Origin of the sequence: Streptomyces thermocarboxydus, assembly GCF_024760485.1 — a bacterium.
GTDB lineage: Bacteria > Actinomycetota > Actinomycetes > Streptomycetales > Streptomycetaceae > Streptomyces > Streptomyces cellulosae.
Window position 1 is genome coordinate 3,942,743 of the sequence record NZ_CP058273.1, and the last position, 56,711, is coordinate 3,999,453.

Here is a 56,711-nt window from a genome sequence, read left to right on the forward strand (position 1 = left end):
ACCTTGCGGAGTACACGTCGAGGACGGGGATCGACCTACCGGTTGACCCCTGCACGCATTTCGCTTCCCTACGCTGGGTTACGTGCAGCGCCTCTATGACTTCCTCCGCAGGCACCCGACGTGGGTCGACGGCTTCTGGGCCGTGATCCTCTTCGGGATCTCGGTGCTCGGCGGAGCGACCGCGGAGGAGGGGCGGGGCACCGACCAGCCGGCCCTCACCGTGCCGGTGATGTTCCTGCTGTCCGTGGTGGTGGCGCTGCGCCGCAGGATGCCGGAGCGGATGCTGCTCCTCGCCCTGGTCGTGGGTTTCGGCCAGCTGATCCTCGACGTGCCCACGGGGCCCGCCGACTTCGCACTGCTGGTGATCGTCTACACGGTCGCGGCCGTCGGCGCCCGCTGGGCCTCCCGTGTCGCGCTGACCGCCGGTCTGTGCGCCGCCCCGCTCGCGCAGCTGCGCTGGCCCAACCCGCAGGCAGGCACGGTTGAGAACGTCGCCCTGTCGGTCATCCTGGCCGTGCCGTTCGCCCTGGCCTGGGTGCTCGGCGACTCCATACGCACCCGCCGCGCCTACTTCGCGCAGCTGGAGGAGCGGGCCGCCCGGCTGGAGAAGGAGCGCGAGGCGCAGGCCAAGGTCGCGGTCGCCGCCGAACGCGCCCGTATAGCCCGCGAGCTGCACGACGTGGTCGCGCACAACGTGTCGGTCATGGTGGTGCAGGCCGACGGCGCCGCCTACGTCCTCGACGCGGCGCCCGACCAGGCCAAGAAGGCCCTGGAGACCATCTCCAGCACCGGCCGCCAGGCCCTCGCCGAGATGCGCCGCCTGCTGGGCGTGCTGCGCACCGGCGAGCACCAGGAGGCGGGGGAGTACGTGCCCCAGCCGGGCCTCCAGCAGATCGAGGACCTCGTCGAGCAGTGCCGGGAGTCCGGACTGCCCGTGGACTTCAGGGTCGAGGGCACCTCGCGCGAACTGCCCCGGGGCGTCGAGCTGACCGCCTACCGGATCGTGCAGGAGGCGCTGACCAACACCCGCAAGCACGGCGGCCCCAACGCGGGCGCCAGCGTGCGCCTGGTCTACTTCGACGACGGCCTCGGCCTGCTGGTGGAGGACGACGGCAAGGGCGCCCCGCACGAGCTGTACGAGGAGGGCGGCTTCGACGGCCAGGGACACGGCCTGATCGGCATGCGCGAGCGGGTCGGCATGGTCGGCGGCACCCTGGACGCCGGACCGCGGCCGGGCGGAGGATTCCGCATCAGCGCCCTGCTGCCGCTCAAACCGGCGCACTGACCGCACGCCCTGTGCTGACACCTGTCACGCCCCCTGCGGCACCCGACGACACCCGACGACACCCGACGACCCCCGACGACAGAGACGACCGAACGGAAGAGGCCCCGATGACGATCCGCGTGATGCTCGTCGACGACCAGGTGCTGCTGCGCACCGGGTTCCGGATGGTGCTCGCCGCCCAGCCGGACATGGAGGTCGTCGCCGAGGCCGGCAACGGCGTCGAGGCCCTGGAGGTGCTGCGGACCACCCCCGTCGACGTGGTGCTCATGGACGTCCGCATGCCGAAGCTGGACGGCGTGGAGGCCACCCGCCGGATCTGCGCGGACACCGACCCGCCGAAGGTGCTCATCCTGACCACCTTCGACCTCGACGAGTACGCCTTCTCCGGGCTGAAGGCGGGCGCGTCCGGCTTCATGCTCAAGGACGTGCCGCCCGGCGAACTGCTCACCGCGATCCGCGCCGTGCACAGCGGCGACGCCGTGGTGGCCCCCTCCACCACCCGCCGGCTTCTCGACCGGTTCGCGCCGATGCTGCCCAGCAGCGGCACGCAGCCCGAGCACAAGGAGCTGGAGCGGCTCACCGAACGCGAGCGCGAGGTCATGGTGCTGGTCGCGCAGGGCCTGTCCAACGGGGAGATCGCGGCCCGGCTGGTGCTGTCCGAGGCGACCGTGAAGACGCACGTCGGCCGCATCCTCACCAAGCTCGGTCTGCGCGACCGGGTGCAGGTGGTCGTCCTCGCCTACGAGACGGGTCTGGTGCGGGCCGGCGGACGCGGCTGAGCGGCGCCTCGCGCCCCGGTAGGGTGCCGCGCATGCTCCTGTGGATCAACGGCCCCTTCGGGGGCGGCAAGACACAGACCGCACACGAGATACGCCGCCGCCTTCCGGGCAGCGTCGTCTGCGACCCCGAGCAGCCCGGCTTCGGTCTCCACCGCATGCTGCCGCCCGAACTGCGCGGTGACTTCCAGGACTTGAAGGCGTGGCGGCAGGGCGTCGTGGAGGTCCTCGACCTCACCCTGACCCGGCGCGAGGGCGTGGTGATCGCGCCGATGACCGTCATCGACCCCGGCTACTTCGCCGAGACGGTGGGCCGGCTGCGCGAACTGGGCCACGACGTACGGCACTTCACATTGCTCGCCGAGCGGGAGACGGTGCTGCGGCGGCTGCGGGAGCGCGGGCTCGGGCATCTGGCCGGTGGCACACTGCGACGGGAGAGCTGGGCGGTCGAGCGGCTCGACGACTGTCTGGAGCGGCTCGCGGAGCCGGAGTTCGCCGAGCATCTGTGGACCGACCACTCCACCGTGCCGAAGACGGCCGACCGGATCGCCGTGCTCGCCGGTCTCACCCTGCGCCCCAACCGAGAGGGCCGGCTGCGCACCCGGCTCCGCCAGGCGGCCGTCGGCGTCCGGCACATCCGCCTCGGCTGACGCCTCCGTCCGCCAGGACACGCCTGAGGAGCGTCACCGCAGGATGCCCTCCAGGAAGTCACTGCCGAGGCGGGCCACGACCGTCACGTCCAGCTGGTGCAGCACGTACCGGCCGCGGCGGCGGGTGGTGATCAGGCCCGCCTTCTTCAGCACTCCCAGGTGCCGGGATATCTCCGGCGCGGTCATGCCGTGCACCTGCGCCAGCTCGCTGGTGGTGTACGCGCTGCGGGCGAGATGGCGGCACATGCGCATCCGCACCGGGTGGGACAGCGCGGTCATCCGCAGTGCGAGCTGCTCGACGGACGGCGGGGCGGCCAGTTCGGGGGAGCCCACCGGGTAGTGCAGCACGGGCTGCCAGCCGTGCCGGTGCAGCACCATCAGATGCGGCCAGCCCAGGCTGGTGGGGATCAGCAGCAGCCCGCCGTCACCGGTCGCGCTGCGGCCGTCGCCCAGCTTGTCGACGGTGATCCGTCGTGCCGCCTCGTCCAGGGTCACGGCGGACGACACCGACGTCAGCGCCTCGCCCAGCCCCTTGTGCCGCAGCAGGTCCGTCTTGAGGCGGGCGTCCGCCGCGAGCTGGTGCCGCAGCCGGGACCACGCCTCCGCGAAGAACGCCTCGTCGCAGTCCTGGAGGAACTGCCGCAGCCACGCCCGGGTGCGCGGCGGGTCGGCCAGCAGCCGCTCGGTGAACAGCAGTTGCCGCGGTCCTCGCGCGGCGGCCAGCTCCAGCGAGCGGCGGCGCAGCCCCTCGTCGGAGAGCGGGCCGCGCCCCGGCACGTCGTAGGGCAGCGCGCAGGTGAACTCCAGGGCGCCGTCGACGAACTGCTCGTCCGACAGCTTGTCCAGCAGGTCCAGCTCCTCGGCGAGCGTGCCGCCGGGCAGCGCCGTACGGCCCGGAAGCCCGGCGCAGGCGAGGAACAGGTCGGAGAACGTCGTCCGCCACAGGAAGTCCGCCTCGCACATGCGGTCCGCGAGATGCGGGTCGAGGCGTGCGGTCACCCCCGTCACCCAGGCCTGGAGGCCGGGGTGGTGGGCCGGCTCGGACAGCGCGTGCAGCGCCATGCCCAGCTCGGCCAGCGGTGAGATCACGACGGCGATCCGCTCCGGCCGCAGCCCGGTGATGTCGATGTGCACGCCCATGCCCACATGGTGCACCCGGCCACCGACACCGGGTCCCCGATTGACGGCCGCCGTCAATCGGGGACCCCGGGTGAGCGTTACGCGCCGGTCAGACGGCGGGCGAAGTCCGCGGCGGCCTCGCGGACGTCGTCGGCCGTCCACTCCAGGGCGTCGGCGCGGACGTAGACCTCGGTGAAGGACAGGCCGGGCCCCTTCGGGTCCCAGTGGTTGTCGAACAGCATGCGGCCGGTCTCCTCGCCCGCCTTGATCGCGGTCTCCGCCACGAACTCCGCCTCGTACGGCAGCCACACCTGGAAGTCGTAGGTGTGCGGCACCTCGGGGTGCACCCGGAAGAAGGGCAGCCCCCCTGCTTCCAGGCCCTCCCGCAGGGCGGCGGCCACCACGCGCGCGTGGCGTACGTACTCCGGCAGCCGGGGCAGCTCCCGGTCCAGCCCGATCAGCGCGGACAACGCGGTCGGGAACTGCTGGAAGACCGCGCCCCCGTAGCGGTGCCGCCAGGTCTTCGCCTCATCGACCAGCGAGGCGGGACCGGCGAGGGCGGCGCCGCCGAAGGCGTCGAGGGACTTGTAGAAGGACACGTAGACGCTGTCCGCGAGGCCCGCGATCTCCTCCAGCGGCTTCCCGAAGTGCTCGGTGCACTCCCACAGCCGCGCCCCGTCGAAGTGGACGATCGCGTCCCGTTCCCGCGCGGCCTCCACCACCTCGGTCAGCTCGTCCCAGGTCGGCAGCACGAACCCGGCGTCCCGCAGGGGCAGTTCCAGCATCAGCGCCCCGAAGGGCTCCGGGACGTCGCGGACCTCCTCGGCGGTGGGCAGCCGCGGCTCGTTCGCGAAATGCACCGGGCGCAGGCCGCTGACCTGGCTGAACGCGTGCCGCTCGTACACCTCGGGGTGGCTGAGCGGGTGCAGCGCGACCGCCGGGTTGCCGGTGCGCCCCGCCCAGCAGCGCAGGGCCACCTGCTGCGCCATCGTGCCGGTCGGGAAGAAGGCCGCGGCCTCGGTGCCGAGCAGGTCCGCGACCCGCCGCTCCAGGGCCTCCACGACCCCGTTGCCGTAGATGTCCGCGGTCTCGTCGAGGTCGTGGACGTCGCCGGCCGCCTCCAGCAGCGCCAGCCGCTCCCTGAGCGGGGCGAGGAAGCCGAGACGCGCCATCACGCGCGGGGCGTTGCGCCAGGCCGCGATGCGTCGTTCACGCTGGGTGGGTGCGGCGGCCTCCTCCGTCGTCGGTTCCGTGCCGTCGTGGTCCGCCGTGTCGGTCATGCCCGCGATCATGCCCCGGCCGCTCGGCGGGGTCACCCCAATTGCTCACATGGGCGGGGGCGGAGACGGTCCCAGGTGTGCACAGAAACCCACAGCCTGTGGACAACCGGTCGCCGCCGGAACCGATCGCGTTAACATGACGAGAAATCGTCCGGTACCCCGAGCGGACTGGAACGGGAAGGCCGTCGTCGCGTGAACACAACCCCACAGCCCGATCCCCGGGACCGCCCCGCGCGGCTCACCGTCGGCGTCGTAGGCGCCGGACGCGTGGGTCCCGCCCTCGCCGCGTCCCTCCAGCTGGCCGGGCACCGTCCGGTGGCCGTCTCCGCCGTCTCCGACGCCTCCCGCAGGCGCGCCGAGGAGATGCTGCCGGACGTGCCGGTGGTGCCGCCCGCCGAGGTGCTGGAGCGGTCCGAGCTGGTGCTGCTGACCGTCCCCGACGACGCCCTGCCCGAGCTGGTCACCGGGCTCGCCGAGACCGGCGCCGTGCGCCCCGGCCAACTCCTCGTGCACACCTCCGGGCGGTACGGCGCGAAGGTCCTCGACCCCGCCCTGCGCGCAGGCGCGCTGCCCCTCGCGCTGCACCCGGCGATGACGTTCACCGGCACCCCCGTGGACGTGCAGCGGCTCGCCGGCTGCTCCTTCGGCGTCACCGCGCCCGAGGAGCTGCGGCTGGCCGCCGAGGCGCTGGTCATCGAGATGGGCGGCGAGCCCGAGTGGATCGCCGAGGAGAACCGCCCGCTCTACCACGCGGCCCTCGCCCTGGGCGCCAACCACCTGGTCACCCTGGTGGCCCAGTCCCTGGAGCTGCTGCGCACCGCTGGCGTCGGCGCCCCCGACCGGATGCTCGGCCCGCTGCTCGGCGCCGCCCTCGACAACGCCCTGCGCTCCGGCGACGCGGCCCTCACAGGACCTGTCGCCCGCGGCGACGCCGGCACGGTCGCGGCGCACGTCGCCGAGCTGCGCAAGCACGCCCCCGGGACCGTCGCCGGGTACCTGGCCATGGCCCGCGCCACCGCCGACCGCGCCCTCGCCCACGGGCTGCTGAAGCCGGAGCTCGCCGAGCCCCTCCTCGGGGTGCTCGCGGGACCGGCCGACGGCGCCCCCGGAAGCTCCCCGGGGGAGACCCCATGAGCGGTACCGCCCGCACCCCGCACGCCCACCTCACTCGTACGCCCCCGCGCGCGTCCCGGAACGGAGCCGCCCGATGACCGCCACCCTGCTGCGCACCGCCGCCGACCTGCACGCCCGCGCGCGTACCGGCCGCCGTGCCGTCGTGATGACCATGGGCGCGCTGCACGAGGGCCACGCCACGCTGATCCGCACCGCCCGGAAGACCGCCGGACCGGAGGGCGAGGTCGTCGTCACCGTCTTCGTCAACCCGCTGCAGTTCGGCGCGGGCGAGGACCTGGACCGCTACCCGCGCACCCTGGACGCCGACGTGGAGCTGGCCGGGAAGTCCGGCGCCGACGTCGTGTTCGCCCCGTCCGTCGACGAGGTCTACCCGGGCGGCGAACCCCAGGTGAGGATCAGCGCCGGACCCATGGGCGAGCGGCTGGAGGGCGCCGCCCGCCCCGGCCACTTCGACGGCATGCTCACCGTCGTGGCGAAGCTGCTGCACCTCACCCGCCCCGACGTCGCCCTCTACGGGCAGAAGGACGCCCAGCAGCTCGCCCTGATCCGGCGCATGGTGCGCGACCTGAACTTCGGGGTGGAGATCGTCGGCGTGCCCACCGTCCGCGAGGAGGACGGGCTCGCCCTGTCCAGCCGCAACCGCTACCTGTCGCCCGCCGAGCGGCGCACCGCGCTCGCCCTGTCGCAGGCGCTGTTCGCGGGAAGCGACCGGCACGCCGCCCAGGAGGCGCTGCGCGCCCGCGCCCGCGAGGTGCCCGCCTCGCGCGCGCGTGCCGAGGCGCTCAGCGCGATCGGCGAGTCCCGCGCCGCCGCCGACGCGCATGCCGTCGCGACCACCGCCGGCGGACCCGCCGCGGTCCGTGCCGCCGCCCGCCAGGTGCTGGACGAGGCCGCCCGCCTCGACCCGCCGCTCCAGCTGGACTACCTGGCGCTGGTCGACCCGTCCGACTTCACCGAGATCGGCGACGACTTCACCGGCGAGGCCGTCCTCGCGGTCGCCGCGCGCGTGGGCTCCACCCGGCTGATCGACAACATCCCCCTGACCTTCGGAACGTTCGGAGACGCCTCGTGACCACGACAGGCATACGGCTCCACGCCCCCGCCCCCGGGTGGTCCATCGACGCCGACGTGGTGGTCGTCGGCTCCGGCGTCGCCGGGCTCACCGCCGCCCTCCGCTGCGAGGCCGCGGGGCTGACCACCGTGGTGGTCACCAAGGCGCGCCTCGACGACGGCTCGACCCGCTGGGCGCAGGGCGGCATCGCCGCGGCCCTCGGCGAGGGCGACACCCCCGAGCAGCACCTCGACGACACCCTGGTCGCCGGCGCGGGCCTGTGCGACGAGGAGGCGGTGCGCATCCTGGTCACCGAGGGCCCCGACGCCGTACGGCGGCTCATCGCGACGGGCGCGCAGTTCGACGCGTCCACCGACGGCGGCCTGGAACTCACCCGCGAGGGCGGCCACCACCGGCGCCGCATCGCCCACGCGGGCGGCGACGCCACCGGGGCAGAGATCTCCCGCGCCCTGGTCGAGGCGGTCCGCGCGCGGGGGCTGCGCACGATCGAGAACGCGCTCGTGCTCGACCTGCTCACCGACGCCGAGGGCCGCACCGCCGGCGTCACCCTGCACGTCATGGGCGAGGGCCAGCACGACGGCGTGGGCGCGGTGCACGCGCCCGCCGTGGTGCTCGCCACCGGCGGCATGGGCCAGGTGTTCTCCGCGACCACCAACCCGGCCGTCTCCACCGGCGACGGCGTCGCCCTCGCGCTGCGCGCGGGCGCCGAGGTGAGCGACCTGGAGTTCGTCCAGTTCCACCCCACGGTGCTGTTCCTCGGCCCGGACGCGGAGGGCCAGCAGCCGCTGGTCTCCGAGGCGGTCCGCGGCGAGGGCGCCCACCTGGTCGACGCCGACGGCGTGCGCTTCATGCTGGGGCAGCACGAGCTGGCCGAGCTGGCGCCCCGGGACATCGTCGCCAAGGGCATCGTGCGCCGCATGCTCGACAACGACGCCGAGCACATGTACCTCGACGCCCGCCACTTCGGCGCCGAGATGTGGGAGCAGCGGTTCCCGACGATCCTGGCCGCCTGCCGCGCCCACGGCATCGACCCGGTCACACAGCCCGTGCCGGTCGCCCCGGCCGCCCACTACGCCTCCGGCGGCGTCCGCACCGACTCCCACGGCCGCACCACGGTGCCCGGCCTGTACGCGTGCGGGGAGGTCGCCTGCACCGGAGTGCACGGCGCCAACCGGCTCGCGTCCAACTCGCTCCTCGAAGGCCTCGTCTACGCCGAGCGCATCGCCGCCGACATCGCCTCCACCGGCCTCCACGCGCGCGTGCCGCAGCCGCTGCCCACGGCGGAGCGCCCCGCGCACCCGCTCCTCCCGCCCGAGGCGCGCTTCGCCATCCAGCGGATCATGACCCGCGGCGCGGGCGTCCTGCGCTCCGAGGCGTCCCTCGCCGAGGCCGCCGGCCGCCTGCACCGGCTGCACGCCGAGGCGCGCGACGCCCTCGACGAGAACGGCAAGACCGCCGAGCCGGGCGTCGACACCTGGGAGGCCACCAACCTGCTGTTCGTCGCCCGCGTCCTCGTGGAAGCGGCACGCCGGCGCGAGGAGACCCGCGGCTGCCACTGGCGCGAGGACCGTCCCGAGCGCGACGACACGGCATGGCGCCGCCACATCGTCGTACGGCTGAATCCCGACCGATCGCTGGCGGTGCGCACCACCGACACCACAGACTTCCCCCCGACCCTCCCCCAGGCCCAGGAGCAGTGACAGCAGTGACCACCCCCGACCTTCCCCTCGTCTCCTCCGGCGGCTGTGGCGACGGCTGTGCCTGCGGCGCCGGCGAGGAGGATGCCTACCTGGAGTGCGGGCTCGACCCCGCGCTCGCCGAGCTCCTGGCCGACGCGGGGCTCGACCCCGTCGAGGTCGAGGACATCGCCAACGTGGCCCTCCAGGAGGACCTGGCGCACGGCGAGGACGTGACCACGGTCGCGACCATCCCCGAGGACGCCGTCGCCACCGCCGACTTCACCGCCCGCGAGGCGGGCACGGTGGCCGGTCTCCGGGTCGCCGAGGCGGTCATGTCGATCGTCTGCACCGAGGAGTTCGAGGTCGAGCGGCACGTGGAGGACGGCGACCGCGTGGAGGCCGGCCAGGTGCTCCTGTCCGTCACCACCCGCACCCGCGACATCCTCACCGCCGAGCGCAGCGCCCTGAACCTGCTGTGCCGGCTCTCCGGCATCGCGACCGCCACGCGCGCGTGGGCGGACGCGCTGGAGGGCACCAAGGCGAAGGTGCGCGACACCCGCAAGACCACGCCGGGGCTGCGCAGCCTGGAGAAGTTCGCGGTGCGCTGCGGCGGCGGCGTCAACCACCGCATGTCCCTGTCGGACGCGGCCCTCGTCAAGGACAACCACGTGGTGGCCGCCGGCGGCGTCGCGCAGGCCTTCAAGGCCGTCCGCGAGCGCTTCCCGGACGTGCCCATCGAGGTCGAGGTCGACACCCTGCACCAGCTCCGCGATGTGCTGGACGCGGGCGCCGATCTGATCCTGCTGGACAACTTCACGCCCGGCGAGTGCGAGGAGGCCGTGGCCCTCGTCGACGGCCGCGCGGCGCTGGAGGCCTCCGGCCGTCTCACCCTCGCCAACGCGAAGGCGTACGCCGACACGGGCGTCGACTATCTCGCCGTGGGCGCCCTCACCCACTCCTCGCCGATCCTCGACATCGGCCTCGACCTGCGCGCCGCAGAGTAGGACCGGCCATGCTGCTGACCATCGACGTGGGCAACACGCACACCGTTCTCGGCCTGTTCGACGGCGAGGAGATCGTCGAGCACTGGCGCATCTCCACGGACGCGCGGCGCACGGCGGACGAGCTGGCCGTGCTCCTCCAGGGCCTGATGGGCATGCACCCGCTGCTGGGCGAGGAGCTGGGCGACGGCATCGACGGCATCGCCATCTGCGCGACCGTCCCGTCCGTGCTGCACGAACTGCGCGAGGTCACCCGCCGCTACTACGGCGACGTGCCCGCGGTCCTCGTGGAGCCGGGCGTGAAGACGGGCGTGCCGATCCAGTTCGACAACCCCAAGGAGGTCGGCGCCGACCGCATCATCAACGCGGTCGCCGCCAACGAGCTCTACGGCGGTCCGGCGATCGTCGTCGACTTCGGCACGGCGACCACGTTCGACGCGGTCTCCGCGCGCGGGGAGTACGTCGGCGGGGTCATCGCGCCCGGCATCGAGATCTCGGTGGAGGCGCTCGGCGTCAAGGCGGCCCAGCTCCGCAAGATCGAGGTGGCCCGCCCGCGGACGGTGATCGGCAAGAACACGGTCGCGGCGATGCAGTCGGGCATCGTCTACGGGTTCGCCGGGCAGGTCGACGGCGTGGTCAACCGCATGGCGCGGGAACTGGCCGACGACCCGGACGACGTCACGGTCATCGCCACGGGGGGGCTCGCGCCGATGGTGCTGGGGGAGGCGACGGTCATCGACGAACACGAGCCGTGGCTGACGCTCATCGGGCTCCGCCTGGTGTACGAACGAAACGTGTCGCGGATGTAGCGGGTGCCGCTGCAGCTCACGCAGCTGCGGGTCGTGGGTGGCTGGTCGCGCAGTTCCCCGCGCCCCTCAAGGGGCGCCTCCGCTGCCGGCGGCCCCGCCGCAGGGCGGCACGGGCGGGCTCAGCGGCACCTCTTCAACGCCGGGTGCGGGTGGTCCGTGGCTGGTCGCGCAGTTCCCCGCGCCCCTCGAGGGTGTTTCCACCCCGTCCGCCGGAAGGGCCCCGCCCACCCGGGTGGTGAGCGCGCCACGCTGGTGATCTTTGGGCGGATTTGTCTGATTAGCGCGTATCGTCGCCAGCATGCCCACGCCCTACGGATCCCGCGGCGGCCTGGCGTTCGGTGCGGAGGAGCTGCGCGTGCTCCGCCGTGCCCTCGCCCTCGCCCTGCACCCCAGCCCGGCCACGGCCGACGACGTCCAGGACTGCCTGCGCCTCGCCGCCTCCCTCGACGAGGCGACGCGCGAGAGCGCCCGGCTGCGCGCCTTTCTGGTGGCCGACCTCGGCCGCTACCGCGCCGCCCTCCCCGGAACCGCCGCCGGCTATCTCGCGCTCCTGGAGGAGGCGCTGGGCGCCGGATACCGGCCCCAGCCGGACGATCTGGCCGCCCTGCGCGCCCTGCGCGGCAACCCCACCGCCGCCGCCCTGCTGCGGCACTGCGAGCGCGTCCGTCTGACCGCCCTGCCCGGGGGCCTGGCCTCCGAGGGCCAGGGTCAGGAGCAGGGGCAGGCCCAGAGCCAGGAGCGCAGGGAGCCGGAGAAGAAGCCCGAGGAGCGGCCCTCGACGCCCCACCCGGCGCCGAACCCGAGCCCCGCGCCCGCCCCGGGCGCCCCCCGCCCGAGCCGCCGCCCCGTGCCCACGCCCGGCGAGGTCTTCCCCCGGCGCAAACCCGCCACGCCGCCGCCGGACCAGCACCTGGCCGCCGGCTGACCCGTCCCCCTGGCTACCCTGGACGCATGGACTACGTCTCCGCGCTCCTGCCCCCGGTCGTCATGGCCGTCTTCTTCATCGGCGTGATCCGCGTCATCGTGAAGACGCAGGGCGGCGCCAACAAGACCAAGGAGGACGCCGCCGTCGACGCGGCCCTCGCCCGGGCGGACGGCTCGCCCGCCGGCAAGACCGACGCCTGACCGGGACCACCCCGGCCCCTCAGGGGCGTACGACGCACCGTCGTACGCCCCTTTTGTCATGGTTCGCCGGGTATCGCGCCCGTCCGGCACGCCATTGCCGGGATCTCCCACTATTGTTCTGAGTTGTGCCTCGCCCATTGGGAGAACTCGAAGACGCGGTCATGACGCGGGTGTGGAAGTGGAACCGCCCGGTGACCGTTCGGGAAGTCCTGGAAGATCTCCAGAAGGAACGGTCCATCGCGTACACCACGGTGATGACCGTTTTGGACAATCTCCATCAGAAGGGCTGGGTGCGTCGCGAGTCGGAAGGGCGCGCCTATCGATATGAGGCCGTCTCCACTCGCGCCGCCTACGCCGCCGCCCTCATGAACGAGGCGTGGTCGCGGAGCGACAACGCCGCCGCGGCTCTCGTCGCCTTCTTCGGCATGATGAGCGAGGAACAGCGGCAGGCTCTCCAGGACGCCATGCGGATCGTCCAGCTCCCGCAAAGCCCCGAACCCGACGCCGACAACCCCGGCACTCCCGGTGAGAAGCCCGACCAGAACCCCGACGAGAACCCCGCCTCTCGCGACGAGCCCGGCGGGCGATAGCGTCCGTCCATGTCAGCAGACAGCCCCGAAGTCACCGCGAATGCCCTCACCGTGCGGCGGGCCCGCACCAGCGATGTGCCGGCCGTACGCCGCCTCCTCGACGTCTACGTCCGTGAGGGCATCCTGCTCGACAAAGCCACGGTGACGCTTTACGAGGACATCCAGGAGTTCTGGGTCGCGGAACGGGACGACAACGCGGAGGTCGTCGGCTGCGGCGCCCTGCACGTGATGTGGGAAGACCTCGCCGAAGTCCGCACTCTCGCCGTGAAGCCGGGCCTGAAGGGCGCCGGCGTGGGCCACCGCCTGCTGGAGAAGTTGCTGCAGACGGCCCGCTGGCTCGGTGTTCGGCGTGTTTTCTGTCTGACCTTCGAAGTGGACTTCTTCGGCAAGCACGGCTTCGTGGAGATCGGTGAGACGCCCGTCGACCGCGATGTGTACGCGGAGTTGCTGCGCTCCTATGACGAGGGTGTCGCGGAGTTCCTGGGTCTCGAACGCGTGAAACCGAACACCTTGGGCAACAGCCGGATGCTTCTGCATCTGTGATCTGTGTCAGGACGCCTATGCGGGTGCCCTATGTCCGAAACGCGCATGTTTCCGGGGTGTGCGCCGGCCCCTGTCCTCTGCCGGGGGTTTGTGTTTTTACGGCAAAAGCGGTTTGCTTTCCGAGGTACTGCAGTACTGCATATAACAAGGGGCGGCGATACGGCGGACGCCGGCTCACCCCGGCCCTCAAGTTATCGATGAAAGGAAATCCGGTGGCACAGAAGGTTCAGGTCCTTCTTGTCGACGACCTCGACGGCGGCGAGGCGGACGAGACCGTGACGTTCGCGTTGGACGGCAAGACCTACGAGATCGATCTCACCACCGCCAACGCGGAGAAGCTCCGCAGCCTTCTCGAGCCTTACGTGAAGGGCGGTCGTCGTACCGGGGGCCGCGCTTCGGGCGGGCGCGGAAAGGCGCGTTCCTCCTCGGGCGGCAGCCAGGACACCGCGGCCATCCGCGCCTGGGCCAAGGAGAACGGTTACGAGGTGAACGACCGCGGCCGCGTCCCCGCGTCCATCCGCGAGGCCTACGAGAAGGCCAACGGCTGACCCACGCCGTGCACGGCGGCGCCCGCACCGGAGCGCCGCAGGCGTACGCGGTGGATCTGCGTCGCCACGGTGTTGACCAGACGTACGAGGTCCGGGGGGCCGTCACCGACCCCTCGCGCACTCCTCGTGCCCATCGCCGACAGCGTCGGCAGCGAGGCCTCCGCCTCGCGACCCGGCTCGGGGGGCCGCAGCCACACGGCGGCCCCCTGCGGACAGTCCCGGCGCCCGTGGCCGGCACTCCCCGCGGCCGGGTGTTCACGCGGTACGTCCGGCCCTGGCCCGGCGGTCCGCGTCCCGGCGGTCCACGGGGCGGGGGCGTCCATGAGGCGGCCCTCGCCGAGCGCCCTCAGGTCGAGGCCGAGACCGCCCCACTCCAGCCAGTCCAGCAGGCCCGGCAGCTCGTCGGCGCCTCCCGCGGCGACCAGCAGCCGCATCCTGTCCCCCTGGACGGCGACCGGGAAGCCCTCCGCGGCCCCGCCCAGCCGCTCCAGCGCCGCGCGGCCCGCCTCCGCGGGCACGTCCAGGACGTCGAAGCGCACGCCCACCAGCAGCCGCGGCGGAACACCGGGCACCGTGGGCCATCCCAGGACGTTCTCGTACCAGAGGCGCGTCCGGTCGGTCTGACGCCCCTCGCTCCCCTCGCGGGCCGGCGGGACCGGCCGGCGGGGCGACGGGAGGGCGGCGGAGCGGATACCGGCCATGCCCGGGGCAACGCACGACGTACCCTCGGGTTACGCTGGGTGTCTGTACGAATGCGCACGGTGTCGAACAAGGGGGCGCTCGGGGGTGAAGCGGGGCGCAAGGTTGTTCGCCCGTAGCGGAGGGAACCCGTGCACTCGGCATGGACGGTCCGTCGCAGCGGGTAAGACATCCCTAGTGGAAGGGGGCGACACGCAGGGCGGGACGGCTGCCGTTCGCCACGGGCGTACTTGCGAAGGGGGTAACTGCCTGGCCTGCGGGAACATCGTCTCGCACCATCGGGTTGGAGCAGATGTCGGCGTGAGCGGGGTCAGGAGGCCATCGACGGTGTCGGCAGTTGGAATGAGCGGTCCCCGCTTGCGGGACTAAGCTGCGGAAGGACAGGGAGGGGAAGTTCCCTTCACTGCCTGACCGCTCTGAGGAGCGATTAACGATGTTCGAGAGGTTCACCGACCGCGCGCGGCGGGTTGTCGTCCTGGCTCAGGAAGAAGCCCGGATGCTCAACCACAACTACATCGGCACCGAGCACATCCTCCTGGGCCTGATCCACGAGGGTGAGGGTGTCGCCGCCAAGGCCCTTGAGAGCCTCGGGATTTCGCTCGAGGCGGTCCGCCAGCAGGTGGAGGAGATCATCGGGCAGGGCCAGCAGGCCCCGTCGGGTCACATCCCCTTCACCCCCCGTGCCAAGAAGGTCCTGGAGCTGTCGCTCCGCGAGGCCCTTCAGCTGGGCCACAACTACATCGGCACGGAGCACATCCTGCTCGGCCTGATCCGTGAGGGCGAGGGCGTCGCCGCCCAGGTCCTGGTCAAGCTGGGCGCTGATCTGAACCGCGTGCGGCAGCAGGTGATCCAGCTGCTCTCCGGTTACCAGGGCAAGGAGACCGCCACCGCCGGCGGTCCTGCGGAGGGCACGCCTTCCACGTCCCTGGTCCTCGACCAGTTCGGCCGGAACCTCACCCAGGCCGCTCGTGAGTCCAAGCTCGACCCGGTCATCGGGCGCGAGAAGGAGATCGAGCGGGTCATGCAGGTGCTGTCCCGCCGTACCAAGAACAACCCGGTGCTGATCGGTGAGCCCGGCGTCGGCAAGACCGCCGTCGTCGAGGGCCTCGCCCAGGCGATCGTCAAGGGCGAGGTGCCCGAGACCCTCAAGGACAAGCACCTCTACACCCTGGACCTCGGCGCCCTGGTGGCCGGCTCCCGCTACCGCGGTGACTTCGAGGAGCGCCTGAAGAAGGTGCTCAAGGAGATCCGCACCCGCGGCGACATCATCCTGTTCATCGACGAGCTGCACACGCTGGTCGGTGCGGGCGCCGCCGAGGGCGCGATCGACGCGGCGAGCATCCTCAAGCCGATGCTGGCCCGCGGCGAGCTCCAGACCATCGGTGCGACCACGCTGGACGAGTACCGCAAGCACCTGGAGAAGGACGCGGCCCTCGAGCGCCGCTTCCAGCCCATCCAGGTCGCCGAGCCGTCCCTGCCGCACACGATCGAGATCCTCAAGGGCCTGCGCGACCGCTACGAGGCGCACCACCGCGTCTCCATCACGGACGAGGCGCTGGTCCAGGCCGCCACCCTGGCCGACCGGTACATCTCGGACCGCTTCCTGCCGGACAAGGCGATCGACCTGATCGACGAGGCCGGTTCCCGGATGCGCATCCGCCGGATGACCGCGCCGCCGGACCTGCGCGAGTTCGACGAGAAGATCGCCGGCGTCCGCCGCGACAAGGAGTCCGCGATCGACTCGCAGGACTTCGAGAAGGCCGCCTCGCTGCGCGACAAGGAGAAGCAGCTCCTCGCCGCCAAGGCGAAGCGGGAGAAGGAGTGGAAGGCCGGCGACATGGACGTCGTCGCCGAGGTCGACGGCGAGCTGATCGCCGAGGTCCTCGCGACCGCCACCGGCATCCCGGTCTTCAAGCTGACCGAGGAGGAGTCCAGCCGCCTGCTCCGCATGGAGGAGGAGCTGCACAAGCGGGTCATCGGCCAGGACGACGCCGTCAAGGCGCTGTCCAAGGCGATCCGCCGTACGCGCGCCGGTCTGAAGGACCCGAAGCGTCCGGGTGGCTCGTTCATCTTCGCCGGTCCGTCCGGTGTCGGTAAGACCGAGCTGTCCAAGGCGCTCGCCGAGTTCCTCTTCGGTGACGAGGACGCGCTGATCTCCCTCGACATGTCGGAGTTCAGCGAGAAGCACACGGTGTCGCGTCTCTTCGGTTCGCCCCCCGGCTACGTGGGCTACGAGGAGGGCGGCCAGCTGACGGAGAAGGTGCGCCGCAAGCCGTTCTCGGTCGTCCTCTTCGACGAGGTCGAGAAGGCCCACCCGGACATCTTCAACTCGCTGCTGCAGATCCTGGAGGACGGTCGTCTGACCGACTCCCAGGGCCGGGTCGTGGACTTCAAGAACACGGTCATCATCATGACGACCAACCTCGGCACCCGGGACATCTCCAAGGGCTTCAACCTGGGCTTCGCCGCCGCGGGCGACACGAAGACCAACTACGAGCGCATGAAGAACAAGGTCTCGGACGAGCTCAAGCAGCACTTCCGGCCCGAGTTCCTCAACCGCGTCGACGACGTGGTGGTCTTCCCGCAGCTGACCCAGGGCGACATCCTGCGGATCGTCGACCTGATGATCGACAAGGTGGACGAGCGCCTGAAGGACCGGGACATGGGCATCGAGCTCTCCCAGTCCGCCAAGGAGCTGCTGTCCAAGAAGGGCTACGACCCCGTCCTGGGCGCCCGGCCGCTGCGCCGGACCATCCAGCGGGAGATCGAGGACTCGCTGTCGGAGAAGATCCTCTTCGGCGAGCTGCGTCCCGGTCACATCGTGGTCGTGGACACGGAGGGCGAGGGCGAGAACCAGACCTTCACCTTCCGCGGCGAGGAGAAGTCGGCCCTGCCCGACGTCCCGCCGATCGAGCAGGCGGCCGGCGGCGCCGGTCCGAACCTGAGCAAGGACGCGTAAGCGCCCAGCCTCACGGCCTGTGAAAGGGGCCGGCACCCGCGAGGGTGCCGGCCCCTTTCGTATGTCCTGGGGTGGTCAGGAGAGCTGGCCGTCGTAGTCCGGGAGCTTGAAGGTGCGCTCGGCGTGGCCGCCGGAGAGGTCGGTGGCGCTGTTGCCGATGTTGGCGATGATCGTGTAGCCCTTGCGCTCGATGTCGATCCGCTGCGCGGTCTTGTACTCGGCGACGTTCCGGAAGAGGTCGATGAAGCCCCGGACGTACAGTCCTGAGGACTCGTAGCCGGCCCGGTCGAGGTTCCACTCCGTGGGCGCGTAAATGATGCCGGGGCGGGCCGTGACGAAGAACAGGTCGACGCCCCGCTCCTCGGCGTAGCGGGCGACCTCCAGGACCGGCTCGTTGGCGGGCTGCGGGAAGCTGAACCCGAAGTCGGTCTCCAGGGCGGTGTTGTCGATGTCGAGGACGATCGCCTGCTTCTCGCCCGGACGGGCGGCGGCGATGCGCTGCTTCACATAGGGCAGGGCCTGGTCCATGACGGCCCGGCAGTCGCGCTGCCAGGTGTCGTAGTCGACGTCCGCCGCGAGGGCGGGGGCGGTGGCCGGGAGCGCGGCGGTGGCCGTCGTGGGGGCCGCGGAGGCGGGTGCGGCCTCCGCGGGGGCGGCGAGGGCCATAAGGGCGGTCGCGGAGACGGCGGTCACCGATACGCGGCGCAACCAGGGGCGTCGGCTTCTCATGTCGTGGGGGTCCTCTCACGTCCGTGACGCTGCCAACATGTCGTGTGCATGCTCGTGGGCGAGGGTGACGTGAGGTGAACCGTAGGGTTACCGGGCGGTAGGCGGCCAGAGGCCTGCGCCACATTTCTCCGCCTGCTTTTTCACTCCCCCGGTGACGTGCCGCACAGGAGCTACGTCACGTACGACCCGGAATAGTAGGGGGGCACCGAAACTACATCGGACATTCCGGGAGATAGCGCGCTCGATCGGCTTGAAATGGGGCTTTCGGCCTCTGTGAGCCAGGTCTCAGAGGTCGTACATCTCAGTCGGTATCTACGAATTTCCGTCGTAGGTCACACCTTTGCGCCATTTCGGGCGAAAGGGTTACCACTGAATGGCCACCACGCCACGGGTCCCGTGAGCCGGTGGCTCTCCTCTGTCCCCTCCCCCCATGAGGTTTCGATGTTCGAGCGCGTCACGTCCCGTTTCCCCCGTACGTCCGCCACCCGTACCCGTGCGGCCGTCCTGGCCGCCGGCCTGGGCACCTCGGTCGTCCTGGGAGTCGGGGTCGCGGCCGCCGTCGACAACACGGCCGCGTCCACCACGGCCGGCGCCGTGCAGGCGCAGGCGGCCGCCCAGTCCAAGGCCGCCGAGAAGCAGGCGAAGGCCGTCCAGGCGCAGGCCGAGAAGGCCCAGAAGGCCGCTGAGGCGAAGAAGGCCGCCGCCGCCAAGGCCGCGCAGGCCAAGAAGGCGGCGAAGGCCGCGGCCAAGAAGAAGGCCGCCTCCTGGATCGACCCGGTGAAGTCCTACAAGCTGTCGGCGAGCTTCGCGCAGAACGGCGGCATGTGGGCGCACAAGCACTCCGGCCAGGACTACGCGGTCCCGACCGGCACCCCGGTGATGGCCGCCCACGGCGGCACGGTCGTCAAGGCCGGCGGCAACGGCGCGGGCGACGGTCCCGCGTACGGCAACGCCATCGTGATCAAGCACGGCAACAAGACGTACTCGCAGTACGCCCACCTGTCGTCCGTGAACGTGAAGGTCGGCCAGGTCGTGAAGACCGGCCAGAAGATCGCCCTGTCCGGCAACACCGGCAACTCCAGCGGTCCGCACCTGCACTTCGAGATCCGCACGACCCCGAACTACGGCTCGGCCGTCAACCCGGTGAGCTTCCTGCGCGCCCACGGCGTGACGGTCTGACCCGCGGGGAGCGGGCAGAAGCGACTGCCTAGGGTCTTTCGTTTGGATCAGGTCGGCTGTGAGGCGCGGTGCGTTCTCGGCCCACCCGAGCGGGGTCTGGTGCGTGCAGCTGCAAGGCGGAGGAGGGAGTCGACGCGGAGCGTTCGGCGAGTGACGACAACGCCGCAGATGTGCGTGCCAGGGCCCGCGACGCCGGGGTGATCCAAACGAAAGACCCTACTAGTCGCCCGCCGTGTGCTGGTGGGCCTGGGTGATCAGATCGACGGCGACCTCGAGAACGGCTTCACGCCGCTTCCCGGGGTCGCTTTCGACTTCCTGGAGGATGTGCATCCCGGCGTGCAGCGTGAACAGGGCGCTGATGCAGCGCACCTGGTCGACAAGGTCGGCGTCGGGGTCGATGAGGATGTCCCGCAGGCCGAGCATCTTCGTCTTGAACATGTCGCCGATGCGCAGCTCGCGGATGGCCGCCTGGTTCTCCTGCATGAACCGGAAGAGCGGGGAGGCCTCCATCAGGGCCGCGCTGTAACGGCGGATGATCTCCTGCTTGGTCTCCAGTGAGTGCGGCTGCCGGCGCCCCCACTCGATCAGGTCCTCGATGGGCCGGGAGAGGTCCTCGAAGATCGAGACGAGGATCTCTTCCTTGGTCTTGAAGTGGTAGTAGAGCGCCGCCTTGGTGACGTCCAGCCGCTCGGCGATCTCGCGCAGCGAGGTCTTCTCGTAGCCCTGCTCGGCGAAGAGTTCGAGCGCCACTTCCTGGATGCGCTGGCGGGTGTTCCCGCGGCGCCGCTGCTTGGTGCCGTCCATGGTGCCGCCCATCTTTCCCCTCGGACCCTCTTGACGAAAACTTACTTGACGCCCGGCTAGTTGCGCGACTAGCTTGCCCGTCGTAGTCAACTAGCCGGGCGGCAAGTAAGTAAAGACGGGTCACCGAAGGTGGCCGGGGGAGTGGGATCCATGAGTGACACAGTGGCGGCAGGGGCCGCACCGACGGACGGCGGGAAACAGCCGCGGAGCGTGCGGGTGGTGCTGCTCGCCCTCATGATCGCGATGATGCTCGCGATGCTCGACAACATGATCATCGGCACCGCGATGCCGACGATCGTGGGCGAGCTGGGCGGCCTGGAGCACCTCTCCTGGGTGGTCACGGCGTACACGCTGGCCACCGCGGCCTCCACCCCGGTGTGGGGCAAGATCGGCGACATGTACGGGCGCAAGGGCTCGTTCATCACCTCCATCGTGATCTTCCTGATCGGCTCCGCGCTCAGCGGCATGGCGCAGGACATGGGGCAGCTCATCGCGTTCCGCGCGGTGCAGGGCCTCGGCGCGGGCGGCCTGATGGTCGGCGTCATGGCGATCATCGGCGACCTGATCCCGCCCCGGGAGCGCGGGAAGTACCAGGGCATGATGGCCGCCGTGATGGCCCTCGCGATGATCGGCGGGCCGCTCGTCGGCGGCACCATCACCGACAACTGGGGCTGGCGCTGGGCCTTCTACATCAACCTGCCGCTCGGCGTGATCGCCCTCGCCGCGATCGGCGTGGTGCTGCACCTGCCGAGGAAGCGGTCGCAGGCCGGCATCGACTACCTCGGGGTGGCGCTGCTGACCGTCGGCATCACCGCGATCGTCCTGGTCACCACCTGGGGCGGCACCGAGTACGCCTGGACCTCCACGCGGATCATGGAGCTGATCGCCCTCGGCGTCGCGTCCCTGGTGGGCTTCGTGTTCTGGCAGACCCGGGCCGCCGAGCCCGTGGTGCCGCTGCACATCTTCCGCAGCCGCAACTTCACGCTGATGTCCCTCATCGGCTTCATCGTGGGCTTCGTGATGTTCGGCGCGACGCTCTTCCTGCCGCTGTACCAGCAGTCCGTGCAGGGCGCCTCGGCCACCAACTCCGGTCTGCTGCTCCTGCCGATGCTCGGCGCGATGCTGGTCACCTCGATGGTCGCGGGCCGGGTGACCACCAGCACCGGGCGCTACAAGGTGTTCCCGGTGGTGGGCAGCGCCCTGCTGATCGTGGGCCTGTACCTGCTGTCCACGATGGACACCGGGACCTCGCGGCTCACCTCCGGCGTCTTCATGGCCGTCGTCGGCCTCGGCATGGGCTGTCTCATGCAGATCACCATGCTGGTCGCGCAGAACAGCGTGGAGCTGAAGGACATGGGCGTGGCGTCCTCAACGACCACTCTGTTCCGCACCCTCGGCTCGTCCTTCGGCGTCGCGGTCATGGGCGCGCTGTTCAACCACCGCGTCCAGGACGTCATGGCGGAGCGGGCGGGCGCGCTGGGCTCCAAGGTGACCGAACAGTCCGCGCAGCTCGACGCGGCGAGCCTGGCGAAGCTGCCGGAGGCGGCCCGCGAGGCGTACCAGCACGCGGTCTCCTCGGGCACGCACGGGGCGTTCCTGCTGGGCGCGGCCGTGGCGGTGCTGTCCCTGGCGGCGGCGGTCTTCGTCAGGGAGGTCCCGCTGAAGGGAGCGGGGCCGCAACGGGAGGACACTCCCGTGGCGACGCCTGAGCCGGTCTGAGACCCGGGGAGCCTCCGGGGCGCCCCGAGCCCCGCAGGGGGATTGCGCCGGTGCCCGCGTCGGTCTGAGGCACCGCGAGCTCCGGGGCGCCCGCGCGCCCACCGAAGCGGCTGCCGGGGTGCCCCGGCAGCCCCCTCTCACTGTCCCAGCACCGGATAGCTCCCCGTGTTGGTCGGAGCGTGTTCCGGGAGCCACAGGACGGCTGCCGCGCCCTCGGGCGGTGCGTCGGACGGGGCGCCTGGCGGGCGGACGTTGCGGAAGGTCAGGCGGGCGCCCAGGACGCGGGCCTGGCCGGCCGCGATGGTGAGGCCCAGGCCGTGGCCCCGGCCCGCCCGGTCCGCGCTGCCGGTGCGGAAGCGGCTCGGCCCCTCGGCGAGCAGGTCCTCCGGGAAGCCGGGCCCGTGGTCGCGGACCCGGACGACCCGGCCCTCCACGGTGACCTCGATCGGCGGAGCCCCGTGCCGCGCCGCGTTGGCGAGCAGGTTGAACAGCACCCGCTCGAGCCGCCGCGGGTCGGTGGTGACCTCCGACTCGTGCGTCACGCGCACGACCACGTCCGGGTCCTTCGCCGCGACCCGGCGGGCGACGAACTCGCCGAGCAGGATGTCCTGCAGCTCGGCCCGTTCGGAGGCGCTGTCGAGCCGGGCGACCTCCAGGACGTCCTCGACGAGGGTGCGCATCGCGCGCGCCCGGTCCTGCACCAGCTCCGTGGGGCGGCCCGGGGGCAGCAGTTCCGCCGCGGTGAGCAGCCCGGTCACCGGGGTGCGCAGCTCGTGGGCGATGTCGGCGGTCACCCGCCGTTCGGCCTCCAGCCGCTGCCGCAGCGCGTCCGCCATGGCGTCCACCGCGCTGGCCAGGTCGTCCGTCTCGTCCCGCACCACCCCGCCGATGGCCTCCCGCACCCGTACGTCCGTCTCGCCCCCCGCGACCCGGTTGGCGGCCGTGGCCGCCTTGCGCAGCCGCCGCGACAGATGTCCGCCGATGAGCACGCCGAGCGCGCACCCGCCGAACACGGTCGCGAGGGAGCCGATCCACAGGGCCTGGTCGAGATCCTTGAGGATGTCCGAGCTGCGGTCGGTGAAGCCGGAGTGCAGCGACATCACGTGCCCGTTCTTCAGCGGCACCGCCGCCCAGATGTCCGGCGCGCCGCCCCGGTCGGCGACGTACGTGGCGCGGCGGCCCTGCTCGACCTTGGCGCGCAGCTCCGCGGGCAGCTGCGGGTCGTCGATCTTGGTGTTGGGGAAGTTCAGCCGCCCCGACAGCTCGTAGTTCCGCTGGGCGATCATGATGCGCTCGTCGGCCAGGTCGCGCGCGTTGTCCAGCATCGACACCCGGGCCGCGTTGTGCACGACCAGGCTGAGCGCGACCGCGACCAGCACGCCGACCAGCGCGATGGCCGCGCTGAGCTTCCATCTCAGGCCCGCGCCGATGTTGGCCTGCCGTACGAACGCCGTCGCCAGGCGCCGGAAGTGTCCCCGCATCCGCCCGCTCAGGCCTTCAGCTTGTAGCCGAAGCCGCGGACCGTCTCGATCCGGTCCTGGCCGATCTTCGCGCGCAGCCGCTGCACATGGACGTCGACCACCCGGGTGTCCCCGCCCCAGCCGTACTCCCAGACCCGCTCCAGCAGCTTGTCGCGGGTGAGGACGGTGCCCGGCGCCGCGGAGAACTCGAGCAGCAGCCGCATCTCGGTCGGGGTGAGCGCGACCGGCCGGCCGGCCTTGCGCACCTCCATGCCCTCGGTGTCGATCTCCAGCTCGCCGAAGGCCAGCACGGGCCCGGCGTCCGCGTCGTCCAGCCCGCCGCCCGCGCCGGCCGCCCGCTCGAAGCGGCGCAGCACCGCGCGGATCCGGGCGACCAGGACCGCGCCGTCGAACGGCTTGGTCACGTAGTCGTCGGCGCCCGCCTCCAGGCCGAGCACCACGTCGATGGCGTCGGCCCGCGCCGACAGCATGATCACCGGCACCGTCGACTCGTCCCGTATTCGCCGGCACAAACTGACGCCGTCGAGGCCGGGCACCATGACGTCGAGGAGCGCGATGTCCGGCCGGTCGGCGCGGAACGCCTCCAGACCCGACAGCCCGTCGGGCATCGCGGTGACCGCGAAGCCGTCCCGCTCCAGCGTGAGCTGGGTGGCCTCACGGATGACGTCGTCGTCCTCGACGAACAGGACGTGGGTCTGGTCTGCCATCCCGCTGCTCTCAGTTCAGTACTCGTGTGGTCCCGGCCGGGCGTGCCCCCGCACCCGCCCGGTCCTCTTCCTGCGGCGTCCAAGCTGCCCACCCCACGGGACGCACCCGCCGCCCGACGGGTTCACCCCTTCATCGTGCGAAGGCCCGCCGGCGGTTCCCGCTGTGAGCCGTGTCTCAGCCCTCCGGCGCCGGTGTCGGCACCGCACCGGCCACCGGCCCGTACTCGTTGTGCGTGCGGTACTTCTCCTCGAACCGGCCCGAGATCCACCGGTACGTGATCACGACCTCGCCGGACGGGCTCGACACCGGGTCGCCGCGGTCGTAGACCTGCTTGGTCACCACCAGGTCCCCGCGGTCGATCTCGGCGTAGACCGGCGGCTCCTCCGCGCTGAACACGTTGACGTAGCCGTCGCCCTGGTGCCGGTACACGTACGCGCCGATGCCGACGGCGTCACCGCAGGTCAGCACGTTGACGACAATGTCGTCGCGGGCCTCGCCGGTCAGGTTGCCGTAGCTGACGTCGACCGGGTACTCGTCGGCGACGCAGGGCTTGAGCTCCCGCTTCACCTCGTCCGACACGGCCGGGTCCTTCAAGATCAGCTGGACCGCGTCCACCCGGTCGGGCGTCGGCGAGGACGCGGTCGCGGGGGCGGCCGGGCCGACGCTGCCCTCCACACGCGCCGGGCCCTCGTCCCGGGCGCCGGTGCCGCTCGCGCCGCATCCGCTCGCCAGCAGCACGGCGGCGGCGAGCACGGCCGTCGCCGTACTCGCCGTCCGGGCGGTGGACCGGGCCCGCCAGGGCCCCGGGCCGGTCAGGCCGCGCAACGCTCCCGCTCCTCACGCTCCAGCGCGCGTGCGTCCGACTCGCGGGACTCCAGCTCCTCGCGGAGCCGGGCCAGCGCCCGGTGCAGCGTGCTCTTGACCGTTCCGGCCGACATGCCGAGTGCGGCGGCCGTCTCGTCCGTGGACATCTGCTCCCAGTGTCGCAGCACCACGACACTGCGCTGCTTCGGGGCGAGGACCTTCAGCACGTCCATCAGCAGGGCGCGGTCCGCGTACTGCTCGGTGGCGTCCGCCACGGGCGACTCGGGGAGCTGCTCGGTGGGCACCTCCTCCAGCTTCCGCGCCCGCCACCACTCCGTCCGGGTGTTGATCATGACGCGGCGCAGATAGGCGTCGGCCAGCCGCTTGTCCTCGATGGTCTCCCAGCGGCCGTAGGTGCGCACCAGAGCGGTCTGCAGCAGGTCCTGCGCCTCGATCGGGTCCGGGACCAGGCGCCGGGCGCTGCGCAGCAGCGCGTCCTGCCGGGTGCGGACGTACTCCTCGAACTCGAGCACCTCGCCCTTCGCCATGGTGTACCGCCTTCCGGTCCCCGTTCCGGCCCGCCCCCGCGGGCCGGCCGTACCGCTCGTGTTCCGTCTGTCGTGCTCCGGTCGAGCACGCGATCGAAACTACGGAGGCGTTGTCACGGCACTGTGCGGAGCACCCTGCGGTCCGCCCTCGGGTGTCCGTCGGTTGTGTAACGGAGGGACGAACGGGACGAAGCGGCGAGGCGTTCGGTACGGATATACGGCGGTACGCCCGTCATGCGCGGTGTGACGGGGGTGAACCGTGTGACGGGTGAGGAGGCCGGTTTCAGGTCAGCGGCAGCCGGTACAGGCCGCCCGGCATCGGCTCCACCAGGCCGTCCGACACCAGCCCGTCCAGCGCGCGGGCGCGCTGCACCGGCTCGTGCCACACCCGGTCCAGCGCCGCCTGCGGCACCGGCCCGTGCGCCTCCCGCAGCACGGCGAGGAGCCGGCCGCGGACCTGGCGGTCGGTGCCCGCGTACGTCTGCCCGCGGCGCGGCGGACCCTCGTGCGCGGGCTTGCCCGCCAGCCGCCAGGCGCACTGCGCGGCGATCGGGCAGCGGTGGCACGCCTCGTTCTTCGCCGTGCACACCAGCGCGCCCAGCTCCATGGAGGCGGCGGCCCACCGGGCGGCGGTGGCCGCGTCCTCGGGCAGCAGCGCGCGGGCGAGCCGGCGTTCGGCGGCGGTGGTGGCGTTCGGCGGGTACTGCGTACCGCTGACCGCGCGGGCGAACACCCGGCGGACGTTGGTGTCCAGCACCGCGTGCCGCTGCCCGTAGGCGAACGACGCCACGGCCGCAGCGGTGTACTCGCCGATGCCGGGCAGCGCGAGCAGCTGGGCGTGGTCGGACGGTACGTCGCCGCCGTGCCGTTCCGTTATGGCCACGGCGGCTCCGTGCAGCCGCAGGGCGCGGCGGGGGTAGCCGAGCCGGCCCCAGGCGCGGACGGCCTCGCCGGGCGCCTCGGCGGCGAGGTCGGCGGGGCGCGGCCACCGGGCCATCCACTGCTCGTAGACGGGCAGCACGCGGTTGACGGGGGTCTGCTGCAGCATGAACTCACTGACCATCACCCCCCACGCGCCGGCCTCCGGGCGCCGCCACGGAAGGTCCCGGGCGTGCTCGTCGAACCAGTCGATGACAGGGGAGTGCAGCGGCTCACCGGGAGCGCGCTCGGACACGGAATCGGCGGCGGTGCCGTACGGGGGCTTCGTGGGAGCAGTCATGACCCGTCGATCCTGCCACGCCGGGCCGCGCGGACGGCCGAGCGCCACGGGGAAGGGGCGTTCCTTCCCCGAGCGGGGGTGGGTGGGTGCGGCCGCACGGGGGAGCCCGGGTCGCGTGCCGGGCCGTCCCGGCCCGGGGGGAGGCGGGGACGTGCCGGGCCGTCCCGGCCCGGGGGGAGGCGGGGAGGAGGGGACCTGACGGTCGGCTGGGGCGGGGTGCGTGCGGCCGCGCCGGGGCGGAAGGCGGCGGGGTCGCACGCCAGGCACTCCCGGAAGGGATGTGCGACCTGGTGATCGGCAGTGGCGGGGTGCGTGCCGCCGCGTGGCGGCGGGCGTGCACGCAGGGCCCTCCCCGGGGGGTGACGCTGCGTGCCGCCGCGTGGCGGCGGGCGTGCACGCAGGCCCCTCCCGAGGGCGACGCCGGTCCTGACGGTCGGCAGGGGCGGGCGCCCTGCGGCCGCTTGTGGCCTCGGGCGCATGAAACCGTGCCCGTACCCTCGCGGTCGCCGGGCGCTGCCTGCTCTGGGCGGGGCTCGTCCTTCCAGGCGTGTGCGCCGGGGCGCTCGGGTTGAGCGAGCCGCGCCCCCTGTGGCAGCAGGCGGCCGGGGTGGGTGTGCTCGCCGGCCCCACCGCCCTCGCCCACCGCCGTCCCCTCACGGGTCGGCTACCGGTTGCGCACCCCCACCTCCCCGCGCGGCTGGACGGGCCCTCAGCGCCGTCCCATGCGCCCTCCGCGCCTTCCACCCGTGCCCGCCGCCGGGCGGCGACCGCGCTGGGGGTGGCCGCGGGCGCGGGCGTCGCCCTGGTCGCGGCGGCGGCCGGCTGGTACGCGTACACCGAGACGCACGCGGTCCTCGAACCCGCCGCCTACGCCACCCTCCGCCCCGGCACGCCGCTCACCGCTCGACCTGCCCGACCGGCGGATCCAGGCCCCGCCGACGGACCGCGCCCCGGCCCGCCCGAGGGCGCCGACTGCCGCTACCACCGCGCGAGCGGCGAACTGTTCGTCTCCGCCGACCACTACCGCCTCTGCTTCGACCACGAGGGCCGTCTGGCCGCCAAGGACGTCGTCCCGCGCACGGGCGGCCGGCCGGACGCCGCCCACGAGGAGTCCACGCGATGGTCCGGGTCCTGCCGGTTGACGACGAGGCGACGGTGCGGGCCCGGGGTGCGCGCCCTTCTGGACAGCGGCGGCGAGGTTGAGGTCGTCGCCGAGGGGGGGGCGACGGACGCGAGGCAGTCGAGCCGGCCCGCGTGCACCGCCCCGACGTGGCCCCGCCCGACGTCCGCATGCCCCGCCTGGACGGGCTCGTGGCCGCCGAGGAGATCGTCCGCACCGTCCCCGGCACGCCCGTCGCCGTCCTCACCACGTTCTCCGAACGCGCCTACGTGGCACGGGCGCCGGCCGGCGGCGCCAGCCGCTCCCTGCTGAAGTCCGGCGACCGGTACGAACTCCTCGCGCGCGTACGGGCGGTGGCGGGCGGCGGGGCCTTCCTGTCGCCCGGGGTCGCCCGGTGCGTGATCGAAGGGCTCGGCGGGACCGATGGCGGCGGGCGGCTCGTCCGGGAGGCGGAGGTGCGGGCTCGCGTGGAGGCACTCGGCCCGCGCGAGCGCGAGGTTGCTCGGCCTGGTCGGGGCCGGGCTGTCCAACCCGGAGATCGCCGCCCGGCTGTATCTCGGCGAGGGCACGGTGAAGGCGTACATAAGTGCGGTCCTGGACCGGCTCGGCGTACGCAATCGCGTACAGGCGGCGATCGTCGAGGACGAGGCGGAGTTGGTGGACAGGTGACGTGTGGTCAGGACCGGCGGCGGTGGGAGGCGTGGGGGAGGGCGATGGGCCGCGGGCCCGGGCCGGTGATCCACCGCGCCACGGGCGCCGTCGAGCCGCGCACGGCGTCCGCGAGCCGTGTCGCGAGCCCGGTGGCCAGGACGACGGCGGTCAGTGCGACGGCGGCGCCCAGCAGCAGGCCCGCGGCGACGTCGTGCGGGTAGTGCACACCCACGAACACCCGTGAGAACGCGACGAGTAGGGCGAGCGGGGCGGTCACCCAGATCAGGGCCCGGCGCACCAGGACGAGTGCCGCGGCGGAGGCGCCCGCGATGGTGGCGTGGTTGCTCGGGAAGGACCAGTCGCCGTGCGGCGGGCACTCCGCCAGTGAGGGGGCGGCGCCGGTCACCGCGCGGCACGGACGCTCCTCCGTCACCCAGGACTTGAGGACCTCGCTGCAGAGGTACGCCACAGCCGTGGCCAGGGGTGCAAGGACCGCGATCGCGAACACGCGGGTGTCGGAGCGGCGTGCGCACCACCAGCCGAGGGCGAACAGCCCGACGAACACGAGGAGTCCGGCCTCCGTCCCGATCTCCGCCGTGTGACGCAGCCACGCCGGGGCGTCGTGCGCGTGGTCGGTGATGTCGCGGTACAGCCCGCTGTCCACAAAGTCCATGGTCACCGACCGTAAGGGAGCGGCCGGAACGGTCACACCCAGCGATCGTCGGGTGTCGTACCTGATGCAAGACAGGGGTGTGCGGCCGGTTACCGGGATGATGATCCGGAAAAGTTGCGTGCGGAGCGGCGGGTGGGACAAGCGAACGCTCGGATCTCTCGTACAGTTTGCGCCGTGGGATCTCTGCGCAATCCGGTCGGGCCGCTTCCCTCCTCCATCTACTGGCGTCGGAGGGCCGTACTGCTGTCCGTGCTCGCCCTGTTGGCGTTGTTGATCACCTGGGTCGTGGTCTCCACCGGCGGGGACGGCAAGGGCTCGAACAACGGGGCCAACGGCAAGAATCCCGCGCCCTCCACCATCACGCCGGGACCGTCCGGTTCGGGTCCCGCGATCAGCCAGGCGCCCGGTGGGCGTGACGAGACGGGGGACGGCGGGTCGGAGGGGGCCGGGGACGGCTCCGGTGACGGCTCCGGTGACTCCGGGGGTTCGTCCGGTTCCGGTTCTGATGGCGCGGGCGGTGACGAGGATCCCGCGGACTCCGCGGGTGCCGGGGGCGCGGACGGTTCGGGTGGCGGTGCGGGCGGTAGCGCCGGTGGCGGCTCCGAGGGCGGTACGTCCGCGGGGGTCGGCGCGGGGGACGCGTTGCCGACCGGATCCGGGTCCGGGCTTCCCAACTGCTCGGCGAGTGCGGTCCGTTTCAGTCTGCGGAGCGAGCGGAACACGTACGGGCCTGGGGAGACGCCTACGTTTCTGCTGACGGCGCGGAACACGTCCGGGAGCGACTGCAAGATCGATCTCGGGCCTGAGCGAACGGTTTTGACGGTGTCTCAGGCTACGGACGACGACACGTTCTGGGCGTCGGACGACTGTCCCAAGGGGGCGCGGAGTTTGGCGTTCCGGGTGCCGGCCGGGGACAGCATCACGTACGCCGTGAAGTGGGATCGCAAGCCCAGTGCGGCGTCGTGTGCGACGCCCAAGGCGGGGGCGGCGAAGCCGGGGACGTACTTGGTCGAGGCGAAGGCGCCTGGGTTTGAGAAGGTGCGGACGTCGTTCGTGCTGAAGGCGGACTAGCGGAGCGTATGAGGCCGCGTTCACCTGCGGGGCGGTGGGGGCTGGTCGCGCAGTTCCCCGCGCCGCTCTTTGGCTGAGGTTCGTCTTCGCCTGCGGGGCGGTGGGGGTCTTCGCGCAGTTCCCCGCGCCCCTGTTGGGGCTTCACCTGCGGGCCGGTGGGGGCCGGTCGCGCAGTTCCCCGCGCCCCTGACGGGGCGCTTCGCTATACGTAGCGTTCCAGGATGCTGCTTTCCGCCAGGCGGGAGAGGCCCTCTCGGACGCTTCGGGCTCGGGCCTCGCCCACGCCGTCCACCGTCTGGAGGTCGTCCACGCTCGCGGCGAGCAGCTTCTGCAGGCCGCCGAAGTGCTCCACCAGGCGGTCGATGATCGCGCCGGGGAGGCGCGGGACCTTCGCCAGGAGGCGGAAGCCGCGCGGCGACACCGCCGAGTCCAGGGTCTCCGGCGAGCCCGTGTACCCGAGCGCCCGCGCCACCGTCGGCAGCTCCAAAAGCTCCGCGTGCGTCAGGACGTTCAGCTCGTGCAGCGCCTCGTCGACCGTGCGGGAGCGCTTCGCGGTCGGCTCGGGGACGTAGTCCCGTACGACCAGTTCGCGCTCCGGCTCCACGCCCGCGATCAACTCGTCCAGCTGGAGGGCGAGAAGACGGCCGTCGGTGCCCAGTTCGACCACGTATTCGGCGATTTCGGTGGCGATGCGGCGCACCATCTCCAGGCGCTGCGCGACCGCGGAGACGTCCCGGACCGTCACCAGGTCCTCGATCTCCAGCGCGGACAGCGTGCCCGCGACCTCGTCGAGGCGGAGCTTGTACCGCTCCAGGGTGGCGAGGGCCTGGTTGGCGCGGGACAGGATCGCCGCCGAATCCTCCAGGACGCGGCGCTGACCGTCGACGTAGAGGGCGATCAGGCGCATCGACTGGGAGACGGAGACCACAGGGAAGCCGACCTGCTTGGAGACGCGGTCGGCGGTGCGGTGCCGGGTGCCGGTCTCCTCGGTGGGGATCGTCGGGTCCGGGACCAGCTGCACGCCGGCCCGCAGGATCTTCGACAGGTCCGAGGAGAGCACGATGCCGCCGTCCAGCTTGCACAGCTCCCGCAGTCGGGTCGCGGTGAACTCCACGTCCAGCACGAAGCCGCCGCTGCACAGCGCCTCGACGGTCTTGTCCGAGCCGAGCACGATGAGCCCGCCCGTGTTGCCGCGGAGCACGCGCTCCAGGCCGTCACGCAGGGCGGTACCGGGTGCCACGGCGCTCAGCGAGGCGCGCATCAGGCCATCGGAACCGGCACTCCCACCGGACTTTCCGGGAGCTGCTGCCCGGTCGTTGGCTGCCACTGCACTCCTCCGGTCGCAGGTTCTGGGCGCCCCCGCGCTTCGTACGGACGGGCGAGACCTGGGCAAAGTCTACCGGCGGTCCTCCGGCTCCCGTGGGGCCTCTCGCCGACGGGAGCGGGGAAGGACCCGCAGCGCGTCCCCTATGTCCGCCACTTCCAGTACCTTCATGCCCGCCGGAACCCTGCCCGGATCGCCCGGTACCAGGGCGTGCGTGAAGCCCAGGCGGTGTGCCTCGGCCAGCCTGCGCTGCACGCCCGTGACGCGTCTCACCTCGCCCGCGAGGCCGACTTCGCCGATCGCGACGAGGTTCTTCGGCAGCGGGGTGTCGCTCGCGGCGGAGGCCAGGGCGAGCGCGACGGCCAGGTCCGCGGCCGGCTCGGAGAGCTTCACGCCGCCGACCGTCGCGGAGTAGATGTCCCTTTTGCCCAAGGCGCTGATCCTGCCGCGCTGTTCCAGCACGGCCAGCATCATCGAGACGCGGGAGGTCTCCAGGCCGGACGTGGTGCGACGGGGGGAGGGGATCTGCGAGTCCACGGTGAGCGCCTGCACCTCGGCGACCAGGGGGCGGCGGCCCTCCAGGGTGACGGTCAGACAGGTGCCCGGGACCGGTTCGTCACGACGGGTCAGGAAAAGTCCGCTCGGGTCCGCAAGGCCCGTGATGCCCTCGTCGTGCAGTTCGAAGCAGCCGACCTCGTCCGTCGTGCCGTAGCGGTTCTTGACGCCGCGGACCAGACGCAGGCGCGCGTGGCGGTCGCCCTCGAAGTGCAGCACCACGTCCACCAGGTGCTCCAGCAGGCGGGGGCCCGCGATGGCGCCGTCCTTGGTGACGTGTCCCACGAGGAGCGTGGACATCCCGCGCTCCTTGGAGGCGCGGATCAGCGCGCCCGCCACCTCGCGCACCTGGGCCATGCCGCCCGGCGCGCCGTCGATCTCGGGGGACGCGACCGTCTGCACCGAGTCCAGGATCAGCAGCGACGGCTTCACCGCGTCCAAGTGGCCGAGGACGGCGGACAGATCCGTCTCGGCGGCGAGGTAGAGGTGGTCGTCGATGGCGTGGATACGGTCGGCGCGCAGCCGGACCTGACTCGCCGACTCCTCGCCCGTGACGTACAGGGTGCGGTGCTCGTCGCTCGCGGACTTGGCGGCGACGTCCAGCAGCAGCGTGGACTTGCCCACACCCGGCTCGCCCGCGACCAGCACCACGGCGCCGGGCACAAGACCGCCGCCGAGCACCCGGTCCAGCTCGGGCACGCCCGTGGACCGGGCGGTGGCCTGCTTCCCGTCGACCTGCCCGATCGGCAGCGCGGACGTGGTGACCCGCCCCGGCGCCGTCGTCCGCACGGCGGGCGCCGCACCGTACTCCTCGACCGTCCCCCAGGCCTGGCACTCGGGGCACCGCCCGAGCCACTTGGCCGTCTGCCATCCGCACTCGGTGCAGCGGTAGGACGGACGGTCCTTGGAGGTCTTGGTACGGGCAGCCATGCCCACAAGGTAACGGCCCCCTCTGACACCGGGCCCCGTCCCGCCCCGGAGCGGGCCGGCGTGACCTCCGACCCGCCGGGTGCGGCGCCGCGCCGCGATGGCCGGCCCCCGGCCCGGCAGGCCGTCCTGACACCCTGACGGCGAGGGCTGTCCGTCCTCGTGCGGGCCGCGGCGCGGCGGGCGCATCGCCCGGCCGTGGCGCCGGGTGGCGCCCGCCGGGCTCGGCAGGGCCACGCCCGGCGGACGCCAGGCGAACCGTCACGCATCCGCAGCGCCCGAGGGCCTGCGTGCGCCGTGCGGGCGCGGTCCGTCCGGGTGCCGAGGAGGCCGGGGCTACAAGCCCCGGCGGGGCCCGGAAGGCGCCCGCGTCCACGGCGCGGCAGCCCGCGTCGTGGCCGCTCACCGGGCGGGGAAAGGTTCCTGTCCCCGGATTGAGGGATCGTTTCACCCGTACGGATTAAAAGTGCGCACGGCGCCGGAAGGCGTCGCCTCCCGGCCCCTACGGTCGCCGAATGACGAGCAGCGGCCCGGACACCTCGACCCGTACGTCCACCCGTACGACCGGAACCCACCGGACGCACCGGGAAGCGCGCGACCGAGCGGCGGCGCGCACGCTGGCCCGGCGGCCGGCCGCCCGCTACGAGCCGCATCTGGACGGCCTGTTCACCTACTGCCTGTCCGTCCTGTGCGACCACGACGCGGCGACCGCCGCCCTGGCCGACGCGCTCCACCTCGCGGAGCGCCGCGACCGGCACGTCCCGGACGAACTCGGCGGCCTCCGCGCCTGGCTGTACGCCCTCGCCCGCTGGGCGTGTCTGCGCAAGCTGGCCGAGGCCCGGCAGAAACGTCAGGCCTCCCATGCCGGCGGCCGCTCCAGCAGGCAGCGCGCCTCCGGGGAGGGCCAGGACGCCCCCGCCGTACCCCCCGAGGAGCAGGAGCGGCGCCGCCGTGAACTGGCCGCGCTGGCCTGGCCGGAGGCCGCGGGGACCAGCCCGGAGCAGCGCGAGGCGCTCGAACTCGCCGTACGGCACCGTCTCGCCGCCCACGAGGTCGCCGCCGTGCTCGGCATGGCCCCGGCCGCGGCACGCGAACTGCTCGCCGCCGCCGCATGCGAGGTGGAGCGCACCCGCGCGGCCCTCGCCGTCGTGGAGACCGGCGCCTGTCCGGGCGTGGCGCACCTCACCGGCGACCAGGGGATGGTGCTCGGCACCACGCTGCGCCGCGAACTCGTCCGCCATGTCGACGACTGCCCGCGCTGCCGCCGTACCGCCGAGCGGGCCGTGCCCGGCCGGTGGCCCGGCACCAGCGTCACCCCGGACACCCTGCCGCTCGTGCCGGTGCCGACCGCCGCCCTGCACACCGCCCTCGCGCACCACCCACGCGCGCGTGGCGCCGCGCCCCGCTTCGACCGGCGCGGCTTCCCCATGGACCCCAAGGACCGCGTCGCCCGCCGCGACCGCCTGCGCGCGCGTGCCGTCACGACGACCGTCGTCGCCACGGTCGTCGCCGCGCCCGTGCTGGCGCTGTGGGCCGCCTACCGGGGCACCCCGGTGGGCGAGGGCCTGGGCGGCGGCCCCTCCTCCGCCCGCGAGGACGGCACCGTGGACTTCGACGGCGAGGGCGGCGCCGGCTACGAGAACGCCGGCAACGCCGAGCCCCGCCCCCGCACCCGCTTCGACGCCGAGGGCGAACCGGACGTGTCCGTGGAGGTCGTCGAGGTCACCGGCGCCGGGCACAAGGGCGCCGCCGCGCTGGGCGTGACGGCCGCCCACAGCGGCGACACCACGCTGATCACCCTGACCGCGCGGGGCGAGGGGCCGGTCCGCTGGTCCGCGTCCACCGGCGCCTCCTGGCTCTACCTGAACCGCTCGTCCGGCATCCTCGCCCCGGGCGAGTCGGTCACGATCCGGGTGTTCGTCGACCAGCTGCGCGAGCCGTCCGGCCACTGGCGGGCCACGGTCGTGATCTCCCCGGCGGGCTCGGTGGTGTCCATCGAGGGGTACGGCCCCGCGCCGTCCACCCCCGTCACCGGCTCCCCGTCGGCCCCGGGCACCCCGAGCGGCCCGCCCCCGTCGCCCTCGCACCCCACGCCGACGACGCCGACGCCCTCGGACCCCACGCCCACCGACCCGCCGTCCTCCTCGGACCCGGACCCCGAGCCCTCGACGGACGACCCCACCCCGAGCGACCCGACCCCCACCGATCCGTCGCCCTCGGACCGCGAGCCCCCGGAGCCCAGCGGCTCCACGCCCGCCGAGCCGGGCACCCCGGACCCGGCGATGTCGTAAGGCATGAGAAGGCGCCCGCCCCCTGACTCGGGGGACGGGCGCCTTTCAACGCCGGGAGAGACCCGTCAGGACGGGTCCGCCGGGTGCGGCGCGAGCAGCGGCAGCTGCGACGCCAGCCGCTCCTCGCACAGCTCGGCCAGACGGTCGTACCCCGCCTTGCCCATCAGCTCGATCAGCTCCGCGCGGTAGGAGACGTACACCGGCTCGCCCGCGCCGTGCGCCGACGTCGCCGACGTGCACCACCAGTGCAGGTCGTGGCCGCCCGGGCCCCAGCCGCGCCGGTCGTACTCGCCGATCGACACCTGCAGCACGCGCGTGTCGTCGGGCCGGTCGATCCAGTCGTACGTGCGCCGGACCGGGAGCTGCCAGCAGACGTCCGGCTTGGTCTCCAGCGGCTCGCGGCCCTCCTTGAGGGCGAGGATGTGCAGCGAGCAGCCCATGCCGCCCTTGAAGCCGGGACGGTTCTGGAAGATGCACGAGCCCTGGAACGGGCGCGTCTGACGCTCGCCGTCCTCGTCCTCGGAGGTCCACCCGTTGCGGGTGCCCTCCGCGTGGTGCTGCCAGATGTCCGGTGTGAGACGCGCCACATGCTCGGCGACGCGCTTCTCGTCGTCTTCGTCGGAGAAGTGGGCGCCCAGGGTGCAGCACCCGTCGTCCGCGCGGCCCGCCTGGATGCCCTGGCAGCCACTGCCGAAGATGCAGTTCCACCGTGAGGTGAGCCAGGTCAGATCGCAGCGGAAGACCTGCTCGTCGTCCGCCGGATCAGGGAATTCGACCCAGGCGCGGGCGAAGTCGAGCCCCTGCTCGTCGTCGGCGGGCGCCGGGCGAGGCGCCTGCGGCGGGGCCGGCACCCGCGAAGGATCCACGGCCGCCCCGGCCTGCTTGTCCTTCCTGGCCGTTTTGTCCGTCTTCTCGTCCTTCGCCTTTTTCGTCTTTGGCACCCGTCCAGGGTAAGTCGCCCCGGGCCGTACCCGGCACCGGTCCGGCCGTCGAGAAGCGGGCAACACGGAGCGCCGCCGGCAGTAGCGTTTCGTACATGAGACTCGGTGTCCTCGACGTGGGTTCGAACACGGTGCATCTGCTGGTGGTCGACGCCCACCCCGGCGCGCGGCCGCTGCCCGCGCACTCGCACAAGACCGAACTGCGCCTCGCCCAGCTCCTCGACGACGAGGGGGCGATCGGCCCCGACGGCATCGACCGGCTCGTCGCCGTCGTGCACGAGGCGCTGCAGGCCGCCGAGGACAAGGGCGTGGAGGAGCTGCTGCCGTTCGCGACCTCCGCGGTCCGCGACGCCCGCAACGCCGACGACGTCCTCGCCCGCGTCCGCGAGGAGACCGGCGTCGAACTTCAGGTGCTCAGCGGCGAGGAGGAGGCCAAGCTCACCTTCCTCGCCGCCCGCCGCTGGTTCGGCTGGTCCTCGGGGAAGCTGCTCGTCATCGACATCGGCGGCGGCTCCCTGGAGATCGCCTACGGCATGGACGAGGAGCCCGACGCGGCCGTGTCGCTGCCGCTCGGCGCGGGCCGCCTCACCGCCGGCTGGCTGCCGGGCGACCCGCCCGAGGCCGAGGAGGTCCGCGCGCTGCGCCGCCACGTGCGCACGGAGATAGCCCGCACGGTCGGCGAGTTCAGCCGCTTCGGGGCGCCGGACCACGTGGTGGCCACCTCCAAGACGTTCAAGCAGCTCGCCCGGCTCGCGGGCGCCCCGGGCTCCGCCGAGGGCCTGTACGTCCAGCGGGAACTGAAGCGCGAGTCGCTGGAGGCGTGGGTGCCGCGCCTGGCCGGGATGACCGCCGCCGAGCGCGCCGAGCTGCCGGGCGTCTCCGAGGCCCGCGCGGGCCAACTCCTCGCCGGCGCGATGGTGGCCGAGGGCGCCATGGACCTGTTCGGCGTGGAGCGGCTGGAGATCTGCCCCTGGGCGCTGCGGGAGGGCGTCATACTCCGCCGCCTCGACCACATGGGCCCGGCCTGACCGCCGACGGGGGCCGCCCGGAACGCCCCGCGCCCCGCTATGGCAAACGCCACAACGGCCAGGCGGCACCCCGCACCGCCCCCACCCCACCCCGTAACCTGAGGCTCGTGGCAGAAGCAAGGGACGTAGTCCGCATCCCGGATGCGAAGGTCGCCCTGTCGACGGCCTCCGTGTACCCGGAGTCGACGGCGACGGCCTTCGAGATCGCCGCGCGCCTCGGGTACGACGGCGTCGAGGTGATGGTCTGGACGGATCCGGTCAGCCAGGACATCGAGGCGCTCCGCCGGCTCAGCGACTACCACCGCATCCCCGTCCTCGCCGTCCACGCGCCCTGTCTGCTGATCACACAGCGCGTGTGGTCCACCGACCCCTGGACCAAGCTCCAGCGGGCCAAGTCCGCCGCCGAGAAACTCGGCGCGTCGACGGTCGTCGTCCACCCGCCGTTCCGCTGGCAGCGGCAGTACGCCCGCGACTTCGTCGACGGCATCTGGCGGATGGCGGACGAGACCGACGTGCGGTTCGCCGTGGAGAACATGTACCCCTGGCGCTACCGCGACCGCGAGATGCTGGCCTACGCCCCCGACTGGGACGTGACCAAGGAGGACTACCGCCACTTCACGATCGACCTCAGCCACGCCTCCACTTCCCGCACGGACACCCTGCACATGGTGGAGCGCATGGGCGACCGGCTGGGGCACGTGCACCTGGCCGACGGCCGGGGCTCCGCCAAGGACGAGCACCTGGTGCCCGGCCGCGGCGACCAGCCGTGCGCCGAGGTCCTGGAGGGGCTGGCGCGCAGCGGCTTCGACGGTCATGTCGTGATCGAGGTCAACACCCGGCGCGCCATGTCCAGCGCCGAACGTGAGGCCGACCTGGCGGAGGCCCTCGCCTTCACCCGTCTCCACCTCGCCTCGCAGTCCTCCCCTTCCTCCCTGTCCACCCCCTCCTCCCTCCGGGTGCCACGGCGATGAACGGCGTCACCGCGAGCGACGGCCCGGCCGCCTCCGCGAACGGCACCGGCGCCCCCCGGCGCCGCGGACGCCCCCCGGCCGGCGAGTCGGCCGGCACCCGCGACCGCATCCTTGACGCGGCCCGCGAGCAGTTCTCCGCGCGCGGCTACGAGAAGACGTCCGTCCGGGGCATCGCCAAGGCCGCCGGGGTGGACTCCGCCCTCGTGCACCACTACTTCGGCACCAAGGAGCGGGTCTTCGAGGCCGCGGTCGAGGTCGCCTTCGGGCCGGTGCTCGACCAGCGGGACTCCGTGATCGAGGGTCCGCTCGACGAGGTGGGCGAGCGGATGACCCGCATGATCATCGGCCTGTGGGAGAACCCGGTCACGCGCGCCCCGCTGCTCGCGATCGTCCGCTCCGCCGTCAACAACGACGCCGCGGCCGCCGTCTTCCGCCGTCTCGTCGCCACCCAGCTGCTGCGCCGGGTCGCCGGACAGCTGGACCGCCCCGACGCGGAGCTGCGCGCCGAGCTGGCCGCCGCCCAGCTCGTCGGCATCGCGATGGTCCGGTACGTGATCCGGGTCGAGCCGCTCGCCTCCGCCGACCCCGAGGACATCGTCCGGCGGGTCGCGCCCGTCGTGCAGGGCCACCTCACCGGGCCCTGAGCGCGGGACGCCTGAGACACGCGTATCGCATTCCGGACACCTTGTCCCGCCCTCTGGATGACCGGCGTACGCTCGGTGCAGTCAGAACTCTCTGGCGGAGACTCCCCGAAGGTCTGAAGGAGCGAGCGACGATGCCCGAGCTGAGGTCCCGCACAGTCACCCACGGCCGCAACATGGCGGGCGCCCGCGCCCTTATGCGCGCCTCCGGTGTACCCGGTGCGGACATCGGCCGGAAGCCGATCGTCGCCATCGCCAACAGCTTCACCGAGTTCGTCCCCGGCCACACGCACCTCGCGCCGGTCGGCCGGATCGTCAGCGAGGCGGTCGTCGCGGCCGGCGGCATCCCGCGCGAGTTCAACACCATCGCCGTCGACGACGGCATCGCGATGGGCCACGGCGGCATGCTCTACTCGCTGCCCTCCCGCGACCTGATCGCGGACAGCGTGGAGTACATGGTCGAGGCGCACCGCGCGGACGCCCTGATCTGCATCTCCAACTGCGACAAGATCACCCCGGGCATGCTCAACGCCGCGCTGCGGCTGAACATCCCGACCGTCTTCGTCTCGGGCGGCCCCATGGAGTCCGGCCGGGCCACCCTGGTCGACGGCACGGTCCGCACGCTGGACCTGATCGACGCCATGGTCGAGGCCGCCAACGACAAGGTGTCCGACGCGGACGTGCTCCGCATCGAGGAGAACGCCTGCCCGACCTGCGGCTCCTGTTCCGGCATGTTCACCGCCAACTCGATGAACTGCCTCACCGAGGCCATCGGCCTCTCCCTCCCCGGCAACGGCTCGGTCCTCGCCACCCACACCGCCCGCAAGGACCTCTACGTCCGCGCGGCCGAGACGGTCATGGACCTCACCCGCCGCTACTACGAGCAGGACGACGAGACGGTCCTGCCCCGCTCCATCGCCACCTTCCAGGCGTTCGAGAACGCGATGGCGCTGGACATCGCCATGGGCGGCTCCACCAACACGATCCTGCACCTGCTGGCCGCCGCCCAGGAGGCGGAGGTGCCGTTCGGCCTCACCGAGATCGACGCCCTCTCCCGCCGCGTGCCGTGCCTGGCGAAGGTCGCCCCGAACGTCGCCAAGGACCGCACGTACTACATGGAGGACGTGCACCGCGCGGGCGGCATCCCCGCCCTGCTCGGTGAGCTCCACCGCGCGGGCCTGCTCAACGAGGACGTCCACGCCGTCCACAGCCCGTCCCTCTCCGACTGGCTGAAGACCTGGGACATCCGCGCCGGCTCCCCCTCCCCGGAGGCGGTCGAGCTGTGGCACGCGGCCCCCGGCTGCAAGCGCTCCGCCGAGGCCTTCTCCCAGTCCGAGCGGTGGGACTCCCTCGACGAGGACGCCGAGGGCGGCTGCATCCGCTCCGCCGAGCACGCCTACTCCAAGGACGGCGGCCTCGCGGTGCTGCGCGGCAACCTCGCCGTCGACGGCTGCGTGGTCAAGACGGCCGGCGTCGACGAGTCCATCTGGACCTTCGAGGGCCCGGCGGTCGTCTGCGAGTCGCAGGAGGAGGCCGTGCAGAAGATCCTCACCCAGCAGGTGAAGGAGGGCGACGTCGTCGTCATCCGCTACGAGGGCCCCAAGGGCGGCCCCGGCATGCAGGAGATGCTCTACCCGACGTCGTACCTGAAGAGCCGCGGCCTGGGGAAGGCCTGCGCCCTCATCACCGACGGCCGCTTCTCCGGCGGCACCTCCGGCCTGTCCATCGGCCACGCCTCCCCGGAGGCGGCCTCCGGCGGCACGATCGCCCTGGTCGAGGACGGCGACCGCATCCGCATCGACATCCCGAACCGCTCCGTCGAGCTGCTGGTCTCCGACGAGGAACTGTCCCGCCGCGAGGAGGCCCTCGCCGGCCGCTACGCCCCCAAGAAGCGCGACCGCAAGGTCTCCGCGGCCCTGCGCGCCTACGCGGCGATGGCGACGAGCGCGGACAAGGGCGCGGTGCGGGACGTGACCAAGCTGGGCTGAGGCTCCGTACCTCGCTCTCCGACCCCGCTGCCTGTCACCAGGCGGCGAGGTCGCTCGCGTCGACGGCGAAGACGGTGCCGTCGGGGGCGGAGGCGTAGACGCGGCCGCCGGCGAGGACGGGCGCGGGCAACGAGGCGACGACCCGGTCACCGGCCCCGAGACGGGGCCGGGTCTGCCCGACGAGCCGCCCGCTCCCCGCATCCACGGCCAGCAGCCGCCCGTCGGGCGCGGACAGGAACACGTGCCGCCCGTCGGAGACGGGGGCGGAGGCCCGGGTGAGGCCGGTTTCGAGGGTCCAGAGGCGGTCGCGGGTCTCCAGGTCGAACGCCTCGAGCGAACCGCCCTGGGCCATGACGTGCACGACCTTCCCGCGCCCGGTGGCCACGGTGTCGTAGCGCGGTACGGGCAGGGCGTACCGGGTCGTCGTACCGGAACCGGGCGCGTGGCGCACCAGGGCGTCCGTCCGGGGGGACAGCGGGTCGGCGGAGACGAAGTGCACGGCGTCCCCGTCGGTCGCCACGGGCGTCAGCGCCCCTTCCATCCGATCCTGCCAGCGCACCTCGCCGTCGCCCGGGTCGAGTGCGGTCACCTGGGTGTGGCCGCCGTCGGGCGCGATACTCGTCACGACCACAGGGGCCGACGCACCGAACACGGTGACGTCCGTGATCTCGCTCTGGGGCGGGACGGTGCGCTCCCACACGGTCTCCCCGGTGGCGCCGTTCACCGCGGTCACGGTGCCGTCCCCGTCGCCGAGGATCACGAGCGCGCCTGTGGAGCGGACATCGACGCCCCCGGGGACGGTCCGGTCCCAGACCGTACGGCCGGAGACGGCGTCGAGTGCCTCCAGTTCGGTGCCGCCCCCGTACGACAGGACCGTGCCGCCGGAAATCACCGGGGCGTCGGCCTCGGCTCCCGTCGCGTGCCGCCAGAGAACCTGGCCGTCGGACGTCCGCAGCGCGGACACCGTTCCGTCGTGCGCACACAGCACCGCGCCGGAAGCGACGGCGCACCGTGGCATGCCGCCCGTGTCGGAGAGCGGCTCGGACGCCCAGCCGGCGAAGGCCGCCGCGCTGTGTGTGACGGGCCGCTCCGGCGGGGCGGTGTCGCCCAGCCGCACGGCGACCACGGTGCCGGCGACGACGGCCGCGAGTGCGGCGCCGCTCACGAGCATCCGGCGAAGTGCGAACCGTCGTCGCGGAGCCTCTTCCTCCGGCGCAGGCTTCTCGGGGGCCCGCTCGGGACGGGGGCGGGACCCGCTGTCCGGCTCGTCGTCGATGCGCTGACTCGGTATGAAGACCCGGGTGTCGTACGACGCCGACACCGTCCGCAGTCCGGCCATCAGCTCGTCCGGCCTCGGCCGTTCCTCCGGCTCCTTGGCCAGGCACCGCCGCACCAGGTCGGACAGCTCGTCGGGAACGCCCGTCAGATCGGGCTCGTCGTGCACCACCTGGTACGCCACGACGTACGGGCTGTCGGAGTCGAACGGCCCGCGTCCCGTCGCCGCGTGCACCAGCACCGACCCCAGCGCGAAGATGTCCGCCGCCGGCCCCACCTCGCGCGGCCGACGGAACTGCTCGGGCGCCATGAACGGCGGCGTTCCGATCAACTTGCCGGTCTCGGTGCGCAGTTCGCTGTCTTTCGGCCGCGAGATGCCGAAGTCGATGACCTTCGGACCGTCCTCGGACAGCAGGACGTTGCTCGGCTTGAGGTCCCGGTGCACGACCCCGACGCGGTGGATGTCACGCAGCGCCTCCGCCAACCCGGCCATCAAGCGCCGTAGTTGGGAGGAGCCCAGCGGACCGTTCCGCTTCACCTCGTCGGCGAGCGTCGGACCGGGGATGTAGAGGGTCGCCATCCATGGCAGCTCGGCCTCGGGGTCGGCGTCGACGACCGAGGCGGTGAACGCGCCGCTGACCCGCCGGGCCGCCGCGACCTCTTGCCGGAAACGGCCCCTGAACTCCGGGTCCTTGGCGTACTCGGCGTGCACGACCTTCACCGCGAGCTTCAGACCTGAGGTACTGCGCGCCAGATGCACCACGCCCATGCCGCCCGAGCCCAGAAGCCGTTCGAGCCGATAGTGGCCGGCGAATTCGGGACGTTCCGCTTCCGCGCCCGCCCCGGCGTCCTGCTGTGGCGCCATGGGACCACCCCCGTGCTGTTCGTACGCGCGCGCGACGCTCGGAGCCTAATCGATGTCTCGTACGGGACCGAGGAGGCTTGCTAGCCTCCGTGTTCGAGTCGCACACGGGTGTTTCACGCCGCGACTCGGGGGAATCAACGCGACCCCGGATACACCTGGGGTTTCACACGGGGGAGGTACACATGTCCGTCGATCGTGTCGAAGAACCTGCGACCACCGAGGACACCGTCACCACGACCGCTGCGGCGGTCCGCTACTACAACGTCGCGCCCGGCGTCCGCCTGAACGTCCGCAGCGGTCCGGGCACCAGCTACTCCGTCGTCCGCGTCCTGCCCGAGGGGTCCCAGGTCGCGATCTACTGCCAGCGGCCCGGCACCACGGTGACGGGCCCGTACGGCACGTCGAACATCTGGGACAACATCAGCAACGGCCAGTACGTCTCGGACGCGTACATCTACACCGGCAGCGACGGCTACGTGGCCTCGCGCTGCGTCTGACCACCACACCTCTCCCGGGGAGACCATGAATTCCGTACGACGCAGATTCGCCGTGTCGGCCGCCGTTGCCGGCGCCTTCATGATGGTGCTCGGCAGCGCCTCCCAGGCGTCGGCCGCCACCTCCTATCCGACGGCGCCCGGGTACCAGGTGAACGTCCGCAGCGGCCCGGGCACCAACTACACCATCGTCCGGGTACTGCCCCAGGGATCGCAGGTAAGGATCAACTGCCAGACCTCGGGCACCACGGAGACCGGCCCCTATGGGACGTCGAACATCTGGGACAACATCGGCAACGGCCAGTACGTCTCGGACGCGTACGTCCACACGGGCAGCGACGGCTACGTGGCGCAGCGTTGCGCCTGACCGCCCCAGCGCGAACTACCCCCTCATCCGGGTGCTGCAGCCGGGCTCGCAGGTGCCGATCTTCTGCCAGCCCCCGGGCACAAAGGAGACCGGCGCCTACGGGACGTCGACCATCTGGGACAACGCCGCCGACGGGCAGTTCATCTCGGACGCGACGTGTACACCGGCAGCGGCGGCTACTTCCGGCCGTGCTGCTCCTTCTGATGAACACCGACATCCCAAGAGGACCCAGATGACGCCCTTGAAGCGGAAATCATTCGTGCTGGCCGGAATCGCCGGTGCCTTTCTCACCGTGCTGGGCGCCGCCGGTCAGGCGGCGGCGTCGGTCCCGTACTACGACATCGCGCCGGGTGTCCGGCTGAACGTGCGCAGCGGCCCCGGCACCAGCTACCCCATTATCAAGGTCCTGCCCGAGGGCACCCGCGTCGCGATCTACTGCCAGCGGCCCGGCACCACGGTGACGGGCCCGTACGGCACGTCGAACATCTGGGACAACGTCGCCAATGGCGAGTACGTCTCGGACGCGTACGTGTACACCGGCAGTGACGGCTACATCCGCCCGCGCTGCTCCTGACCCGCCCCCGGGGGCCCGGCCCACCCGGGCCCCCGGGCGATAATCGAAGCGTGAGCGACGCACACGGCACCCCGGACCACCGCACCCAGGCCACCCCCGCCGGCCCCCAGCCCGAACCCCTCCGCTTCTTCGGCACGACCTGGGTCGACCACTCCCGTGGGTACGCCGTGCGCAGGCTCGGTGTCGCCGTCGGGTCGCTGGCCGCCGCGGCCGCCGCCTGCTTCGTGCTGCGGTTCGCCTACCAGGGGCTCCAGATCGCCGCCGTCGGCGGCTTCGTCTCGCTGCTCGTCGTCGTGATGTTCGCGGTCTGCAGCGCCCTCGCCTTCGGCCACACCTGGTCCTCCTTCTCCACCCGCCCCGACCCCGACCGCCAGTCGTCCCTGCGCGGACTGCTGTCCATCGGGTTCGTCGGCTCGCTCCTCGCCTACTTCTTCCGTTCCCTCACCGAGGCCCCCGGCGAGAAGCTGCACCGCGCCGAGTACGAGCAGGCCCGCCAGGAGTACGACCGCCGCATCACCCGCCGCTCCGGCAACCCCGCCCGCAAGCGCCGCCGCCACGACGCCTGACCGGCCTCCCCCCGGCCGCCGGCCCAACGGCAGGGAAAACCCGCACCCCGCGCCCCGCCCTACGCCGACCATGGCCGTATGACGACATCCGGGGCCGACCAGGTCACCCACACCGCCCGAGCCCACTCGTTCAACGCGGTCGCCGCGCAGTACGCGGACCACCGCCCCACCTACCCGCCCGCCCTCTTCGACACGATCGAGGACCTCACCGGCCGCCCGCTCGCGGGATCCCGGGTGGCGGACGTCGGCGCCGGCACCGGCCTGGCCACCGCCCGCCTCCTCGAACGCGGCGCGCGCGTCGTCGCCGTCGAGCCCGGCGAGGACATGGCGGCGGAGTTCCGCCGCCGCATCCCCGGCACCCCGGTCGTCCGCGGCGACGGCAACGCCCTCCCCCTCGCCGCCGGCAGCGCCGACCTGATCACCTACGCCCAGTCCTGGCACTGGACCGACCCCGCCCGCTCGGTCCCCGAGGCGATACGGGTGCTGCGTCCCGGCGGCTCACTCGCCCTGTGGTGGAACACCAGCGCCCTCGACGTCCCGTGGATCGCCGAGGCGTCCGCCCGGGCCGGCGAGCACTTCGGGCGGGACTTCTCCCGCGGGAAGGACGAGCTCGACGCCCCCGTCGCCGACCCCTCCGGCCGCCTCGGCCTGCGCCGTCACCTGGTCCGCTGGAGCCGCCGCATCCCGGTCGACGCCCACCTGGCCAACATCGGCAGCCACTCCCTCTTCCTCGTCCAGGACCCCGGCCGCACCGCCGCCTTCCTCGCCGAGGAGCGCCGCCACGTCCTCGAGGTGTTCCCGGACGGGATCGTCGAGGAGACGTACGACGTCGTCCTCCTCCTCGCCTCCCTGCCGCGGGCGGCTTGACGCCTCCGCGCCGCCGGGAGGAGTATTCATCACATGATGAATTACTCCTCCCGGCCCCCGGAGGAGCCGGCCGTGCACGCCCAGGACCTCACCGTCGTCCGGGGTTCCCGCACCGTGCTGCGCGGCCTCGGCTTCACCGTCCCCCGCGGCCGCATCACCGGCCTCCTCGGCCCCTCCGGCTGCGGCAAGTCCACGCTGATGCGCGCCGTCGTCGGCACCCAGGCCAAGGCCACCGGCACCCTCGACGTCCTCGGCCGCCCCGCCGGCCACCCCTCCCTGCGCACCCGCATCGGCTACGTCACCCAGGCCCCGTCCGTCTACGACGACCTGACCGTCCGCCAGAACCTCGACTACTTCGCCGCGATCCTCGACCCGGGCCGGGCCGCCGCCGACCGCCGCCACGAGAACGTCACTCGGGCCATCACCGACGTCGACCTCACCGGCCACGCCGACTCCCTCGCCGGCGCCCTCTCCGGCGGCCAGCGCAGCCGCGTCTCCCTCGCCGTCGCCCTCCTCGGCACGCCCGAGCTGCTGGTCCTCGACGAACCCACCGTCGGCCTGGACCCCGTACTCCGCCGCGACCTCTGGCAGCTCTTCCACAGCCTCGCCGAGCAGCGCGGCGCCACCCTCCTCGTCTCCTCGCACGTGATGGACGAGGCCGAGCGCTGCCACCAGCTGCTCCTCATGCGCGCCGGCGAGGTCCTCGCCCAGGACACCCCCGAGGCCCTGCGCACCCGCACCGGCGCCGACACCGTCGAGACCGCGTTCCTCCGCCTGGTCGACGAGGCCGCCGCGACCGCCCGTACCGAGGAGTCCACCCGATGACCGCCACCGGCGCCCTCAGCCTGCCCCGCACCACCGCCACCGCCGCCCGGGTCCTGCGCCAGCTCCGCCACGACCCGCGCACCATCGCGCTGATGATCCTCGTCCCGTGCGTGATGCTCTTCCTGCTCCGCTACGTCTTCGACGGCAGCGCCCGCACCTTCGACACCATCGGCGCCTCACTGCTCGGCATCTTCCCGCTGATCACGATGTTCCTGGTCACGTCGATCGCCACCCTGCGCGAACGCACCTCCGGCACCCTGGAACGCCTGCTCGCCATGCCCCTCGGCAAGGGCGACCTGATCGCCGGCTACGCCCTCGCCTTCGGCGCCGTCGCGGTCGTCCAGTCGGCCCTCGCGACCGGACTCGCGGTGTGGTTCCTGGACCTCGACGTCACCGGCAGCCCCTGGCTGCTGCTCCTGGTCGCCCTGCTCGACGCGCTCCTCGGCACCGCCCTCGGCCTGTTCGTGTCGGCGTTCGCGGCGTCCGAGTTCCAGGCGGTGCAGTTCATGCCGGCGGTGATCTTCCCGCAGCTGCTGCTGTGCGGCCTGTTCACCCCGCGCGACACCATGCACCCGGTCCTGGAGACGATCTCCGACGTCCTCCCCATGTCCTACGCGGTCGACGGCATGAACGAGGTCCTCCTCCACGCCGACCTGACGACGGCCTTCGTCCGAGACGTCACGATCGTCGCAGCGGTGGCCCTGCTGGTCCTGACGGTGGGCGCGGCCACCTTGAAACGACGGACGCCCTGACAGCCCACCCCCACCGGCCCGTCCGCCCACCGGACACCCCCGCCCCCACCGCCCCCCGGATGGGACAATCACCCCAGGACGACCCACCCCCGGAGGGCACCCCCAGCCATGACCCAGAAAGTCGCAGTCCTCGGCACCGGCAAGATCGGCGAAGCCCTGCTCAGCGGAATGATCCGCGCCGGCTGGTCCCCCGCCGACCTCCTGGTCACCGCCCGCCGCCGGGAGCGCGCCGACGAGCTCCGCGCGCGTCACGGCGTCACCCCGGTCACCAACCAGGAAGCCGCCAAGACCGCGGACACCCTGATCCTCACGGTCAAGCCGCAGGACATGGGCACCCTCCTCGATGAGCTCGCCCCGCACGTCCCCGCCGACCGCCTGGTCATCAGCGGCGCGGCGGGCATCCCCACCGCGTACTTCGAGGAGCGCCTCGCCGAGGGCACCCCCGTCGTCCGCGTCATGACCAACACCCCCGCCCTCGTCGACGAGGCCATGTCGGTCATCTCCGCCGGCCGCCACGCCACCGCGGACCATCTTGCCCACGCCGAGGAGATCTTCGGCGCCGTCGGCAAGACCCTCCGCGTCCCCGAGTCCCAGCAGGACGCCTGCACGGCGCTCTCCGGCTCCGGCCCGGCGTACTTCTTCTACCTGGTCGAGGCGATGACGGACGCCGGCATCCTGCTCGGCCTGCCCCGCGACAAGGCGCACGACCTGATCGTGCAGTCCGCGATCGGCGCCGCGACGATGCTCCGCGACAGCGGCGAGCACCCCGTGAAGCTGCGGGAGAACGTCACGTCCCCCGCCGGCACCACCATCAACGCCATCCGCGAGCTGGAGAACCACGGCGTCCGCGCGGCCCTCATCGCCGCCCTGGAGGCCGCCCGCGACCGCAGCCGCGAACTCGCCTCCGGCAACAACGGCTGACCCACGGGCCCGCCGGGCCGCGGCCGGCACACCACCGCGCCGCGGCCCTCCGGGGGCTTCACCGCACCCCGGCCAGCACGTCCCCCGTCGTCACCACCCGCGCGAACCGCCCGCCGTGCAACGACACCGCCGTGGCCCGCGTCAGCTCGTCCGCCGTCGCCGACCATCTCCGTCATCACCGAGGTCTGGGGCAGCGAACGCACCCTCCCCGGCGTCCCGCCCTTCGAACTCCGCCGCACCGCCGCCGACCCCGGGGACCCCATCCCCATGCCGGGCGGCCTCACCCTCACCCCCGACCGCCCCCTCGACTGGCTGGACCGCGCCGACCTGATCGTCGTCCCGGGCCTCGTCGACCACGACACCCCCGTCGCCGGACCCGTCCTCGACGCCCTGCGCCGCGTCCACCGGGCCGGCACCCCGATCGCCGCCCTCTGCGCCGGCGCCTTCGTCCTCGCCCGCGCCGGACTCCTCGACGGCCGCCGCGCCGTCACCCACTGGCACCTCGCCCCGCACCTCCAGGCCCGCCACCCCGACATCACCGTCGAACCCGACGCCCTGTTCATCGAGGACGGCAACCTCTGGACCTCGGCCGGCACCGCCGCCGGCATCGACCTCTGCCTCCACCTGGTCCGCCTCGCCCACGGGGCCGAGGCCGCCGCCACCGTCGCCCGCTCCATGGTCACCGCGCCCTTCCGCACCGGCACCCAGGCCCAGTTCATCCAGCAGCCCACACCCCGCGCCGACCGCGACGCCGACGCCCTCGCCGCCGTACGCGAGTACGCCCTGCGCCGCCTCCACGAACCGCTCACCGTCGCCGGCCTCGCCGCCCACGCCGGCATGGCCCCGCGCACCTTCGCCCGCCACTTCACCGCCGCGACCGGCACCACCCCGCTGCGCTGGCTCCTCGACCAGCGCATCGCCGCCGCCCAGCGCCTCCTCGAGCGCACCGACCTTCCCATGCCCGAGGTCGCCCGCCGCGCCGGCTTCGGCAGCGAGGTCACGATGCGCCAGCACTTCGCATCGCGCCTCGCCACCAGCCCCCGCGCCTACAGGGCCGCGTTCAACGGAACCGCCTCCGAGGCCGGCAGCAGGCCGATCGCCCGGTAGGCGGCGTCCACCGTCGGCCTCGCCATCGCCCGCGCCCGCTCGGCCCCCTCCCGCAGGACACCTTCCACATGGCCGGGATCGGCGCACAGCTCCTGGTGCCGCTCCCGCAACGGCCGCAGCACCTCGATCACCGCGTCCGCCGTGTCTCTCTTGAGCGCCCCGTATCCGTCGTAGGACTCCGCCAGCCGCCCGGGATCCCCGCCGGTGCAGGCCGCGAGGATCTCCAGCAGATTCGCGAGCCCCGGCCGCGATGCCCGGTCGTAGACGACCTCGCACCCGCTGTCGGTCACCGCCCGCATGACCTTCTTCCGCACCACGTCCGGCTCGTCCAGCAGATAGACGATCCCCGGCCCGGTGTCGTCGCTCTTGCCCATCTTCGAACCAGGGGCCTGGAGGTTCATCACCCGCGCCGCCACCGCCGGATTCGTCGCCCGCGGCACGACGAACGTGTGCCCGTACCGCTGGTTGAACCGCACCGCGAGATCCCGCGCCAGCTCCACGTGCTGGGTCTGGTCGTTCCCGACCGGCACCTCGTCCGCCCCGTACGCCAGGATGTCCGCGGCCATCAGCACCGGATACGTCAGCAGCGACAGCCGCACGCTCCCGCCCCGCCGCTGCTCGCGCGCCGCCTTCTCCTTGTACTGGATCATCCGGCGCATCTCGCCGTCCGTGGCCACGCACTCGAGCAGGTACGACAGTCGGGCGTGCTCGTCCACATGGTTCTGCACGAACACCGTGCACCGCTCCGGATCAAGCCCCGACGCCAGCAGCAGCGTGGCCGCCTGCCTGCTCAGCCGGCGAACCCGCGCCGGATCATGGTCCACGGTCAGGGCGTGCAGGTCGACGATGCAGAACAGCGCGTCCGCCCGGTACTGGTCGACCGTGGCCCACCGCCGCATGGCCCCGAGGTAGTTCCCCAGGGTCAGATGTCCGGTCGGCTTGATACCGCTGAAGACCCGAGTCATGTCTTCTCCCTACTCCTGTCGAGAGTCGAGGCCGCCGTCCGGGACGGCCGCCCCTCGAGCTGCGGAGGGAGAAAGCGAAACGGCCGCCGAGGCGGCGGCCGTGGGTGCATACGCAGGACGACCGCCGTCAGGCGGCCCACCAGAACTGGCTGTGCGTACGCGTCGTCATGCCCATGAGACTACGCCCCAGAGGTGGGGCCTCGCAGCGAGTTGACACGCACCTGGGGGATCCGTAGTGTTCTCCGAGTTGTCCGACGTGAGCACCGACTCCGGTCGGCCCCGGACAGCCATCCTGTGCGTACCACCCCTGATCGAGCCGGCAGCCTGTCTGTGGGCGCGTCATTGGCGTGCGTATTCACGGAATGAGGAATCCGCACCCGAAAGGGGGCAGGACCCCGATTAGGTCGGGAGCCGGGAATCCGCTAAAGTCTCACTCGTCGGAACGGCCCGCAACGGCCGGAAAGACAGACCCCGCTGACTGGGGGTCAGGCCGAGAAACGGATCTGATAAAGTCGGAACCGCCGGAAAGGAAAGCGCGAAAGCGCCGGACTGGAAAGCACCGAGGAAATCGGATCGGAAAGATCTGATAGAGTCGGAAACGCAAGACCGAAGGGAAGCGCCCGGAGGAAAGCCCGAGAGGGTGAGTACAAAGGAAGCGTCCGTTCCTTGAGAACTCAACAGCGTGCCAAAAGTCAACGCCAGATATGTTGATACCCCGACCTGATCGGTTCGATCGGGTTGAGGTTCCTTTGAAAAAATACACAGCGAGGACGCTGTGAACGTCGGGATTATTCCTCCCGATGTTCCGCTCTCGTGATGTGTGCACCCGATTACGGGTAAACATTCACGGAGAGTTTGATCCTGGCTCAGGACGAACGCTGGCGGCGTGCTTAACACATGCAAGTCGAACGATGAAGCCCTTCGGGGTGGATTAGTGGCGAACGGGTGAGTAACACGTGGGCAATCTGCCCTGCACTCTGGGACAAGCCCTGGAAACGGGGTCTAATACCGGATACTGATCGCCTTGGGCATCCTTGGTGATCGAAAGCTCCGGCGGTGCAGGATGAGCCCGCGGCCTATCAGCTTGTTGGTGAGGTAATGGCTCACCAAGGCGACGACGGGTAGCCGGCCTGAGAGGGCGACCGGCCACACTGGGACTGAGACACGGCCCAGACTCCTACGGGAGGCAGCAGTGGGGAATATTGCACAATGGGCGAAAGCCTGATGCAGCGACGCCGCGTGAGGGATGACGGCCTTCGGGTTGTAAACCTCTTTCAGCAGGGAAGAAGCGAAAGTGACGGTACCTGCAGAAGAAGCGCCGGCTAACTACGTGCCAGCAGCCGCGGTAATACGTAGGGCGCGAGCGTTGTCCGGAATTATTGGGCGTAAAGAGCTCGTAGGCGGCTTGTCGCGTCGGTTGTGAAAGCCCGGGGCTTAACCCCGGGTCTGCAGTCGATACGGGCAGGCTAGAGTTCGGTAGGGGAGATCGGAATTCCTGGTGTAGCGGTGAAATGCGCAGATATCAGGAGGAACACCGGTGGCGAAGGCGGATCTCTGGGCCGATACTGACGCTGAGGAGCGAAAGCGTGGGGAGCGAACAGGATTAGATACCCTGGTAGTCCACGCCGTAAACGGTGGGCACTAGGTGTGGGCGACATTCCACGTCGTCCGTGCCGCAGCTAACGCATTAAGTGCCCCGCCTGGGGAGTACGGCCGCAAGGCTAAAACTCAAAGGAATTGACGGGGGCCCGCACAAGCGGCGGAGCATGTGGCTTAATTCGACGCAACGCGAAGAACCTTACCAAGGCTTGACATACACCGGAAACGTCCAGAGATGGGCGCCCCCTTGTGGTCGGTGTACAGGTGGTGCATGGCTGTCGTCAGCTCGTGTCGTGAGATGTTGGGTTAAGTCCCGCAACGAGCGCAACCCTTGTCCCGTGTTGCCAGCAGGCCCTTGTGGTGCTGGGGACTCACGGGAGACCGCCGGGGTCAACTCGGAGGAAGGTGGGGACGACGTCAAGTCATCATGCCCCTTATGTCTTGGGCTGCACACGTGCTACAATGGCCGGTACAATGAGCTGCGATACCGCGAGGTGGAGCGAATCTCAAAAAGCCGGTCTCAGTTCGGATTGGGGTCTGCAACTCGACCCCATGAAGTCGGAGTCGCTAGTAATCGCAGATCAGCATTGCTGCGGTGAATACGTTCCCGGGCCTTGTACACACCGCCCGTCACGTCACGAAAGTCGGTAACACCCGAAGCCGGTGGCCCAACCCCCTTGTGGGGAGGGAGCTGTCGAAGGTGGGACTGGCGATTGGGACGAAGTCGTAACAAGGTAGCCGTACCGGAAGGTGCGGCTGGATCACCTCCTTTCTAAGGAGCACTTCTCCCAGCTTCGTTGGTCAGAGGCCAGTTCATCAGCGAACGTCTGATGCTGGTTCTCATGGGTGGAACGTTGACTACTCGGCACACTTGATCGTCTTCTCCTTCTAGTACTGCTCTTCGGAGCGTGGAACGTTGAGGGAAGCGGGGAGTGTTCGGGCACGCTGTTGGGTGTCTGAGGTACGGCCGCCATGGTCGCCTTCAGTGCGGCCCGGTAAAAGTCTGCTCGCGGGCTGTGACGGTGGTTGGTCGTTGTTTGAGAACTGCACAGTGGACGCGAGCATCTGTGCCAAGTTTTAAGGGCGCACGTGGATGCCTTGGCACCAGGACCGATGAAGGACGTGGGAGGCCACGATAGGCCCCGGGAGTCGTCAACCAGGCTTTGATCCGGGGGTGTCCGAATGGGGAACCCGGCAGTCGTCCATGGGCTGTCACCCTTGCCTGAACACATAGGGCAAGTGGAGGGAACGCGGAAGTGAAACATCTCAGTACCCGCAGGAAGAGAAAACAACCGTGATTCCGGGAGTAGTGCGAGCGAAACCGGATGAGGCCAAACCGTATGCGTGTGAGACCCGGCAGGGTTGCGCATTCGGGTTGTGGATCTCTCTTGATCAGTCTGCCGGCTGGTCGACGAGTCAGAAACCGTTGATGTAGGCGAAGGACATGCGAAAGTCCGGCGTAGAGGTAAGACCCCGTAGTCGAAACGTCAGCGGCTCGTTTGAGAGACACCCAAGTAGCACGGGGCCGAGAAATCCCGTGTGAATCTGGCGGGACACCCGCTAAGCCTAAATATTCCCTGGTGACCGATAGCGGATAGTACCGTGAGGGAATGGTGAAAAGTACCGCGGAGCGGAGTGAAATAGTACCTGAAACCGTGTGCCTACAAGCCGTGGGAGCGTCGCGCAAGGACTTGTCCTTGCGTCGTGACTGCGTGCCTTTTGAAGAATGAGCCTGCGAGTTTGCGGTGTGTGCGAGGTTAACCCGGGTGGGAAGCCGTAGCGAAAGCGAGTCCGAACAGGGCGATTTAGTACACGCTCAAGACCCGAAGCGGAGTGATCTAGCCATGGGCAGGTTGAAGCGGAGGTAAGACTTCGTGGAGGACCGAACCCACCAGGGTTGAAAACCTGGGGATGACCTTGTGTTTAGGGTGAAGCCAATCAAACTCCGTGATAGCTGGTTCTCCCCGAAATGCATTTAGGTGCAGCGTCGTGTGTTTCTTGCCGGAGGTAGAGCACTGGATAGGCGATGGGCCTACCGGGTTACTGACCTTAGCCAAACTCCGAATGCCGTAAGTGAGGAGCGCGGCAGTGAGACTGTGGGGGATAAGCTCCATGGTCGAGAGGGAAACAGCCCAGAGCATCGACTAAGGCCCTAAGCGTACGCTAAGTGGAAAGGATGTGGAGTCGCACAGACAACCAGGAGGTTGGCTTAGAAGCAGCCCCCTTGAAAGAGGCGTAATAGCTCACTGGTCTAGTGATTCCGCGCCGACAATGTAGCGGGCTCAAGCGTACCGCCGAAGTCGTGTCATTCACACAATAGGGCCAACGCCTGTGTGGATGGGTAGGGGGCGTCGTGTGCCGGGTGAAGCAGCGCCGGAAGGCAGTTGGGACGGTTCACGAGTGAGAATGCAGGCATGAGTAGCGATTCACACGTGAGAAACGTGTGCGCCGATTGACTAAGGTTCCTGGTCAAGCTGATCTGCCCAGGGTAAGTCGGGACCTAAGGCGAGGCCGACAGGCGTAGTCGATGGATAACCGGTTGATATTCCGGTACCCGCTGTGAAGCGTCAAACATCGAATCCAGTGATGCTAAGCCCGTGAAGCCGCCGGCTGAGTCTTCGGACGAGGTCGGAGTGGTGGAGCCGGTGACCCGAGCTGGTAGTAGGTGAGTGATGGGGTGACGCAGGAAGGTAGCCATCCCGGGCGGTGGTTGTCCCGGGTAAGGGTGTAGGACGTCAGGTAGGCAAATCCGCCTGACATGTGTCTGAGACCTGATGCCGAGCCGATTGTGGTGAAGTGGATGATCCTATGCTGTCGAGAAAAGCCTCTAGCGAGTTTCATGGCGGCCCGTACCTAAACCCGACTCAGGTGGTCAGGTAGAGAATACCGAGGCGTTCGGGTGAACTATGGTTAAGGAACTCGGCAAAATGCCCCGTAACTTCGGAGAAGGGGGGCCACACTCGGTGATCCGATTTACTCGGTGAGCTGGGGGTGGCCGCAGAGACCAGCGAGAAGCGACTGTTTACTAAAAACACAGGTCCGTGCGAAGCCGTAAGGCGATGTATACGGACTGACGCCTGCCCGGTGCTGGAACGTTAAGGGGACCGGTTAGCTCACCTTCGGGTGGGCGAAGCTGAGAACTTAAGCGCCAGTAAACGGCGGTGGTAACTATAACCATCCTAAGGTAGCGAAATTCCTTGTCGGGTAAGTTCCGACCTGCACGAATGGCGTAACGACTTCTCGACTGTCTCAACCATAGGCCCGGTGAAATTGCACTACGAGTAAAGATGCTCGTTTCGCGCAGCAGGACGGAAAGACCCCGGGACCTTTACTACAGTTTGATATTGGTGTTCGGTTCGGCTTGTGTAGGATAGCTGGGAGACTGTGAAGCTCGGACGCCAGTTCGGGTGGAGTCGTCGTTGAAATACCAGTCTGGTCGTGCTGGATGTCTAACCTGGGTCCGTGATCCGGATCAGGGACAGTGTCTGATGGGTAGTTTAACTGGGGCGGTTGCCTCCTAAAGAGTAACGGAGGCGCCCAAAGGTTCCCTCAGCCTGGTTGGCAATCAGGTGTTGAGTGTAAGTGCACAAGGGAGCTTGACTGTGAGACCGACGGGTCGAGCAGGGACGAAAGTCGGGACTAGTGATCCGGCGGTGGCTTGTGGAAGCGCCGTCGCTCAACGGATAAAAGGTACCCCGGGGATAACAGGCTGATCTTCCCCAAGAGTCCATATCGACGGGATGGTTTGGCACCTCGATGTCGGCTCGTCGCATCCTGGGGCTGGAGTCGGTCCCAAGGGTTGGGCTGTTCGCCCATTAAAGCGGTACGCGAGCTGGGTTTAGAACGTCGTGAGACAGTTCGGTCCCTATCCGCTGTGCGCGTAGGAGTCTTGAGAAGGGCTGTCCCTAGTACGAGAGGACCGGGACGGACGAACCTCTGGTGTGCCAGTTGTTCTGCCAAGGGCATGGCTGGTTGGCTACGTTCGGGAGGGATAACCGCTGAAAGCATCTAAGCGGGAAGCCTGCTTCGAGATGAGGACTCCCACCTCCTAGAGAGGGTAAGGCTCCCAGTAGACGACTGGGTTGATAGGCCGGATATGGAAGCACGGTAACGTGTGGAGTTGACCGGTACTAATAGGCCGAGGGCTTGTCCTCAGTTGCTCGCGTCCACTGTGTTGGTTCTGAAACCACGAACAACCCCATGCCATGGTCACGGCATGATGCCGGTTGAGAGTTTCATAGTGTTTCGGTGGTCATAGCGTAGGGGAAACGCCCGGTTACATTCCGAACCCGGAAGCTAAGCCTTACAGCGCCGATGGTACTGCAGGGGGGACCCTGTGGGAGAGTAGGACGCCGCCGAACAATTCTTATAGAAAGCCCCCGTGCCATTCGGCGCGGGGGCTTTCTGCGTTTAGGGTCAGGTCCATGCGCTATGACCTCGTGATTTTCGACAACGACGGCGTTCTCGTCGACAGCGAGCCCATCTCCAACCGGCACCTCGCCGCCTATCTCACCGAGCTGGGTCACCCCACCACCTACGAGGACTCCATCCGCGACTACATGGGGTCCGCCATGCACCGGGTGCACGACCTCATCGAGGAGCGGACCGGGCAGCGGCTGCCGGCCGACTTCGACGACGTCTTCCACGCCCGCGTCTTCGCCGCGTTCGAGCGGGAGTTGAAGCCCGTGCCCGGAGTCGCCGACGTACTGGAGAAGCTGACGGCAGACGGGGTGCCGTACTGCGTGGCGTCGTCCGGGAGTCATGAGCGGATCCGGGTCGGGCACCGGACGGCCGGGCTGGACCGGTTCTTCGACGACGCGCGGATCTTCAGCTCGCAGGACGTCGGCCGCGGGAAGCCCGCCCCCGATCTGTTTCTGTACGCGGCCGAGCGGA

General features: G+C 71.1%; 48 protein-coding genes, 3 rRNA genes and 2 pseudogenes (1 of these 53 cut by a window edge). 36 read left to right on the top strand and 17 right to left on the bottom strand.

The genetic code is table 11. The annotated features are described in order from the left end of the window. Window positions 1–82: 82 nt before the first annotated feature. The 3 genes from AY578_RS18195 to AY578_RS18205 all read left to right on the top strand — a co-directional run bounded on the left by AY578_RS18195 (window position 83) and on the right by AY578_RS18205 (window position 2,711). Window positions 83–1,285, top strand: a complete 1,203-nt coding sequence (locus AY578_RS18195; protein WP_019526720.1) for a sensor histidine kinase — start codon at window positions 83–85, stop codon at window positions 1,283–1,285. Window positions 1,286–1,392: 107 nt separating this feature from the next. Beyond that, a complete protein-coding gene (locus tag AY578_RS18200) occupies window positions 1,393–2,064 on the top strand; it encodes a response regulator transcription factor (RefSeq protein WP_019526719.1) in 672 nt (223 codons plus the stop codon). A 32-nt stretch (window positions 2,065–2,096) separates the two neighbouring features. Beyond that, a complete protein-coding gene (locus AY578_RS18205) occupies window positions 2,097–2,711 on the top strand; it encodes an AAA family ATPase (protein WP_019526718.1) in 615 nt (204 codons plus the stop codon). A 33-nt stretch (window positions 2,712–2,744) separates the two neighbouring features. On the opposite strand, the gene AY578_RS18210 is transcribed toward AY578_RS18205, so the two are convergent. Further along, window positions 2,745–3,851: a DUF5937 family protein gene (locus AY578_RS18210; protein ID WP_019526717.1), complete on the bottom strand. Its 1,107-nt coding sequence runs from the start codon at window positions 3,849–3,851 to the stop codon at window positions 2,745–2,747. 77 nt (window positions 3,852–3,928) lie between these two features. Next, window positions 3,929–5,110, bottom strand: a complete 1,182-nt coding sequence (locus AY578_RS18215) for a threonine aldolase family protein (RefSeq protein WP_026244108.1) — start codon at window positions 5,108–5,110, stop codon at window positions 3,929–3,931. 192 nt (window positions 5,111–5,302) lie between these two features. Here AY578_RS18215 and AY578_RS18220 point away from each other — a divergent pair, with 192 nt between their 5' ends. The 10 genes from AY578_RS18220 (at window position 5,303) to AY578_RS18265 (ending at window position 13,611) form a co-directional block, all read left to right on the top strand. Continuing rightward, a complete protein-coding gene (locus tag AY578_RS18220) occupies window positions 5,303–6,244 on the top strand; it encodes a Rossmann-like and DUF2520 domain-containing protein (RefSeq protein ID WP_026244107.1) in 942 nt (313 codons plus the stop codon). 73 nt (window positions 6,245–6,317) lie between these two features. Continuing rightward, on the top strand, window positions 6,318–7,316 hold the full coding sequence (gene panC / locus AY578_RS18225; RefSeq protein WP_028959447.1) for a pantoate--beta-alanine ligase: 999 nt from the start codon (window positions 6,318–6,320) through the stop codon (window positions 7,314–7,316). Then, entirely contained in the window at window positions 7,313–9,016 is a 1,704-nt protein-coding gene (locus AY578_RS18230; protein WP_019526713.1) for an L-aspartate oxidase, read from the top strand. The genes panC and AY578_RS18230 overlap by 4 nt, the downstream gene beginning before the upstream one ends. 5 nt (window positions 9,017–9,021) lie before the next feature. Next, the gene (nadC, locus tag AY578_RS18235) at window positions 9,022–9,999 is read left to right on the top strand and encodes a carboxylating nicotinate-nucleotide diphosphorylase (protein WP_136238726.1); all 978 of its coding nucleotides are present in this window, start codon (window positions 9,022–9,024) and stop codon (window positions 9,997–9,999) included. Between the two features lie 8 nt (window positions 10,000–10,007). After that, window positions 10,008–10,805, top strand: a complete 798-nt coding sequence (locus AY578_RS18240; RefSeq protein WP_019526711.1) for a type III pantothenate kinase — start codon at window positions 10,008–10,010, stop codon at window positions 10,803–10,805. A 298-nt stretch (window positions 10,806–11,103) separates the two neighbouring features. Further along, window positions 11,104–11,730 carry a hypothetical protein gene (locus AY578_RS18245; protein ID WP_161108975.1) on the top strand — a complete coding sequence of 209 codons (627 nt, stop codon included), beginning with the start codon at window positions 11,104–11,106 and terminating at the stop codon, window positions 11,728–11,730. A gap of 26 nt (window positions 11,731–11,756) precedes the next feature. Continuing rightward, on the top strand, window positions 11,757–11,930 hold the full coding sequence (locus AY578_RS18250; RefSeq protein ID WP_019526709.1) for a hypothetical protein: 174 nt from the start codon (window positions 11,757–11,759) through the stop codon (window positions 11,928–11,930). Between the two features lie 161 nt (window positions 11,931–12,091). After that, window positions 12,092–12,520, top strand: a complete 429-nt coding sequence (locus tag AY578_RS18255; RefSeq protein WP_020700202.1) for a BlaI/MecI/CopY family transcriptional regulator — start codon at window positions 12,092–12,094, stop codon at window positions 12,518–12,520. A 9-nt stretch (window positions 12,521–12,529) separates the two neighbouring features. Next, window positions 12,530–13,063 (top strand): amino-acid N-acetyltransferase, encoded by a 534-nt coding sequence (locus AY578_RS18260; protein ID WP_026244105.1) that lies wholly within the window; start codon window positions 12,530–12,532, stop codon window positions 13,061–13,063. A gap of 212 nt (window positions 13,064–13,275) precedes the next feature. Beyond that, complete coding sequence (locus AY578_RS18265; RefSeq protein WP_019526706.1) at window positions 13,276–13,611, top strand: histone-like nucleoid-structuring protein Lsr2; 336 nt, start codon at window positions 13,276–13,278, stop codon at window positions 13,609–13,611. Here AY578_RS18265 and AY578_RS18270 read toward each other — a convergent pair. Next, the gene (locus tag AY578_RS18270) at window positions 13,590–14,312 is read right to left on the bottom strand and encodes an SCO3374 family protein (protein ID WP_258903016.1); all 723 of its coding nucleotides are present in this window, start codon (window positions 14,310–14,312) and stop codon (window positions 13,590–13,592) included. The two genes, AY578_RS18265 and AY578_RS18270, sit on opposite strands and share 22 nt — an antisense overlap. A 431-nt stretch (window positions 14,313–14,743) precedes the next feature. Between AY578_RS18270 and AY578_RS18275 the strand changes: the two genes are divergently transcribed. Further along, window positions 14,744–17,269, top strand: coding sequence for an ATP-dependent Clp protease ATP-binding subunit (locus AY578_RS18275; RefSeq protein WP_019526704.1), 2,526 nt, complete (start codon window positions 14,744–14,746; stop codon window positions 17,267–17,269). 75 nt (window positions 17,270–17,344) lie between these two features. Here the strand turns inward: AY578_RS18275 and AY578_RS18280 are convergent, their stop codons facing one another. Then, on the bottom strand, window positions 17,345–17,998 hold the full coding sequence (locus AY578_RS18280) for an HAD family acid phosphatase (RefSeq protein WP_136238725.1): 654 nt from the start codon (window positions 17,996–17,998) through the stop codon (window positions 17,345–17,347). 441 nt (window positions 17,999–18,439) lie between these two features. On the opposite strand from AY578_RS18280, the gene AY578_RS18285 reads away from it, so the two are divergent. Next, window positions 18,440–19,177: a M23 family metallopeptidase gene (locus tag AY578_RS18285; RefSeq protein ID WP_136238724.1), complete on the top strand. Its 738-nt coding sequence runs from the start codon at window positions 18,440–18,442 to the stop codon at window positions 19,175–19,177. 219 nt (window positions 19,178–19,396) lie between these two features. Here the strand turns inward: AY578_RS18285 and AY578_RS18290 are convergent, their stop codons facing one another. Then, window positions 19,397–19,993: a TetR/AcrR family transcriptional regulator gene (locus tag AY578_RS18290; RefSeq protein ID WP_258903018.1), complete on the bottom strand. Its 597-nt coding sequence runs from the start codon at window positions 19,991–19,993 to the stop codon at window positions 19,397–19,399. Window positions 19,994–20,131: 138 nt separating this feature from the next. Here AY578_RS18290 and AY578_RS18295 point away from each other — a divergent pair, with 138 nt between their 5' ends. Further along, window positions 20,132–21,700 (top strand): MDR family MFS transporter, encoded by a 1,569-nt coding sequence (locus AY578_RS18295; protein ID WP_026244090.1) that lies wholly within the window; start codon window positions 20,132–20,134, stop codon window positions 21,698–21,700. Window positions 21,701–21,837: 137 nt separating this feature from the next. Here the strand turns inward: AY578_RS18295 and cseC are convergent, their stop codons facing one another. The 5 genes from cseC to AY578_RS18320 form a co-directional block, all read right to left on the bottom strand. Further along, window positions 21,838–23,181: a two-component system sensor histidine kinase CseC gene (gene cseC / locus AY578_RS18300; RefSeq protein WP_019526646.1), complete on the bottom strand. Its 1,344-nt coding sequence runs from the start codon at window positions 23,179–23,181 to the stop codon at window positions 21,838–21,840. 8 nt (window positions 23,182–23,189) lie between these two features. Further along, entirely contained in the window at window positions 23,190–23,888 is a 699-nt protein-coding gene (gene cseB / locus AY578_RS18305) for a two-component system response regulator CseB (RefSeq protein WP_136238720.1), read from the bottom strand. A gap of 175 nt (window positions 23,889–24,063) precedes the next feature. Then, the gene (locus AY578_RS18310) at window positions 24,064–24,714 is read right to left on the bottom strand and encodes a hypothetical protein (RefSeq protein WP_019526648.1); all 651 of its coding nucleotides are present in this window, start codon (window positions 24,712–24,714) and stop codon (window positions 24,064–24,066) included. After that, a complete protein-coding gene (locus tag AY578_RS18315; RefSeq protein WP_019526649.1) occupies window positions 24,702–25,241 on the bottom strand; it encodes a SigE family RNA polymerase sigma factor in 540 nt (179 codons plus the stop codon). Before AY578_RS18315 ends, AY578_RS18310 begins: the two co-directional genes overlap by 13 nt. A 283-nt stretch (window positions 25,242–25,524) precedes the next feature. Then, window positions 25,525–26,460, bottom strand: a complete 936-nt coding sequence (locus tag AY578_RS18320) for an iron-sulfur binding domain-containing protein (RefSeq protein ID WP_019526650.1) — start codon at window positions 26,458–26,460, stop codon at window positions 25,525–25,527. A gap of 1,119 nt (window positions 26,461–27,579) precedes the next feature. Here AY578_RS18320 and AY578_RS18325 point away from each other — a divergent pair. Continuing rightward, window positions 27,580–28,249, top strand: a pseudogene (locus AY578_RS18325) (response regulator transcription factor). Between the two features lie 7 nt (window positions 28,250–28,256). Here AY578_RS18325 and AY578_RS18330 read toward each other — a convergent pair. Then, window positions 28,257–28,904, bottom strand: coding sequence for a phosphatase PAP2 family protein (locus AY578_RS18330; RefSeq protein WP_215049192.1), 648 nt, complete (start codon window positions 28,902–28,904; stop codon window positions 28,257–28,259). Window positions 28,905–29,078: 174 nt separating this feature from the next. Here AY578_RS18330 and AY578_RS18335 point away from each other — a divergent pair, with 174 nt between their 5' ends. Further along, window positions 29,079–29,975, top strand: coding sequence for a hypothetical protein (locus AY578_RS18335; protein WP_258903022.1), 897 nt, complete (start codon window positions 29,079–29,081; stop codon window positions 29,973–29,975). A gap of 202 nt (window positions 29,976–30,177) precedes the next feature. Here the strand turns inward: AY578_RS18335 and disA are convergent, their stop codons facing one another. Further along, window positions 30,178–31,302 (bottom strand): DNA integrity scanning diadenylate cyclase DisA, encoded by a 1,125-nt coding sequence (disA, locus tag AY578_RS18340; protein ID WP_026244092.1) that lies wholly within the window; start codon window positions 31,300–31,302, stop codon window positions 30,178–30,180. 69 nt (window positions 31,303–31,371) lie between these two features. After that, a complete protein-coding gene (gene radA, locus AY578_RS18345) occupies window positions 31,372–32,784 on the bottom strand; it encodes a DNA repair protein RadA (RefSeq protein ID WP_019526656.1) in 1,413 nt (470 codons plus the stop codon). Window positions 32,785–33,296: 512 nt separating this feature from the next. On the opposite strand from radA, the gene AY578_RS18350 reads away from it, so the two are divergent. Beyond that, window positions 33,297–35,072 carry a hypothetical protein gene (locus AY578_RS18350; RefSeq protein WP_028959439.1) on the top strand — a complete coding sequence of 592 codons (1,776 nt, stop codon included), beginning with the start codon at window positions 33,297–33,299 and terminating at the stop codon, window positions 35,070–35,072. Between the two features lie 65 nt (window positions 35,073–35,137). Here AY578_RS18350 and AY578_RS18355 read toward each other — a convergent pair whose 3' ends face one another. Next, the gene (locus tag AY578_RS18355; protein ID WP_028959438.1) at window positions 35,138–36,013 is read right to left on the bottom strand and encodes a DUF3109 family protein; all 876 of its coding nucleotides are present in this window, start codon (window positions 36,011–36,013) and stop codon (window positions 35,138–35,140) included. A gap of 95 nt (window positions 36,014–36,108) precedes the next feature. Here AY578_RS18355 and AY578_RS18360 point away from each other — a divergent pair, with 95 nt between their 5' ends. From AY578_RS18360 to ilvD, 4 genes are all read left to right on the top strand, one after another. Continuing rightward, window positions 36,109–37,041, top strand: a complete 933-nt coding sequence (locus AY578_RS18360; RefSeq protein ID WP_019526659.1) for a Ppx/GppA family phosphatase — start codon at window positions 36,109–36,111, stop codon at window positions 37,039–37,041. A gap of 107 nt (window positions 37,042–37,148) precedes the next feature. Further along, complete coding sequence (locus AY578_RS18365; RefSeq protein WP_136239896.1) at window positions 37,149–38,012, top strand: sugar phosphate isomerase/epimerase family protein; 864 nt, start codon at window positions 37,149–37,151, stop codon at window positions 38,010–38,012. Continuing rightward, entirely contained in the window at window positions 38,009–38,656 is a 648-nt protein-coding gene (locus AY578_RS18370) for a TetR/AcrR family transcriptional regulator (protein WP_019526661.1), read from the top strand. Before AY578_RS18365 ends, AY578_RS18370 begins: the two co-directional genes overlap by 4 nt. A gap of 131 nt (window positions 38,657–38,787) precedes the next feature. Next, window positions 38,788–40,641 carry a dihydroxy-acid dehydratase gene (gene ilvD / locus AY578_RS18375; RefSeq protein WP_215049149.1) on the top strand — a complete coding sequence of 618 codons (1,854 nt, stop codon included), beginning with the start codon at window positions 38,788–38,790 and terminating at the stop codon, window positions 40,639–40,641. 34 nt (window positions 40,642–40,675) lie between these two features. Here the strand turns inward: ilvD and AY578_RS18380 are convergent, their stop codons facing one another. Beyond that, the gene (locus AY578_RS18380) at window positions 40,676–42,781 is read right to left on the bottom strand and encodes a serine/threonine-protein kinase (protein ID WP_258903028.1); all 2,106 of its coding nucleotides are present in this window, start codon (window positions 42,779–42,781) and stop codon (window positions 40,676–40,678) included. A 182-nt stretch (window positions 42,782–42,963) separates the two neighbouring features. Here AY578_RS18380 and AY578_RS18385 point away from each other — a divergent pair, with 182 nt between their 5' ends. The 8 genes from AY578_RS18385 to proC all read left to right on the top strand — a co-directional run bounded on the left by AY578_RS18385 (window position 42,964) and on the right by proC (window position 48,147). Beyond that, window positions 42,964–43,278 carry an SH3 domain-containing protein gene (locus tag AY578_RS18385; RefSeq protein ID WP_019526665.1) on the top strand — a complete coding sequence of 105 codons (315 nt, stop codon included), beginning with the start codon at window positions 42,964–42,966 and terminating at the stop codon, window positions 43,276–43,278. Window positions 43,279–43,357: 79 nt separating this feature from the next. Then, complete coding sequence (locus tag AY578_RS18390) at window positions 43,358–43,642, top strand: SH3 domain-containing protein (protein WP_026244095.1); 285 nt, start codon at window positions 43,358–43,360, stop codon at window positions 43,640–43,642. A 232-nt stretch (window positions 43,643–43,874) separates the two neighbouring features. After that, entirely contained in the window at window positions 43,875–44,216 is a 342-nt protein-coding gene (locus tag AY578_RS18395) for an SH3 domain-containing protein (protein ID WP_026244096.1), read from the top strand. A gap of 50 nt (window positions 44,217–44,266) precedes the next feature. Continuing rightward, on the top strand, window positions 44,267–44,782 hold the full coding sequence (locus AY578_RS18400; RefSeq protein WP_019526668.1) for a hypothetical protein: 516 nt from the start codon (window positions 44,267–44,269) through the stop codon (window positions 44,780–44,782). Window positions 44,783–44,860: 78 nt separating this feature from the next. Continuing rightward, window positions 44,861–45,649, top strand: coding sequence for a class I SAM-dependent methyltransferase (locus AY578_RS18405; protein WP_028959433.1), 789 nt, complete (start codon window positions 44,861–44,863; stop codon window positions 45,647–45,649). Window positions 45,650–45,682: 33 nt separating this feature from the next. After that, the gene (locus AY578_RS18410) at window positions 45,683–46,474 is read left to right on the top strand and encodes an ABC transporter ATP-binding protein (RefSeq protein ID WP_028959432.1); all 792 of its coding nucleotides are present in this window, start codon (window positions 45,683–45,685) and stop codon (window positions 46,472–46,474) included. Then, complete coding sequence (locus AY578_RS18415; protein ID WP_028959431.1) at window positions 46,471–47,226, top strand: ABC transporter permease; 756 nt, start codon at window positions 46,471–46,473, stop codon at window positions 47,224–47,226. Before AY578_RS18410 ends, AY578_RS18415 begins: the two co-directional genes overlap by 4 nt. A gap of 108 nt (window positions 47,227–47,334) precedes the next feature. Beyond that, entirely contained in the window at window positions 47,335–48,147 is an 813-nt protein-coding gene (proC, locus tag AY578_RS18420; RefSeq protein ID WP_019526672.1) for a pyrroline-5-carboxylate reductase, read from the top strand. Between the two features lie 58 nt (window positions 48,148–48,205). Here proC and AY578_RS18425 read toward each other — a convergent pair. Continuing rightward, window positions 48,206–48,313: pseudogene (locus tag AY578_RS18425) on the bottom strand (cysteine hydrolase family protein); the annotation flags it as partial. On the opposite strand from AY578_RS18425, the gene AY578_RS18430 reads away from it, so the two are divergent. Continuing rightward, entirely contained in the window at window positions 48,313–49,254 is a 942-nt protein-coding gene (locus tag AY578_RS18430) for a GlxA family transcriptional regulator (RefSeq protein WP_051101714.1), read from the top strand. The pseudogene AY578_RS18425 and the gene AY578_RS18430 sit on opposite strands and share 1 nt — an antisense overlap. Here AY578_RS18430 and trpS read toward each other — a convergent pair. After that, window positions 49,194–50,219, bottom strand: coding sequence for a tryptophan--tRNA ligase (gene trpS, locus AY578_RS18435; RefSeq protein WP_258903032.1), 1,026 nt, complete (start codon window positions 50,217–50,219; stop codon window positions 49,194–49,196). The genes AY578_RS18430 and trpS overlap by 61 nt on opposite strands. Window positions 50,220–51,062: 843 nt before the next feature. Between trpS and AY578_RS18440 the strand changes: the two genes are divergently transcribed. The 4 genes from AY578_RS18440 to AY578_RS18455 form a co-directional block, all read left to right on the top strand. Next, window positions 51,063–52,590: ribosomal RNA gene (locus AY578_RS18440) — 16S ribosomal RNA — on the top strand. Between the two features lie 295 nt (window positions 52,591–52,885). Next, window positions 52,886–55,973 (top strand): 23S ribosomal RNA (locus AY578_RS18445). Window positions 55,974–56,062: 89 nt separating this feature from the next. Next, window positions 56,063–56,179, top strand: a 5S ribosomal RNA gene (gene rrf, locus AY578_RS18450). The 16S, 23S and 5S rRNA genes sit together here, the layout of an rRNA operon. Before the next feature lie 63 nt (window positions 56,180–56,242). After that, a protein-coding gene (locus tag AY578_RS18455) for an HAD family hydrolase (RefSeq protein WP_136239741.1) crosses the window boundary here: on the top strand, window positions 56,243–56,711 show its 5' portion. The gene runs 197 nt beyond the window's last position; 469 of the gene's 666 nt are visible here — the first part of the coding sequence; the start codon lies at window positions 56,243–56,245; the stop codon falls past the right edge of the window.

Excerpts from the sequence above, each read along its gene's own strand:
- AY578_RS18280 (WP_136238725.1), bottom strand. The coding sequence starts at position 17,998 with ATGAGAAGCCGACGCCCCTGGTTGCGCCGCGTATCGGTGACCGCCGTC.
- AY578_RS18260 (WP_026244105.1), top strand. The coding sequence starts at position 12,530 with ATGTCAGCAGACAGCCCCGAAGTCACCGCGAATGCCCTCACCGTGCGG.
- AY578_RS18240 (WP_019526711.1), top strand. The coding sequence starts at position 10,008 with ATGCTGCTGACCATCGACGTGGGCAACACGCACACCGTTCTCGGCCTG.
- AY578_RS18350 (WP_028959439.1), top strand. The coding sequence starts at position 33,297 with ATGACGAGCAGCGGCCCGGACACCTCGACCCGTACGTCCACCCGTACG.
- AY578_RS18330 (WP_215049192.1), bottom strand. The coding sequence starts at position 28,904 with ATGGACTTTGTGGACAGCGGGCTGTACCGCGACATCACCGACCACGCG.
- AY578_RS18395 (WP_026244096.1), top strand. The coding sequence starts at position 43,875 with ATGACGCCCTTGAAGCGGAAATCATTCGTGCTGGCCGGAATCGCCGGT.
- AY578_RS18200 (WP_019526719.1), top strand. The coding sequence starts at position 1,393 with ATGACGATCCGCGTGATGCTCGTCGACGACCAGGTGCTGCTGCGCACC.
- proC (WP_019526672.1), top strand. The coding sequence starts at position 47,335 with ATGACCCAGAAAGTCGCAGTCCTCGGCACCGGCAAGATCGGCGAAGCC.
- AY578_RS18205 (WP_019526718.1), top strand. The coding sequence starts at position 2,097 with ATGCTCCTGTGGATCAACGGCCCCTTCGGGGGCGGCAAGACACAGACC.
- AY578_RS18295 (WP_026244090.1), top strand. The coding sequence starts at position 20,132 with ATGAGTGACACAGTGGCGGCAGGGGCCGCACCGACGGACGGCGGGAAA.
- AY578_RS18320 (WP_019526650.1), bottom strand. The coding sequence starts at position 26,460 with ATGACTGCTCCCACGAAGCCCCCGTACGGCACCGCCGCCGATTCCGTG.
- AY578_RS18255 (WP_020700202.1), top strand. The coding sequence starts at position 12,092 with ATGACGCGGGTGTGGAAGTGGAACCGCCCGGTGACCGTTCGGGAAGTC.
- AY578_RS18370 (WP_019526661.1), top strand. The coding sequence starts at position 38,009 with ATGAACGGCGTCACCGCGAGCGACGGCCCGGCCGCCTCCGCGAACGGC.
- AY578_RS18290 (WP_258903018.1), bottom strand. The coding sequence starts at position 19,993 with ATGGGCGGCACCATGGACGGCACCAAGCAGCGGCGCCGCGGGAACACC.
- AY578_RS18275 (WP_019526704.1), top strand. The coding sequence starts at position 14,744 with ATGTTCGAGAGGTTCACCGACCGCGCGCGGCGGGTTGTCGTCCTGGCT.
- trpS (WP_258903032.1), bottom strand. The coding sequence starts at position 50,219 with ATGACTCGGGTCTTCAGCGGTATCAAGCCGACCGGACATCTGACCCTG.
- AY578_RS18385 (WP_019526665.1), top strand. The coding sequence starts at position 42,964 with ATGTCCGTCGATCGTGTCGAAGAACCTGCGACCACCGAGGACACCGTC.
- AY578_RS18405 (WP_028959433.1), top strand. The coding sequence starts at position 44,861 with ATGACGACATCCGGGGCCGACCAGGTCACCCACACCGCCCGAGCCCAC.
- cseC (WP_019526646.1), bottom strand. The coding sequence starts at position 23,181 with ATGCGGGGACACTTCCGGCGCCTGGCGACGGCGTTCGTACGGCAGGCC.
- AY578_RS18215 (WP_026244108.1), bottom strand. The coding sequence starts at position 5,110 with ATGACCGACACGGCGGACCACGACGGCACGGAACCGACGACGGAGGAG.
- AY578_RS18210 (WP_019526717.1), bottom strand. The coding sequence starts at position 3,851 with ATGGGCGTGCACATCGACATCACCGGGCTGCGGCCGGAGCGGATCGCC.
- AY578_RS18360 (WP_019526659.1), top strand. The coding sequence starts at position 36,109 with ATGAGACTCGGTGTCCTCGACGTGGGTTCGAACACGGTGCATCTGCTG.
- AY578_RS18250 (WP_019526709.1), top strand. The coding sequence starts at position 11,757 with ATGGACTACGTCTCCGCGCTCCTGCCCCCGGTCGTCATGGCCGTCTTC.
- AY578_RS18415 (WP_028959431.1), top strand. The coding sequence starts at position 46,471 with ATGACCGCCACCGGCGCCCTCAGCCTGCCCCGCACCACCGCCACCGCC.
- AY578_RS18285 (WP_136238724.1), top strand. The coding sequence starts at position 18,440 with ATGTTCGAGCGCGTCACGTCCCGTTTCCCCCGTACGTCCGCCACCCGT.
- AY578_RS18315 (WP_019526649.1), bottom strand. The coding sequence starts at position 25,241 with ATGGCGAAGGGCGAGGTGCTCGAGTTCGAGGAGTACGTCCGCACCCGG.
- AY578_RS18270 (WP_258903016.1), bottom strand. The coding sequence starts at position 14,312 with ATGGCCGGTATCCGCTCCGCCGCCCTCCCGTCGCCCCGCCGGCCGGTC.
- ilvD (WP_215049149.1), top strand. The coding sequence starts at position 38,788 with ATGCCCGAGCTGAGGTCCCGCACAGTCACCCACGGCCGCAACATGGCG.
- AY578_RS18245 (WP_161108975.1), top strand. The coding sequence starts at position 11,104 with ATGCCCACGCCCTACGGATCCCGCGGCGGCCTGGCGTTCGGTGCGGAG.
- AY578_RS18410 (WP_028959432.1), top strand. The coding sequence starts at position 45,683 with ATGATGAATTACTCCTCCCGGCCCCCGGAGGAGCCGGCCGTGCACGCC.
- radA (WP_019526656.1), bottom strand. The coding sequence starts at position 32,784 with ATGGCTGCCCGTACCAAGACCTCCAAGGACCGTCCGTCCTACCGCTGC.
- cseB (WP_136238720.1), bottom strand. The coding sequence starts at position 23,888 with ATGGCAGACCAGACCCACGTCCTGTTCGTCGAGGACGACGACGTCATC.
- AY578_RS18380 (WP_258903028.1), bottom strand. The coding sequence starts at position 42,781 with ATGGCGCCACAGCAGGACGCCGGGGCGGGCGCGGAAGCGGAACGTCCC.
- panC (WP_028959447.1), top strand. The coding sequence starts at position 6,318 with ATGACCGCCACCCTGCTGCGCACCGCCGCCGACCTGCACGCCCGCGCG.
- AY578_RS18390 (WP_026244095.1), top strand. The coding sequence starts at position 43,358 with ATGATGGTGCTCGGCAGCGCCTCCCAGGCGTCGGCCGCCACCTCCTAT.